Source organism: Pseudomonas sp. B329, assembly GCF_023127835.1.
Lineage (GTDB): Bacteria > Pseudomonadota > Gammaproteobacteria > Pseudomonadales > Pseudomonadaceae > Aquipseudomonas > Aquipseudomonas synxantha_A.
Window position 1 is genome coordinate 224,024 of the sequence record NZ_SPKP01000003.1, and the last position, 56,236, is coordinate 280,259.

52 protein-coding genes (2 of these 52 cut by a window edge) are annotated in these 56,236 nt (G+C 60.0%); 26 read left to right on the forward strand and 26 right to left on the reverse strand.

The genetic code is table 11. The features are described from left to right. Positions 1 to 513 carry the 3' portion of a DUF6586 family protein gene (locus E4P00_RS01660; RefSeq protein WP_032877217.1) on the forward strand. It extends 9 nt beyond the left edge of the window, so 513 of the gene's 522 nt are visible here — the last part of the coding sequence; its start codon lies off the left edge, out of view; it ends in the stop codon at positions 511 to 513. A gap of 115 nt (positions 514 to 628) precedes the next feature. Beyond that, positions 629 to 862, forward strand: coding sequence for a hypothetical protein (locus E4P00_RS01665; protein ID WP_005786160.1), 234 nt, complete (start codon positions 629 to 631; stop codon positions 860 to 862). A gap of 54 nt (positions 863 to 916) precedes the next feature. Here E4P00_RS01665 and sulA read toward each other — a convergent pair whose 3' ends face one another. Further along, positions 917 to 1,390 (reverse strand): SOS-induced cell division inhibitor SulA, encoded by a 474-nt coding sequence (gene sulA, locus E4P00_RS01670; protein ID WP_005786162.1) that lies wholly within the window; start codon positions 1,388 to 1,390, stop codon positions 917 to 919. 10 nt (positions 1,391 to 1,400) lie between these two features. Then, positions 1,401 to 2,009, reverse strand: coding sequence for a transcriptional repressor LexA (gene lexA, locus E4P00_RS01675; RefSeq protein ID WP_003172575.1), 609 nt, complete (start codon positions 2,007 to 2,009; stop codon positions 1,401 to 1,403). 263 nt (positions 2,010 to 2,272) lie between these two features. On the opposite strand from lexA, the gene E4P00_RS01680 reads away from it, so the two are divergent. The 3 genes from E4P00_RS01680 to E4P00_RS01690 all read left to right on the forward strand — a co-directional run bounded on the left by E4P00_RS01680 (position 2,273) and on the right by E4P00_RS01690 (position 7,560). Continuing rightward, positions 2,273 to 2,980: a TetR/AcrR family transcriptional regulator gene (locus tag E4P00_RS01680; protein WP_005786171.1), complete on the forward strand. Its 708-nt coding sequence runs from the start codon at positions 2,273 to 2,275 to the stop codon at positions 2,978 to 2,980. 136 nt (positions 2,981 to 3,116) lie between these two features. Next, on the forward strand, positions 3,117 to 4,127 hold the full coding sequence (gene nagZ / locus E4P00_RS01685; RefSeq protein WP_046071498.1) for a beta-N-acetylhexosaminidase: 1,011 nt from the start codon (positions 3,117 to 3,119) through the stop codon (positions 4,125 to 4,127). A 127-nt stretch (positions 4,128 to 4,254) separates the two neighbouring features. Then, positions 4,255 to 7,560, forward strand: coding sequence for a DEAD/DEAH box helicase (locus E4P00_RS01690; protein WP_248130548.1), 3,306 nt, complete (start codon positions 4,255 to 4,257; stop codon positions 7,558 to 7,560). 101 nt (positions 7,561 to 7,661) lie between these two features. On the opposite strand, the gene E4P00_RS01695 is transcribed toward E4P00_RS01690, so the two are convergent. Genes E4P00_RS01695 through mfd form a run of 3 tightly spaced genes read right to left on the reverse strand, consistent with a single transcriptional unit; the run spans position 7,662 to position 14,389 of the window. Beyond that, positions 7,662 to 10,352 (reverse strand): DEAD/DEAH box helicase, encoded by a 2,691-nt coding sequence (locus tag E4P00_RS01695; RefSeq protein ID WP_248130549.1) that lies wholly within the window; start codon positions 10,350 to 10,352, stop codon positions 7,662 to 7,664. Between the two features lie 9 nt (positions 10,353 to 10,361). Next, on the reverse strand, positions 10,362 to 10,928 hold the full coding sequence (locus tag E4P00_RS01700; protein ID WP_248130550.1) for a CsiV family protein: 567 nt from the start codon (positions 10,926 to 10,928) through the stop codon (positions 10,362 to 10,364). An 11-nt stretch (positions 10,929 to 10,939) separates the two neighbouring features. After that, on the reverse strand, positions 10,940 to 14,389 hold the full coding sequence (gene mfd, locus E4P00_RS01705) for a transcription-repair coupling factor (RefSeq protein WP_148852349.1): 3,450 nt from the start codon (positions 14,387 to 14,389) through the stop codon (positions 10,940 to 10,942). A gap of 340 nt (positions 14,390 to 14,729) precedes the next feature. Between mfd and E4P00_RS01710 the strand changes: the two genes are divergently transcribed. Next, on the forward strand, positions 14,730 to 16,193 hold the full coding sequence (locus E4P00_RS01710; protein ID WP_032803369.1) for a glyceraldehyde-3-phosphate dehydrogenase: 1,464 nt from the start codon (positions 14,730 to 14,732) through the stop codon (positions 16,191 to 16,193). Positions 16,194 to 16,377: 184 nt separating this feature from the next. Here the strand turns inward: E4P00_RS01710 and E4P00_RS01715 are convergent, their stop codons facing one another. Continuing rightward, on the reverse strand, positions 16,378 to 16,911 hold the full coding sequence (locus E4P00_RS01715; protein WP_078820627.1) for a chalcone isomerase family protein: 534 nt from the start codon (positions 16,909 to 16,911) through the stop codon (positions 16,378 to 16,380). A gap of 213 nt (positions 16,912 to 17,124) precedes the next feature. On the opposite strand from E4P00_RS01715, the gene sthA reads away from it, so the two are divergent. Continuing rightward, positions 17,125 to 18,519, forward strand: a complete 1,395-nt coding sequence (gene sthA / locus E4P00_RS01720; RefSeq protein WP_248130551.1) for a Si-specific NAD(P)(+) transhydrogenase — start codon at positions 17,125 to 17,127, stop codon at positions 18,517 to 18,519. Positions 18,520 to 18,561: 42 nt separating this feature from the next. On the opposite strand, the gene E4P00_RS01725 is transcribed toward sthA, so the two are convergent. Together E4P00_RS01725 and E4P00_RS01730 are read right to left on the reverse strand one after the other, a co-directional pair. Further along, a complete protein-coding gene (locus tag E4P00_RS01725) occupies positions 18,562 to 19,284 on the reverse strand; it encodes a glycerophosphodiester phosphodiesterase family protein (protein WP_003172585.1) in 723 nt (240 codons plus the stop codon). A 44-nt stretch (positions 19,285 to 19,328) separates the two neighbouring features. Further along, positions 19,329 to 19,907, reverse strand: a complete 579-nt coding sequence (locus E4P00_RS01730; RefSeq protein ID WP_078820629.1) for a PilZ domain-containing protein — start codon at positions 19,905 to 19,907, stop codon at positions 19,329 to 19,331. A 94-nt stretch (positions 19,908 to 20,001) separates the two neighbouring features. Between E4P00_RS01730 and E4P00_RS01735 the strand changes: the two genes are divergently transcribed. The 3 genes from E4P00_RS01735 to E4P00_RS01745 are packed head-to-tail and all read left to right on the forward strand — an operon-like array spanning position 20,002 to position 23,248. Continuing rightward, positions 20,002 to 21,252, forward strand: a complete 1,251-nt coding sequence (locus E4P00_RS01735) for a lipoprotein-releasing ABC transporter permease subunit (protein WP_248130552.1) — start codon at positions 20,002 to 20,004, stop codon at positions 21,250 to 21,252. 7 nt (positions 21,253 to 21,259) lie between these two features. After that, on the forward strand, positions 21,260 to 21,943 hold the full coding sequence (gene lolD / locus E4P00_RS01740) for a lipoprotein-releasing ABC transporter ATP-binding protein LolD (protein ID WP_019818240.1): 684 nt from the start codon (positions 21,260 to 21,262) through the stop codon (positions 21,941 to 21,943). A 60-nt stretch (positions 21,944 to 22,003) separates the two neighbouring features. Further along, positions 22,004 to 23,248, forward strand: a complete 1,245-nt coding sequence (locus E4P00_RS01745) for a lipoprotein-releasing ABC transporter permease subunit (RefSeq protein WP_248130553.1) — start codon at positions 22,004 to 22,006, stop codon at positions 23,246 to 23,248. A 117-nt stretch (positions 23,249 to 23,365) separates the two neighbouring features. Here the strand turns inward: E4P00_RS01745 and E4P00_RS01750 are convergent, their stop codons facing one another. Then, positions 23,366 to 24,712, reverse strand: a complete 1,347-nt coding sequence (locus tag E4P00_RS01750; RefSeq protein ID WP_248130554.1) for a heavy metal sensor histidine kinase — start codon at positions 24,710 to 24,712, stop codon at positions 23,366 to 23,368. After that, positions 24,709 to 25,389 carry a heavy metal response regulator transcription factor gene (locus tag E4P00_RS01755; RefSeq protein ID WP_078820633.1) on the reverse strand — a complete coding sequence of 227 codons (681 nt, stop codon included), beginning with the start codon at positions 25,387 to 25,389 and terminating at the stop codon, positions 24,709 to 24,711. The genes E4P00_RS01750 and E4P00_RS01755 overlap by 4 nt, the downstream gene beginning before the upstream one ends. 158 nt (positions 25,390 to 25,547) lie before the next feature. Here E4P00_RS01755 and E4P00_RS01760 point away from each other — a divergent pair, with 158 nt between their 5' ends. Both E4P00_RS01760 and queF read left to right on the forward strand, forming a co-directional pair. Beyond that, on the forward strand, positions 25,548 to 26,069 hold the full coding sequence (locus E4P00_RS01760) for a cupredoxin family protein (RefSeq protein ID WP_248130555.1): 522 nt from the start codon (positions 25,548 to 25,550) through the stop codon (positions 26,067 to 26,069). A gap of 66 nt (positions 26,070 to 26,135) precedes the next feature. Then, positions 26,136 to 26,966, forward strand: a complete 831-nt coding sequence (queF, locus tag E4P00_RS01765; RefSeq protein WP_032877206.1) for an NADPH-dependent 7-cyano-7-deazaguanine reductase QueF — start codon at positions 26,136 to 26,138, stop codon at positions 26,964 to 26,966. A gap of 138 nt (positions 26,967 to 27,104) precedes the next feature. Here the strand turns inward: queF and E4P00_RS01770 are convergent, their stop codons facing one another. Beyond that, positions 27,105 to 27,371: a DUF4404 family protein gene (locus E4P00_RS01770; RefSeq protein ID WP_078820636.1), complete on the reverse strand. Its 267-nt coding sequence runs from the start codon at positions 27,369 to 27,371 to the stop codon at positions 27,105 to 27,107. 111 nt (positions 27,372 to 27,482) lie between these two features. After that, positions 27,483 to 28,091, reverse strand: coding sequence for a phosphatase (locus E4P00_RS01775; protein ID WP_078820637.1), 609 nt, complete (start codon positions 28,089 to 28,091; stop codon positions 27,483 to 27,485). Positions 28,092 to 28,287: 196 nt separating this feature from the next. Here E4P00_RS01775 and E4P00_RS01780 point away from each other — a divergent pair, with 196 nt between their 5' ends. The 3 genes from E4P00_RS01780 to rssC all read left to right on the forward strand — a co-directional run bounded on the left by E4P00_RS01780 (position 28,288) and on the right by rssC (position 30,974). Further along, positions 28,288 to 28,977 (forward strand): VacJ family lipoprotein, encoded by a 690-nt coding sequence (locus tag E4P00_RS01780; RefSeq protein ID WP_005786208.1) that lies wholly within the window; start codon positions 28,288 to 28,290, stop codon positions 28,975 to 28,977. 333 nt (positions 28,978 to 29,310) lie between these two features. Further along, on the forward strand, positions 29,311 to 30,492 hold the full coding sequence (gene rssB, locus E4P00_RS01785) for a two-component system response regulator RssB (RefSeq protein WP_005786210.1): 1,182 nt from the start codon (positions 29,311 to 29,313) through the stop codon (positions 30,490 to 30,492). Continuing rightward, entirely contained in the window at positions 30,492 to 30,974 is a 483-nt protein-coding gene (rssC, locus tag E4P00_RS01790) for an anti-sigma factor antagonist RssC (protein ID WP_010212025.1), read from the forward strand. Before rssB ends, rssC begins: the two co-directional genes overlap by 1 nt. A gap of 200 nt (positions 30,975 to 31,174) precedes the next feature. Here rssC and tal read toward each other — a convergent pair whose 3' ends face one another. The 3 genes from tal to E4P00_RS01805 form a co-directional block, all read right to left on the reverse strand. Next, complete coding sequence (gene tal, locus E4P00_RS01795) at positions 31,175 to 32,101, reverse strand: transaldolase (protein WP_003189693.1); 927 nt, start codon at positions 32,099 to 32,101, stop codon at positions 31,175 to 31,177. A 403-nt stretch (positions 32,102 to 32,504) separates the two neighbouring features. Beyond that, positions 32,505 to 33,500 (reverse strand): tRNA dihydrouridine(20/20a) synthase DusA, encoded by a 996-nt coding sequence (gene dusA / locus E4P00_RS01800; protein ID WP_248130556.1) that lies wholly within the window; start codon positions 33,498 to 33,500, stop codon positions 32,505 to 32,507. 224 nt (positions 33,501 to 33,724) lie between these two features. Continuing rightward, entirely contained in the window at positions 33,725 to 34,162 is a 438-nt protein-coding gene (locus E4P00_RS01805; RefSeq protein WP_216090916.1) for an acetyltransferase, read from the reverse strand. Between the two features lie 440 nt (positions 34,163 to 34,602). Here E4P00_RS01805 and E4P00_RS01810 point away from each other — a divergent pair, with 440 nt between their 5' ends. Together E4P00_RS01810 and E4P00_RS01815 are read left to right on the forward strand one after the other, a co-directional pair. Further along, positions 34,603 to 34,893: a DUF6124 family protein gene (locus E4P00_RS01810; RefSeq protein WP_248130557.1), complete on the forward strand. Its 291-nt coding sequence runs from the start codon at positions 34,603 to 34,605 to the stop codon at positions 34,891 to 34,893. A gap of 148 nt (positions 34,894 to 35,041) precedes the next feature. Then, a complete protein-coding gene (locus E4P00_RS01815; RefSeq protein ID WP_080889019.1) occupies positions 35,042 to 35,260 on the forward strand; it encodes a hypothetical protein in 219 nt (72 codons plus the stop codon). A 97-nt stretch (positions 35,261 to 35,357) separates the two neighbouring features. On the opposite strand, the gene E4P00_RS01820 is transcribed toward E4P00_RS01815, so the two are convergent. Next, positions 35,358 to 36,545 (reverse strand): MFS transporter, encoded by a 1,188-nt coding sequence (locus E4P00_RS01820; RefSeq protein ID WP_248130558.1) that lies wholly within the window; start codon positions 36,543 to 36,545, stop codon positions 35,358 to 35,360. Positions 36,546 to 37,027: 482 nt separating this feature from the next. Between E4P00_RS01820 and mqo the strand changes: the two genes are divergently transcribed. Beyond that, positions 37,028 to 38,674, forward strand: a complete 1,647-nt coding sequence (mqo, locus tag E4P00_RS01825; protein ID WP_248130559.1) for a malate dehydrogenase (quinone) — start codon at positions 37,028 to 37,030, stop codon at positions 38,672 to 38,674. Between the two features lie 64 nt (positions 38,675 to 38,738). Here the strand turns inward: mqo and E4P00_RS01830 are convergent, their stop codons facing one another. Beyond that, positions 38,739 to 39,410, reverse strand: a complete 672-nt coding sequence (locus tag E4P00_RS01830) for an NAD(P)-binding domain-containing protein (RefSeq protein ID WP_248130560.1) — start codon at positions 39,408 to 39,410, stop codon at positions 38,739 to 38,741. Between the two features lie 99 nt (positions 39,411 to 39,509). Here E4P00_RS01830 and E4P00_RS01835 point away from each other — a divergent pair, with 99 nt between their 5' ends. Continuing rightward, positions 39,510 to 40,406: a LysR family transcriptional regulator gene (locus tag E4P00_RS01835; RefSeq protein WP_248130561.1), complete on the forward strand. Its 897-nt coding sequence runs from the start codon at positions 39,510 to 39,512 to the stop codon at positions 40,404 to 40,406. Positions 40,407 to 40,576: 170 nt separating this feature from the next. Beyond that, a complete protein-coding gene (locus E4P00_RS01840; protein ID WP_248130562.1) occupies positions 40,577 to 40,906 on the forward strand; it encodes a hypothetical protein in 330 nt (109 codons plus the stop codon). A 129-nt stretch (positions 40,907 to 41,035) separates the two neighbouring features. Here the strand turns inward: E4P00_RS01840 and E4P00_RS01845 are convergent, their stop codons facing one another. The 4 genes from E4P00_RS01845 to E4P00_RS01860 all read right to left on the reverse strand — a co-directional run bounded on the left by E4P00_RS01845 (position 41,036) and on the right by E4P00_RS01860 (position 44,202). Then, complete coding sequence (locus E4P00_RS01845; protein WP_248130563.1) at positions 41,036 to 41,431, reverse strand: type II toxin-antitoxin system VapC family toxin; 396 nt, start codon at positions 41,429 to 41,431, stop codon at positions 41,036 to 41,038. Then, positions 41,428 to 41,685 (reverse strand): AbrB/MazE/SpoVT family DNA-binding domain-containing protein, encoded by a 258-nt coding sequence (locus E4P00_RS01850; RefSeq protein WP_078820648.1) that lies wholly within the window; start codon positions 41,683 to 41,685, stop codon positions 41,428 to 41,430. Before E4P00_RS01850 ends, E4P00_RS01845 begins: the two co-directional genes overlap by 4 nt. Before the next feature lie 170 nt (positions 41,686 to 41,855). Then, on the reverse strand, positions 41,856 to 43,229 hold the full coding sequence (ppnN, locus tag E4P00_RS01855) for a nucleotide 5'-monophosphate nucleosidase PpnN (protein ID WP_078820649.1): 1,374 nt from the start codon (positions 43,227 to 43,229) through the stop codon (positions 41,856 to 41,858). Between the two features lie 148 nt (positions 43,230 to 43,377). After that, positions 43,378 to 44,202 (reverse strand): aspartyl/asparaginyl beta-hydroxylase domain-containing protein, encoded by an 825-nt coding sequence (locus tag E4P00_RS01860; protein WP_078820650.1) that lies wholly within the window; start codon positions 44,200 to 44,202, stop codon positions 43,378 to 43,380. A 276-nt stretch (positions 44,203 to 44,478) separates the two neighbouring features. On the opposite strand from E4P00_RS01860, the gene fabV reads away from it, so the two are divergent. Both fabV and E4P00_RS01870 read left to right on the forward strand, forming a co-directional pair. Next, the gene (gene fabV / locus E4P00_RS01865; RefSeq protein ID WP_032881058.1) at positions 44,479 to 45,672 is read left to right on the forward strand and encodes an enoyl-ACP reductase FabV; all 1,194 of its coding nucleotides are present in this window, start codon (positions 44,479 to 44,481) and stop codon (positions 45,670 to 45,672) included. 214 nt (positions 45,673 to 45,886) lie between these two features. Next, the gene (locus tag E4P00_RS01870) at positions 45,887 to 46,528 is read left to right on the forward strand and encodes an HAD family phosphatase (RefSeq protein ID WP_078820651.1); all 642 of its coding nucleotides are present in this window, start codon (positions 45,887 to 45,889) and stop codon (positions 46,526 to 46,528) included. On the opposite strand, the gene E4P00_RS01875 is transcribed toward E4P00_RS01870, so the two are convergent. After that, positions 46,506 to 47,411 (reverse strand): LysR family transcriptional regulator, encoded by a 906-nt coding sequence (locus E4P00_RS01875; RefSeq protein ID WP_032877192.1) that lies wholly within the window; start codon positions 47,409 to 47,411, stop codon positions 46,506 to 46,508. The genes E4P00_RS01870 and E4P00_RS01875 overlap by 23 nt on opposite strands. Before the next feature lie 102 nt (positions 47,412 to 47,513). Between E4P00_RS01875 and E4P00_RS01880 the strand changes: the two genes are divergently transcribed. Further along, on the forward strand, positions 47,514 to 48,683 hold the full coding sequence (locus tag E4P00_RS01880; RefSeq protein WP_078820653.1) for an aspartate aminotransferase family protein: 1,170 nt from the start codon (positions 47,514 to 47,516) through the stop codon (positions 48,681 to 48,683). Between the two features lie 124 nt (positions 48,684 to 48,807). Here E4P00_RS01880 and punR read toward each other — a convergent pair whose 3' ends face one another. Further along, on the reverse strand, positions 48,808 to 49,722 hold the full coding sequence (gene punR, locus E4P00_RS01885; protein WP_032877190.1) for a DNA-binding transcriptional activator PunR: 915 nt from the start codon (positions 49,720 to 49,722) through the stop codon (positions 48,808 to 48,810). Between the two features lie 122 nt (positions 49,723 to 49,844). On the opposite strand from punR, the gene punC reads away from it, so the two are divergent. Beyond that, positions 49,845 to 51,029: a purine nucleoside transporter PunC gene (punC, locus tag E4P00_RS01890; protein ID WP_248130564.1), complete on the forward strand. Its 1,185-nt coding sequence runs from the start codon at positions 49,845 to 49,847 to the stop codon at positions 51,027 to 51,029. Between the two features lie 127 nt (positions 51,030 to 51,156). Here punC and E4P00_RS01895 read toward each other — a convergent pair whose 3' ends face one another. Further along, a complete protein-coding gene (locus tag E4P00_RS01895) occupies positions 51,157 to 51,990 on the reverse strand; it encodes a nucleoside-binding protein (RefSeq protein WP_248130565.1) in 834 nt (277 codons plus the stop codon). 157 nt (positions 51,991 to 52,147) lie between these two features. Between E4P00_RS01895 and E4P00_RS01900 the strand changes: the two genes are divergently transcribed. Next, a complete protein-coding gene (locus tag E4P00_RS01900; protein WP_032877188.1) occupies positions 52,148 to 53,650 on the forward strand; it encodes a nucleobase:cation symporter-2 family protein in 1,503 nt (500 codons plus the stop codon). A gap of 100 nt (positions 53,651 to 53,750) precedes the next feature. On the opposite strand, the gene E4P00_RS01905 is transcribed toward E4P00_RS01900, so the two are convergent. Then, positions 53,751 to 54,683 carry a proline iminopeptidase-family hydrolase gene (locus E4P00_RS01905; RefSeq protein WP_228309548.1) on the reverse strand — a complete coding sequence of 311 codons (933 nt, stop codon included), beginning with the start codon at positions 54,681 to 54,683 and terminating at the stop codon, positions 53,751 to 53,753. An 89-nt stretch (positions 54,684 to 54,772) separates the two neighbouring features. Next, complete coding sequence (locus tag E4P00_RS01910; RefSeq protein ID WP_005786276.1) at positions 54,773 to 55,537, reverse strand: LuxR family transcriptional regulator; 765 nt, start codon at positions 55,535 to 55,537, stop codon at positions 54,773 to 54,775. A gap of 183 nt (positions 55,538 to 55,720) precedes the next feature. Between E4P00_RS01910 and E4P00_RS01915 the strand changes: the two genes are divergently transcribed. Then, on the forward strand, positions 55,721 to 56,236 hold the 5' portion of the coding sequence (locus E4P00_RS01915) for a proline iminopeptidase-family hydrolase (RefSeq protein ID WP_248130566.1). The gene runs 372 nt beyond the window's last position; the window shows 516 of its 888 coding nt (coding positions 1-516); it begins with the start codon at positions 55,721 to 55,723; the stop codon falls past the right edge of the window.

The following is a 56,236-nucleotide window of genomic DNA, read 5'->3' on the forward strand; positions in this document are numbered from 1 at the left end:
GAACTCTATACCCGTACCAATCAGAAAATTTACTTCGCGGGTTTATCCCTGGACGCCCTTGGCCGTGCAGAGGAAGGGAAGGAGATGAATGCCATCGCGCTGGTGCAGGCGGGGCGCGAAGCGGCCTTGTTTCATCTCTATGGCGCGTTGCTGGGGCTGTGCCATGAAATTGCAGGGTTCTATCGCTTGCCCCAGGCGGGTGCCCCCCGTGCAGAAATGATCATGAATCGTGAAGTGCTCGATTCGATGGCGATCCCTGAGTTGGCCGAGTTGGTGGAAATGGCCCAGAGCCCTGACAGTTGGGTGGCACGGCTGCTCAAGGCCCATGCCGATATGTTCCATCCACCACGTATTCCCCATGTGCCCAAGGGCGATGTCACCCAGCCGCTGATCGTTGCCGTGGCGTTGGAACAGGATGAGCCCAAGCCCTTGGGGCGCGAAGAGTTGGAAGGCTGGCGCCAGGAGCTGAAAAAGATGGCGCTGCGTTTTCGTGAGGGGTTGAACGAGTGCTGAAGGTAGGTGCTCGCCGGGCACCATTCATCAAGCCGTAAAGAAACCTGCCCGGTTCCTCTGCGAGGCTGGGTGGATGACTGATATAATCTCGGCCTTTCGTGGAGAACAGACTTTTATGCCAACGTCCTTTCTGGAAATTGTTGAACTGCCTGATGGCCGAATCGAACTGCGCCGGGCTGAGGACGAAGGTTCTCTGGTTATTCTGGATTTTTCCGAAGATGCCAAAGTGTTCCTGCAGGGCCAGCACGTGGAAGTGGCTAAAGCCATGTTGAGCGTGGGCGTGCAGATGGCAGGTCGCCTGGCTGAAGGCGAGCCGGAGAAGGACGACGGCCCGCGGGTACTTCACTGAAGTCTTGTGGTGAAGGGGCTTCCAAGCCCGATCACTGCAAGCCAAGCTGTAGTTTTATCCCAAACGAATATTCAAACTCTGAGCGTCGCCCGTACGTGCGGCACTGATGAGTTGCTGCTTGGCGCTCGCATTCAACGGATTCAACCAGCTCACCACCGTATGACTGCGGCCTAGACGCAAGGCCTCACAGGTCAACTGCTGGGCGCTCTGCGCTCCCCGTGGCTGCAACAGCAGGATGCGCTCGCGGTTGAGGCCGGCGTCCCGCAGCCAGGCCTGGGTCAGGCTGGCGGGTGGGGCGATCAGCGTCAGCCAGCGTGCGTCCTGGTCTTCGCTCAATTCGCGCAGAATTGGCGCCAGCAGGTTCAGGCAGCTTTCGGCTGCACCGCGCAACGACAATTCACTGAACGCCTCAGGTTCACCGCCCCAGGGGGCTTCGACCGTTTCCTTGAGGATGGGCGCAAGGGGTTGGGCCATAAAGGCCTCGAACAGCGACAGTTGTGTGTGTTGTGGGGTGTGCACGAGCTGCATGATGCCTCCTTTAGCGGCGAATGACGCCGACACTCAAGCCTTCGATCACCAGGTCCTGATCTTTCAGGTTGACTTCAATCGGGGCGAACTCAGGGTTCTCGGCCAGTAGCCAGACCTTGCTGCCTTCACGCTTGAAGCGTTTGACCGTGACCTCATCGCCGATACGGGCGACGACGATCTGGCCATTGCGGGCTTCACGGGTGGTATGCACGGCGAGCAGGTCGCCATCGAAGATGCCTACGTCCTTCATGCTCATGCCGTGCACACGCAACAGATAGTCGGCGCGAGGATGGAAGAAGGTCGGGTTGATGTTGCAGGATTCCTCGACGTGCTGCTGCGCCAGGATCGGCGCACCGGCAGCGACGCGGCCGATGATCGGTAGTGTCGATTCGTCGGCCTTGGCTTCAAAGCCAGGGATGCGGATACCGCGTGAAGCCCCTGGAGTCATCTCGATCGCGCCTTTGCGAGCGAGCGCCTTGAGGTGTTCTTCCGCGGCATTCGGGGACTTGAACCCCAGTTCCAGGGCAATCTCCGCACGGGTAGGCGGGTAACCGTTGTCATCGAGGCAGCGCTTGATGAAGGCCAGAATCTCGGCTTGGCGTGGCGTCAGTTTTAGCATGTTGATCGCTCTGTCTTTTTATACAGTGACTGGGATTATATACAGTGAACTGCGCTTGGCAATCATCCTTTTGCGCGACTCCGCTGGACGGTCATGCGTCACCCTTCCTACAACGTAGATAGGGTGTTGCCTACACGGCGAAAGGGATGTGATTAAATAGCGATGAAAGGGGTGACTGCCCGGCCGGAAAGCGAACCCGCAGGCTTGACAAGACACACTCTGAAACGTATGTTTCAAACAAGTGTTTGTCAGGCGGAGTAGCCATGGCCCAGTCGGAAACCGTTGAACGCATTCTCGATGCTGCCGAGCAATTGTTCGCGGAAAAAGGATTTGCTGAAACCTCATTGCGGCTGATCACCAGCAAGGCTGGGGTCAACCTCGCTGCCGTGAACTATCATTTCGGCTCGAAAAAAGCCCTGATCCAAGCGGTGTTTTCCCGCTTCCTGGGGCCATTCTGTGCCAGCCTCGACCGTGAGTTGGAGCGCCGCCAGGCCAAGGCTGATCACAAGCCAAGCCTGGAAGAGCTGCTGGAAATTCTTGTAGAGCAGGCGTTGGTCGTGCAACCTCGCAGTGGTAATGACCTGTCGATCTTCATGCGCCTGCTGGGCCTGGCGTTCAGCCAGAGCCAAGGCCACCTGCGTCGTTACCTGGAAGACATGTACGGCAAAGTATTCCGCCGCTATATGTTGCTGGTCAACGAGGCGGCCCCACGTATTCCGCCTATCGAACTGTTCTGGCGCGTGCATTTCATGCTCGGCGCTGCGGCGTTCAGCATGTCCGGGATCAAGGCGTTGCGAGCGATAGCCGAGACCGATTTCGGCGTGAACACCTCGATCGAACAGGTGATGCGCCTGATGGTGCCGTTCCTCGCTGCGGGTATGCGCGCCGAGACCGGCGTCACCGACTCGACCATGGCCGCCGCCCAACTGCGCCCGCGCAGCAAAACTGCACCGGTCGCCGCCAAGGTTTGATCGCCCCTGGGTGTGCGTGGCCGCTAGCATCCGCTAAGCTAGCCGCCATGCCGATTTCAGCTATTTATCCGCAACCCGTCGTGCTGACCGTGCCTGGTCAGCCCGACGGGTTGTGTGCGTTATTTAAGGAAGGTTTATGACTGCTGCCCTGCAAGGTTCTTTGATGGTCGACGTTGCCGGTACCTGGCTGACGGCCGAGGATCGTCACCTGTTGCGCCAACCGGAAGTGGGCGGTCTGATTATTTTTGCGCGCAATATCGAGCATCCACGCCAGGTTCGCGAGCTGAGTGCGGCGATCCGTGCGGTGCGCCCGGACCTGCTGCTGGCGGTCGACCAGGAAGGCGGGCGCGTACAGCGCCTGCGCCAGGGCTTTGTGCGCCTGCCAGCCATGCGCGCGCTGGCCGATAACCCCAACGCTGAATACCTGGCAGAACAGTGCGGCTGGATCATGGCCACCGAAGTACTGGCCGTGGGTCTCGACCTGAGTTTCGCCCCAGTGCTGGACCTGGATTACCAACGCAGCGCCGTGGTCGGCACTCGCTCCTTCGAAGGCGACCCCGAGCGCGCCGCCGTACTGGCCGGTGCCTTTATTCGCGGCATGAACAGCGCCGGTATGGCCGCCACCGGCAAGCACTTCCCCGGGCACGGTTGGGCCGAGGCCGATTCCCACGTCGCGATTCCCAATGACGAACGCAGCCTGGAACAGATTCGCGCCAACGACCTGGTGCCTTTCGCACGCTTGAGCAAGCAATTGGCCGCAGTAATGCCTGCGCATGTGATCTACCCGCAGGTCGACAGCCAGCCCGCCGGGTTCTCACGCCGTTGGTTGCAGGACATCCTGCGCGGCGAGTTGCAGTTCGACGGGGTGATTTTCAGTGATGACCTGTCCATGGCGGGCGCCCACGTGGTGGGTGATGCGGCGAGTCGGATCGAGGCGGCGCTGACGGCGGGTTGTGACATGGGGCTGGTGTGCAATGACCGCGCGGCTGCCGAGCTGGCACTCACCGCCGCGCAGCGGATGAAGGTTACGCCGTCGGCGCGGATTGCGCGTATGCGTGGGCAGGCGGTTGCGTCGACTGATTACAAACAGGATCCGCGCTGGTTGACGGCTCTCACAGCGTTGCGGGACGCTCAGCTGATTGAGTGAACGGCGCCTGTGCTGTTAAGAAGCTTGGTGTAAGAAGCGTCTGGATATGGCTGTAGCTATCTCTTACCGCCTTGTAGGAGTCGCCCTGCTTTAAATCTCGTTGCTGACCGCTGTAGAGTTCTGCTCCATGAATGACCTGATTGCACGTATCGTCGAGTTGGATTGGCAGGAATACTTTGACCCTCGCTCGCTGGAGCGTGGCTTTGAGTATGCTGGCGAAAATCGTCTTGAGATAAAAGAATTCGGACAGGACAGACTGATTGCACAGTGCAAGGGGTCTGGCCGGAATGTCTATAGCCTGGCGATTACCCTGGAGGGGGCAACATCCCGTTGGACGGGCCTCAGGTGCGTCTGTTCTTGCCCGGTGGCGATCAATTGCAAGCACGCCGCTGCAACCTTGTTTACGTTGACCGCGCTGTATGACGAGCTGAACGAACCGAAAAAGCAGGTGGCCGACCGTCTGAGTCCGCAGCTCGAAAGCTGGCTTGAGAGTATTCCTGAGCCCACCCAGGTGGGTGAGGTTCAGCCCAAGAATACCGGTACCTGTTTGCTGTATCAGATCACTCCCGAGGTTTATTCCAGTGGCTGGTTATTGGACGTGTACCGGGCGCGCGTGACGAAAAAAGGTGACTACAGCGATATCAGGCCGCTGTACTCGATGGATGAGACATTGCGGCGCGCCCCTGGTTATATGCATGAGCTGGATACGCGTATTGGTCGACTGCTGATGTTGGGCCGCTCTTATGGGAGTTATGGCAGCAGCTTTCAGCTGGCGGGCGAGATGGGGGCTGAAATTCTCCAATTGGCGTTGAAAACCCAGCGCCTGTTTCTTGAGGTGGGCCCAAGACTGGCGCTTAACCCTGGCCCGGCCCGCACCGCTCGTTTCGATTGGGCTGTGATGCCCGATGGCAATTACATTCCCAGTTGGATCAGTGACGGGCTCGAGTTGGACGACGTGTTGCCCCTCAAACCGCTTCATTATCTTGACCTCGATAACATGGCAATCGGGGTGGTTGAGCACGGGCTGGATGAGAATCTGGCCATGCATCTGTGCAACTTGCCGATGATTCCTGCTGATCAAGTCGCGTTATTCAGTCATCGCATCAGCGCGGCGTCCAAGGTGATTCCGCCGCCGCGCAAGCTGACCGAGCGTGTAGTCGATACGTTGGAGCCTCAAGGGTGCCTTACCTTGGGAAGCGACGAGTCCTACGTGTACAGCCAGACCGACTATCGGCGGGTGATCACCCTGGAACACCGCGCTGCCTTGGCTTTCCGTTACAACACCAGCCAGGTCAGCGGCAAGGGCACTGAGGACATCCTGTTTCTCAACGGCACCGAAACCCAGCACATTCAACGCAAGCCGGCGGCTGAAAAAGCCCTGCGCAAGACGCTCACAAAAATCGGCTTCAAAACGGTCAATCGTAAAACCCGTGCGCTGCCTGCCAGTGCAGGAGAGATGTTCGATCTACCCAATGATGAAGCCTGGCTGGCGTTTGTTGAGAGCGGGCTGTCGGTTTTGCGTGAGGCAGGGTGGGACGTCGTCATCCATCCGGGGTTTTATTACGATGTGGAGGCTGTAGACGGCTGGTACGCGGACATCGAAGAGTCGCCCGGCCACGAGTGGTTTGACCTTGAGCTGGGCATTGAGGTCAACGGCGAGCGTCACAGTCTGCTGCCAATCGTATTAGACTTGATGCGTCGTCAACCCAAACTGCTTGACGCCGCCTACATGGCCGAGCGTGATGATCAGGAGCGCGTGTTGGTCAGTCTGGGCGCCCGAACTCATACCAAAGTCGCGCTGCCCTACGGTCGTATCAAACCCCTGATGGCGACCCTCGGCGAACTCTACCTGCGTGCACCGGAAGGCGATGCACTGCGGCTGAGTGCGCCGGATGCGGCACGGCTCAGTAACCTGGATGCACTACCCTTGGTCTGGCAGGGCGGCAAGCGACTGCGTGATTTCGCCAAGCGCCTTAAAGACTCCATTCACGTTCATGTGCCGGCTCCTCGGGGCCTGAACGCGGAACTGCGCGGCTATCAGCTCGAAGGGCTGAACTGGATGCAAACACTGCGCGAGCTGGAAGTCGGCGGGATCCTGGGTGACGACATGGGGCTTGGCAAAACCCTGCAGGCGCTCGCACATTTGCTCTGCGAAAAGCAGTCTGGCCGTTTACAGGCGCCTGCACTGGCGGTAATGCCCACCAGCTTGATCCCGAACTGGATGGACGAAGCTGCGCGTTTTACGCCACAGCTCAAAGTCCTGGCACTGCACGGTGCGCAGCGTCAGGCTGACTTCATGCGCTTGACCGATTACGACCTGGTACTCACCACCTATGCACTGTTGCCGCGGGACCTCGAAGTCCTGCAGCCTCAGCGCTGGAGCGTGCTGATCCTGGACGAAGCGCAAAACATCAAGAACCCCAACAGCAAAGCGGCCCAGGCTGCTCGTCAGTTGGAGGCCGGTCAGCGTTTATGCTTGAGCGGTACGCCTTTGGAAAACCACTTGGGTGAGCTGTGGTCGCTGTTCCACTTCCTGTTACCGGGTTGGTTGGGCGACAGCAAAACCTTTAATCGTGATTACCGTACGCCCATCGAGAAACACGGTAATGCGCAGCGTATGCAGCACCTCAGCGCACGTATCAAACCGTTCCTGTTGCGACGTAAAAAGGAGCAGGTCGCGACGGAATTACCGCCCAAGTCCGAAATCGTCCACTGGGTCGAGCTGAGCGACGCACAGCGGGATGTCTACGAAACGGTACGCGTGGCGATGGACAAGAAGGTGCGCGACGAAATCAGTCGGCATGGCGTGGCCCGTAGCCAAATCATCATTCTCGAAGCACTGCTCAAACTGCGCCAGGTGTGCTGTGACTTGCGCCTGGTCAAATCTGCGCCGGTGACTAAAGCTGTCAAGGCCGGCACTGGCAAGTTGGGCAGCCTGATGGAGATGCTGGAAGAGTTACTCAGCGAGGGGCGGCGGATTTTGTTGTTCTCGCAATTCACCTCGATGCTGGCGTTGATTGAAGAAGAGCTCAAGCAGCGTGGGCTTGAGTATTCGATCCTGACGGGAGACACCCTTGACCGACGTACGCCAGTGAAGAACTTCCAGGACGGCAAGACACCGTTGTTCCTGATCAGCCTGAAAGCGGGCGGTACGGGCTTGAACCTGACGGCGGCCGATACGGTGATTCATTACGACCCGTGGTGGAACCCGGCAGTGGAGAACCAGGCGACGGACCGTGCCTATCGCATCGGGCAGGATAAGCCGGTGTTTGTGTACAAGATGATTGCCCGGGGCACGGTGGAAGAGAAGATCCAGGCGTTGCAGTTGGAAAAGGCGGCCTTGGCTGATGGTGTGTTGGAAGGGGGCGCCAGTGCCGGTTGGAAGCTGGAGCAGCGGGATATTGAGGCGCTGTTTGCTCCTTTGCCTGGCTGAGGACCGCGTCGCGGCCATCGCAGGCAAGCCAGCTCCCACATTTTGATGTGTGAATACATTCAAGTGTGGGAGCTGGCTTGCCTGCGATAGCGATCTAACAGTCAGCGCTTCTCTTGCTTATTAGGCAGTGGTGCGAAGAGCGCCTCGATATCCTCATTACCCAACTGCCAATCCCCCGTGGTCCGCCCATCCAGCACGCCCGCCGCCAAGTCGGATTTCTCCTTCTGCAGGTGCTGGATTTTCTCCTCCACCGTGCCTCGGGCAATCATCTTGTACACGAACACCGGTTTTTCCTGCCCGATGCGATACGCACGGTCGGTGGCCTGGTTTTCCGTGGCCGGGTTCCACCACGGGTCGTAGTGAATCACCGTGTCGGCTTCGGTCAGGTTCAAACCCACGCCACCGGCCTTCAAGCTGATCAAAAAGATCTGCAACTTGCCGCTCTGGAAATCCTTCACCGGTGTACGTCGGTCACGGGTCTGGCCGGTCAGCAATGCGTAGGCAATCCCGCGTTTTTTCAGTTCGATTTCGATCAGGCTCAGCATCGAAGTGAACTGCGAGAACAGCAGAATCCTGCGACCTTCGGCAAACAGCTCGTCAAGCATGTCCATCAGGCTGTCGAGCTTGCCCGAGCTGCTGCCACGCGCCGGCAGAGTGGCGTCGTTGACCAGGCGCAGGTCGCAGCACACTTGTCGCAGTTTGAGCAGCGCTTCAAGGATGATGATCTGGCTGCGGGCCACGCCCTTGCGGGTGATTTCGTCGCGGACTTTTTTATCCATGGCCAGACGCATGGTTTCGTACACGTCGCGCTGGGCCTCGTTGAGGTCGACCCAGTGGATGATCTCAGTCTTGGGTGGCAGTTCGGTCGCCACCTGTTCCTTGGTGCGGCGCAGCAGGAACGGTTTGATTCGACCGTTGAGGTGCTGCAAGCGCACTTCACTGGCGCGTTTTTCAATCGGCACGCGGTAATCACGGTTGAAGCTCTTCACGTCGCCCAGCCAACCCGGCAACAGGAAGTGGAACAGCGACCACAGTTCACCCAAGTGGTTTTCCAATGGCGTGCCGCTCAGGCACAGGCGCTGGCGGGCATTCAGCTCGCGTGCGGCCTGGGCGGCCTTGCTGGACGGGTTCTTGATGTACTGCGCTTCATCCAGGATCAATACATGCAAGGGCAGGGCGGCGAGCGTGTCGATGTCCTTGGGCAGCAGGGCATAGGTGGTCAGCAGCAGGTCGTAGTCGTGCAGGTTGGCGAAGTGTTTCTTGCGCCCTGCGCCGTACAGCGCCTGCACCCGCAGTTGCGGGGTGAAGTGCGCTGCTTCGTCGAGCCAGTTCGGAATCAGGCTGGTGGGCATCACGACCATGCAGGGCCGATCAAGGCGCCCGGCGATTTTCTCGGTGAGAATATGCGCCAGGGTTTGCAGGGTTTTGCCCAGGCCCATGTCGTCCGCGAGAATCCCGCCCACTTCCAACTGGCGCAGTGACTGCATCCAGCTCAAGCCTTCCAGTTGATAGGGGCGCAAGGTTGCGTTCAGGCCCTCGGGCGCCACGCAGGTGAAGTCCTTGATGTCCCGCAGGCGTTGGGCGAAGTTGCGGATCTTCTCGCCACCCTCCCATTGCAACGGCAGGTCTTCCAGCGGGTTGAGCCTGATCGCGTCGGCCTTGGCCAGGCGCAACGTCGTGGTGCCGGTTTCTTGCAGGTAGAACTCGCCGAGAGTCGCCAGCACCGGCTTCAAGCGCCCGTAGGGCAACGCCACTTGCAGCGGGCCGTGGCCGTTGGGCAGCCCGGGAATATTCACCAGGATCAGTTCATCATCGCGGCGCCTTGCGAGTTTTTCCGGGTTGAGGATCTCGGTGTGGGAGCGCATCAGGTTCAGCAATATCGGCAGCAGGCTCAACCGTTCGCCATTGACGATGATGCCCAACTCCAGGTCGAACCAGTCACGCTCCGGCGCTTCATCGACGCTGGCGTACCAGTCGTCCACCGGGCTCAGGTCGAAACCGAAGTCTTCATCGATTTGCAGCTCCCAGCCCTCGGCCCGCAGCGTGGGCGATGAGTTGAGCGTGAAGTTCAGCCAGGCGCTGTCATTGACCATCTCGAACAGCTCGCCGGCGCTTTCAGGCAAGGCCTTGCTTTGGCGCGTAGCGATCTTGAAACCCAGCAGACGCAGCTGTTCGCGACAGGCTTGTTCCAGCTCGGGGTGGCGCTTGATTCGCAGGCTTTGGGTGTCCTGGCGCACGATGATATCGGCGTTCTTTTGCCCACTGGCGTAATTGCCCAGGTAGTTGAACGACAGTGCCGCACGGTGCTGGATATAGCGCTGCATCTTGCCGTTGCGCGGTTCGAACGCGCTGAACTCGACGCTGGCCAGCCACAGGCGTGGCACGGGCCGCACATCCTCCATGACCACCTGCGGCAGGACCACGCGGTTATCCAGCACGGCCTGGAGTTTTTCCAGCAGTTGCGCATCCTGGGTCGCCGCCGGATAGGCCAGGGTTTCCTGGACCTTGAGCAACACCGCCGCGATGTGTTTGCAGTTGGTGTGCACCGGGCAGGTACAGCGGCTATCCACCAGGATCAGCAGGCCCTTGGCCGACTCACGCAACGAGATGGTTTGCCGATAGACGTTACCGCCGGAGCCTTCGCAACTGGCGGTAATGGTGCTATCACCGCACTCGACGATGCGCACGCGATTTTCCAGTGCGTAACGCCGCCCGCGCTCCAGGCTCTGCTCTTTGAAGCGATTGGCCCACGAAGGGGCCAGGGGTTTGGTCAGAGGCGAAGTGAGGGGCATGGCGCTGGATCAGTCCTGCATGTCGGGCGGTGGTGCGCTGGGCGGCTTGGCGGTCAGCGAGGTGATCTTGATCAGCAACGCCAGGTGGCCGCCGTCCAGGTAATTAAGCTGGTTGTTCTTGGTGCGTACGTCTTTCTGCGCCAGGTGTTCACTGGCGATCACGCTGCCGTTGCCGTCGAACTGGTTGATCCAGAAGTCGGCATCGATGTCGGTGAAACGACCCAGTTGCAGGCTCAGCACGCCTTCGATAGGGAACTGGCCGAATTGCTCCTGGCCGTCGGTGATCGCGATCCTCACCGGCTGCTCGCCCAGGTTCTGTTCCCAGGCCTTGTGCGCGAGCACGGTGTAGTTGGAGTCGGCGCGCAATTTTTCGACGATGTTGCCCAGGCGCGGCGGGCTCAGCCGCTCGCCCAGGCGCTGGGCGCCGCCGTCCCAGTTCTCCGGGGCGGCGCGGCTGTTGATCACCGGCTCGGCATTCTGGCGCACCAGGATCATTTCCACCTGGTACGGGCTGTCGGCAAATGCCGAAGGCGTGAGTACCACCAACAACAGGCTCAGAATGCGGAACAAGCGCATGGCGGCGTCCTTCAAGCGGATTTCGGGATGAGGCGCTCAAACAGCGCCTCCAGGGTATTGAAGCGTTCTTCGGCACGTTCCATCGGCACCATGAACTTGAACAGCGTAGCCCCTTCGAACTTGTAGCGGTTGGGCTGGCCCTGGATCAGCTTGATCAGTACCAACGGGTCGACCGGCGTCTGCGCTTCGAATTCGATACGCCCACCTTGCGGCCCGGCGTCGACCTTCTTGATCCCCAACTGCTCGGCCTGCAACTTGAGCAGGGTCAGGCGCACCAGGTTCTTGGTCGGTTCGGGCAGCAGGCCGAAGCGGTCGATCATCTCTACTTGCAGGTCCTTGAGGCCCTCTTCGTCGGTGGCCGAGGCGATGCGCTTGTAGAGGATCAGTCGCGCATGAACATCCGGCAGGTAGTCTTCGGGAATCAATGCCGGCAAGCGCAGGTTGATCTCCGGGCCGCCGCCCAGGGGTTGATCGAGGTTCGGTTGTTCGCCCTTGCGGATGGCTTTCACTGCGCGTTCGAGCATCTCCATATATAGCGTGAAGCCGACCGCCTGGATCTGCCCGCTCTGGCCGTCCCCCAGCAGTTCGCCGGCGCCACGGATTTCCAGGTCGTTGGTGGCCAGCACAAAGCCGGCGCCGAGGTCCTGGGTGTTGGCGATGGCTTCCAGGCGCTTTTCCGCGTCGCTGGTAATTTGCTGGCGCGGCGGTGTAAGCAGGTAGGCGTAGGCCTGGTGGTGACTGCGCCCGACACGGCCGCGCAGTTGGTGCAGCTGCGCCAGGCCGAACTTGTCGGCGCGCTCGATGATGATGGTGTTGGCGCTGGGCACGTCGATGCCGGTCTCGATGATGGTCGAGGCGATCAGCACGTTGAAGCGCTTGTGGTAGAAGTCGCTCATTACCTGTTCGAGTTCGCGCTCGCGCATCTGCCCGTGGCCGATGGCGATACGGGCTTCCGGCACCAGCTCGGCGAGGTCGGCGGCGCATTTCTCGATGGTCTTCACATCGTTGTGCAGGTAATACACCTGGCCGCCGCGCAGCAGTTCACGCAGCAGTGCTTCCTTGACCGTGCTCTTGTTCTGCTCCATCACGAAAGTGCGCACCGACAGGCGGCGCGCCGGTGGCGTAGCGATGATCGACAGGTCGCGCATACCCGATACGGCCATGTTCAGCGTGCGCGGAATCGGCGTAGCGGTGAGGGTAAGGATGTCGACTTCGCTGCGCAGGGCCTTGAGCTGTTCTTTCTGGCGCACGCCAAAGCGGTGCTCTTCGTCGATGATCACCAGGCCCAGGTTCTTGATCTTCACATCGTCCGACAGCAGTTTGTGGGTGCCGATGACGATATCGATCTTGCCCTCGGCCAGGTCGGCAACGGCGGCATTCACTTCCTTGGCGGACTTGAAGCGGCTCATCACCTCCACGGTCACTGGCCAGTCGGCAAAGCGGTCGCGGAAGCTGTTGTAGTGCTGCTGGGCGAGCAGGGTAGTCGGCACCAGGATCGCCACCTGGCGACCGCCGTGCACTGCAATAAAGGCAGCGCGCATGGCCACTTCAGTTTTGCCGAAGCCCACGTCGCCACACACCAGGCGGTCCATCGGCTTGGGCGCGAGCATGTCGGCGCGCACCGCCTCGATGGTGGTTTGCTGGTCCGGAGTTTCTTCGAAGGCGAAGCCGGCACTGAAGGTGGCGTAGTCGGCTTTCGGGTCAGCGAACGCGTAACCTTCGCGGGCGGCACGGCGGGCATAGATGTCGAGCAATTCTGCGGCCACGTCGCGAACCTGTTCGGCGGCCTTGCGCTTGGCTTTCTGCCAGGTCTCGGAGCCCAGGCGATGCAACGGTGCCAAAGCGTCGTCGCTACCGGTGTAACGGGCGATCAGGTGCAGGCTGGCCACCGGCACGTAGAGCTTGGCGCCCTCGGCGTATTCCATGGTGAGGAATTCGGCGGCCTGGTTGTCGATCTCCAGTGTCTGCAAGCCCAGGTAGCGGCCTACACCATGGTCGATATGCACCACCGGCGCGCCTTCGCGCAGCTCGGTGAGGTTCTTGATCACTGCGTCATTGTTGGCGTCTGCGCGTTTTTCCCGGCGACGGCGTTGCATCACGCGCTGGCCGAAAAGCGGGCTCTCGGCGATCAGTGCGAGGGCCGGGTCGTCCAGCAACAAGCCTTCGTCCAAGGGGGCGATGGTGATCGCCAGGCGCTCTTTGCTATTTACAAAATCCGGCCAGCTGTCGACGGTCTTGGGCCGCAGTTTCAAGCGTTCCAACAGCTCCAGCAGCACTTCGCGGCGCCCGGCGGACTCGGCGGTAAACAGCACGCGGCCAGGGAAGTCACCGAGGAAGTTGGACAGCGCTTCCAACGGTTGCGTGGCTTTGGCCTGGATCGCCAGGTCGGGCAGGGTTCCCGCGGGGAAGCGTTCCCGACCACTGCCGGCGTCTACATCTTGTTGGCTGGCGACCACGCGCGGCCAGTTTTTCAAGCGGGCGAAGCAGTCTTCTACGGGAAGGAACAATTCGGCGGGCGGCAATAAAGGCCGGGACGGATCGACGCGGCGCTCTTCATAGCGGTTGCGCACGTCGTTCCAGAAGTTTTCCGCCGCCTGCTCGATGCCTGGCAGCGAGAACACCTGGGTGTCCTGGGGCAGGTAGTCGAAGAGGGTGGAGGTTTCGTCGAAGAACAATGGCAGGTAGTACTCGATACCCGCTGGGGTAATCCCGCTGCTTAAGTCCTGGAAGATTGGGCAGCGACGGAAATCCACGTCAAAGCGCTCACGAAAGCGCGCCTTGAAACGGGTGACCGCGTCTTTTTGCAGCGGGAACTCCCGCGCCGGCAGCAGCTTGATCGAGTCGACCTTGTCGATGGAGCGCTGGTTTTCCGGATCAAAGGTGCGCAAGGTCTCGATTTCGTCATCGAACAGGTCGATGCGATACGGCAACTTGCTGCCCATCGGGAACAGGTCGATCAGGGCGCCGCGCACTGCGAACTCACCGTGCTCGTACACCGTGTCGACGCAGCGGTAGCCGCTGGCTTCCAGGCGCGTGCGCATCTGTTCTACGTCGAGCTTCTGGCCGATATCCAGCACCAGGCTGCTGCCGAGCAGGAATTTGGTCGGCGCCAGGCGGTGCAGGGCCGTGGTGATCGGCACCACCAGCACACCGTGGGCCAGTTCCGGCAAGCGGTACAGGCTGGCGATGCGCTGGGAGATGATGTCCTGGTGCGGCGAGAACAGGTCGTAGGGCAGGGTTTCCCAGTCGGGAAAATGCAGCACCGGCAAATCCGGGGCGAAGAAGCTCAGCTCCTGCTCCAGCCGTTCGGCACTTTGGCTGTCGGCGGTAAGCAGCAGGGTAAAGCGCTTGGCTGCGCTGGCAGCCTCGGCAATGGCCAGGCTCAGGGCGGCACCGGGCAGGTTGCCCCAGTGCTGTTTACCTGCCGCGGCAGGGAGAAGCGGTAGACGCAGAACGGGCACGGAAGGTTGAGCTCCAAGCGTTGCGACAAAGTCGGTAATTGTAACGGCCCCAGGTGCCGCCTGTCAGTTGCTGACTGTGCCTATTACGGTTTGTAGGAAATGTAGTGGCTAAGACAAACAATGACCGGTTTTGACTCAATATGTAGTGCCAAAATGCGCGAATGTTTAGGAGTGTTACGGACAAGTCGGCGATGGTGCTGGACTAGTGGCCTTCTGGAACCCGCGTATTTACTGGGCTGTAGCGCGGAGGTATTTTTTTGCAAGGGCTTTTTGTTGCCCCTCGCGCATTGCTCAACGGCCAGTCGGGCGACATAATGTAGCCCCTTTTTTCTGCCCCTACATGTGGAAGGTTCCCGTGACTCAGAAGCCCGACCAGTGTCTTGGTGAATGGATCGACCGTGAAGCACTCGCAGAAGCGATGATTCCGCTTATCGGCCAGCTGTACCGCAATAACAATGTGGTGAGCTCGATCTATGGCCGCAGCCTGATCAACCAGTCTGTCATCGCGATTCTCAAAGCTCACCGCTTTGCGCGCCATCGCTCCGCCGACGACAGCGAACTCTCCGTCCACGAAACATTCCCACTGCTTAAAGCCATGAGCGAGCTCAAGCTCGGCGCGGCCTCGGTAGACCTGGGCAAGTTGGCCTACAAATTCCGCAAGGAAGGCGCCGGCCGCAGTGCCGAGCAGTTCGTGCGTGAAGAAATGGCCGATGTGGTTGGCCAGCAAAACGCTGCCGCCCGCAAAGGCACCGACGTGGTGCTGTACGGCTTCGGCCGTATCGGCCGCCTGCTGGCGCGCATCCTGATCGAGAAAACCGGTGGCGGCGACGGCCTGCGCCTGCGTGCCATCGTGGTGCGCAAAGGCGCCGAGAACGACCTGACCAAGCGCGCCAGCCTGCTGCGTCGCGATTCGGTACACGGCTCGTTCAACGGCACCATCACCATTGACGAAGAAAACAACACCATTACCGCCAACGGTAACCTGATCCAGGTGATCTACGCGAAGAACCCGACCGAGGTGGATTACACCCAGTACGGCATCCAGGACGCCCTGCTGGTGGACAACACCGGCGTATGGCGTGATGCCGAGGGCCTGGGCCAGCACCTGGCTTGCCCGGGTATCGACCGTGTCGTGTTGACCGCGCCTGGCAAAGGCAAGCTCAAGAACATCGTGCACGGCATCAACCACGCTGAAATCACCGCTGACGACAAGATCGTGTCCGCCGCTTCCTGCACCACCAACGCCATCGTGCCGGTGCTCAAAGCTGTGAATGACAAGTTCGGTATCGTCAACGGCCACGTTGAAACCGTTCACTCGTACACCAACGACCAGAACCTGATCGACAACTTCCACAAGGGCGATCGCCGTGGTCGTAGCGCCGCGTTGAACATGGTGATCACCGAGACCGGTGCTGCCACCGCCGCCGCCAAGGCCCTGCCTGAGCTGGCCGGCAAGCTGACCGGGAACGCGATCCGTGTACCGACGCCGAACGTGTCGATGGCCATTCTCAACCTCAACCTTGAGAAAGCCGCCACCCGCGAAGAGATGAACGAGTACCTGCGCTACATGGCGCTGCACTCCGATCTGCACAAGCAGATCGACTTCGTCAACTCGCAGGAAGTGGTCTCCACCGACTTCGTTGGCTCGCGCCACGCCGGTGTGGTGGACGCTGAAGCGACCATCACCCAGGACAACCGTGTTGTGCTGTACGTGTGGTACGACAACGAGTTTGGCTACAGCTGCCAGGTGGTTCGCGTGATGGAAGACATGGCTGGGGTCAACCCGCCTGCGTTCCCGCGCTAAGCCTTTGGGCTGAATGAGAAAGCCCCGACTGGTTCGGGGCTTTTTTATGGCTGTGGGTTTTGCGTTGCCTGGAGGGCCTCATCGGGGGCAAGCCCCCTCCCACATTGGGTCGTATTCCTTCAGGGTGGCCTCGGTCAACTGTGGGAGGGGGCTTGCCCCCGATGGCGGTGCTACAGCCGACACATCAATTCAGCAACTTGTCGCGCAACTCATCAGACAGCCCTTTGGGCGCCAGCCAGATGCCCAGGTAGGCCCGCGCCAGTTCCTCATCACGACTGCTGAACACCACCTGCTCATTGATCTCCAGCTTCAACCCACGGCCCGGACGAAAATCCAGGGCATAACGATCACCGCTGCGGACGTTGCGAAAGCTGGCGTGCAACTGATCCAACTGCGGCTTTAATCGAGCATTGGCTTGCTGGCGTTCCAGGGTTACCGTGGCCGCCTTGATCACATCATCGCGGTCAATGTCGCGAAAGTAATACAACGCCAGGCGCACAGCCTTCTGTTGCTCCCAGGCTTGCTTTGCAGCGAGGTCAGCCGGTGCATACAGCGCCGCCGCATACACATCCGCCCAAAGATAGTTGAACACCGCCTGGTTTTTCAGGGCCAGCCCCTCGACCTGTGCGGGGAAGCTTGCCTGCTTGAGCCGCTTCGCATCGTTGGCGTGCGTCGTGAGCGACACTATCAGCATTAAACAAAAAAATAGTTGTCGCATAAGGCTCACCCTCAATTCGGCGCTGATTTGCGTCCTGTAGTATGGCAACACTGGCCTACGACGCGACCAAGGGTTAATGTTCGCGGCGCTCGGCCTTCTATAGACTGTGCCCCGGTTCACACACTTGAGCCAAATTGTCCTTCATGACCGCTGGCCGCGGCATGATTTAGCCCGGCGTCCAACCGTACGCCTGGCCTGTTCTGAGGAGTACGCATGGCTGTCTACAACTACGACGTGGTGGTACTGGGTTCCGGCCCGGCTGGAGAAGGTGCGGCGATGAACGCTGCCAAAGCAGGGCGCAAGGTGGCGATGGTCGATAGCCGTCGTCAGGTCGGCGGTAACTGCACCCACCTGGGTACCATCCCGTCCAAGGCGTTGCGTCACTCCGTGCGCCAGATCATGCAGTTCAACACCAACGCGATGTTCCGGGCCATTGGCGAGCCGCGCTGGTTCTCGTTCCCGGACGTGTTGAAAAGCGCCGAAAAAGTCATCTCCAAGCAAGTCGCTTCGCGTACCGGCTACTACGCCCGTAACCGCGTCGACCTGTTCTTCGGCACCGGCAGCTTCGCCGACGAGCAAACCGTCGAAGTGGTCTGCGCCAATGGCGTGGTCGAGAAGCTGGTGGCCAAGCACATCATCATCGCCACCGGTTCGCGCCCGTATCGCCCGGCGGACATCGATTTCCACCACCCGCGTATCTACGATAGCGACACCATCCTCAGCCTGGGCCACACCCCGCGCAAACTGATCATCTATGGCGCCGGCGTGATCGGCTGCGAATACGCCTCGATCTTCAGCGGCCTGGGTGTATTGGTGGAACTGGTGGACAACCGTGACCAGTTGCTCAGCTTCCTCGACTCGGAAATCTCCCAGGCGTTGAGCTACCACTTCAGCAACAACAACATCACCGTGCGCCACAACGAAGAGTACGAGCGGGTCGAAGGCCTGGACAACGGGGTGATCCTGCACCTCAAGTCCGGTAAGAAGATCAAGGCCGACGCCTTGCTGTGGTGCAACGGCCGTACCGGCAACACCGACAAGCTGGGCATGGAAAACATCGGGGTCAAGGTCAACAGCCGTGGCCAGATCGAAGTGGATGAGAACTACCGCACCTGCGTGCCGAACATCTACGGCGCCGGTGACGTGATCGGCTGGCCGAGCCTGGCCAGTGCTGCCCATGACCAGGGCCGCTCGGCCGCTGGCAGCATTGTCGACAATGGCAGCTGGCGCTACGTGAATGATGTGCCGACCGGGATCTACACGATTCCCGAGATCAGCTCCATCGGCAAGAACGAGCACGAACTGACCAAGGCCAAGGTGCCTTACGAAGTCGGCAAGGCGTTCTTCAAGAGCATGGCGCGTGCGCAGATCGCCGGTGAGCCGCAAGGCATGCTGAAGATTCTGTTCCACCGTGAAACCCTGGAGGTCCTCGGCGTGCATTGCTTCGGCTACCAGGCGTCGGAGATCGTGCACATCGGCCAGGCGATCATGAGCCAGCCGGGTGATCTCAACACCCTCAAGTATTTCGTCAACACCACCTTCAACTACCCGACCATGGCCGAAGCCTATCGGGTAGCCGCCTACGACGGCCTCAACCGGCTTTTTTGAGCGGCTCCGGCCGGTGGCCTGAGCCGGCCGGGGAGACCGATTTCAGTAATTCCCGAGAGTGGCAGTGGCCAAACCGGGAAAGTCTGTAATCAGGCTATCTACGCCGAAGTCGGCGAGCCTGCGCATCAGCGCAGGTTCGTTGACCGTCCACACGGATACATGCAAACCCTGGCGCTGGGCTTTCTCCAGGCGCTCAGGGGTGCATAACGTCCAGTTCAATGCCAGGTACTCACAGCCGTAGTTCTGCGCGACTTTCAACGGGTCGAGCCAGGCGTATTCGGCCACCAGGCCGCGTGACAGGTCCGGGGTGAGTTCTACCGCGGCTTTCAACACCTCCCGAGAGCTTGAGGTCACCGTGACCTTGTCCATCAGGCCAAAGCGTACGGCCATCTCACGGATTGCCAGCACGGTGGTTGCAGCGCGAGTGCGTGAAGCGCTTTTGACTTCCAGTTGCCAGTGATCGAAGTCGCACTTTTCGAACAGCTCCTCCAGGCGTGGGATCGGGCACGGGCTGACCCAACCCGGGCCGCCTTTGCGCGCGTCCATCTTCACCAGATCAGCCGCCGAGTACTCGACGACCTTGCCGCGCCGGTCGGCGGTGCGCTTGAGGGTCGGGTCATGGATGACCATCAGCTCGCCGTCCATGGACAGGTGCAGGTCCAGTTCGCAACGACGTACGCCGTGCTTGAGGCATTCCTGAAAACTGGTCAGGGTATTTTCCGGTGCTTCGCCTTTGGCACCGCGATGGCCGTAGATCAGGGTCACAGTTGCTCCTTTGCGCCAGGATCGCTGGCGGAATGAATAGGTATTCAGAGGTCGTCGCTTTGCTCTCGCGCCAGACGGCGTTCCTGCGCCTGCTTTTGCAGGATGTAGCGCGCCAGCAGTTGGCGTTGGGCATCGGTCATGGATTCGAATTCCGTGCCCACATCAAAGCCCTCGCCCTGGGGATCGCAATGGGTTACCCGTGCGCGCAGTAACAGGCCGAGCGCTTGGGGCATCAGCACCAGCTTGACTGCCAGATGGGTATCGGGGGCCAGCGGGGTAGGGTGCCGGAAGTCGATGCCGCCTTCGGAAAGAATCACCGGTTGCGGCGCGCCCACTTCAGCCAGCAGGCCGCGGGCCATGACTTGGCTGAGCAGATCCAGGCGCTTGTTTTGCACTTTGAGGAAGGCCGCCAGGCTGCGATCTTTCTCGCTGATCTGACGCAGCAGGTGCTGGGCTTCGAATTCGCTCAGGTGCAGTTCGCTGAGCAGATTGAACAGCGGCGAATCATCCAGCAACACTTCCTTGCTCGCCGCGTCGGGGCCAGACAATGTGCTGATTTGAAGTGCGATCATGTCGTCGATACGGTAGTATTCGCGGCGCTCTTCTTCATCTAATGTCGACATGGCGAACCCCAGGTAACGGTAATGGTCTGAGTGTAAAGCTGCTTACCAGACCCCGCCACCGGGACGTCTTCTTTTCCTCCGAACAAGCCCCGACATGTTCAGACCTCTCTTCGTTTTTATCGGCACGCGTTATACCCGTGCAAAGCGTCGCAATCATTTTGTGTCGTTCATTTCCTTGACCTCGATGATCGGTCTCGCCCTGGGCGTGGTTGTGATGATCGTGGTGCTGTCGGTGATGAACGGCTTCGATCATGAGATGCGTACCCGCGTGCTGGGCATGGTGCCCCACGCGACCATTGAGGGCGATGCGCCCATCAACGACTGGCAAAGCCTGGCCGCCAAGGTCAAGCAGAACCCCAAGGTGGTGGCGGTCGCGCCGTTTACCCAGATGCAGGGGTTGCTGACCAACGACGGCAAGGTGCAGAAGATCCTGCTCAATGGCATCGACCCGGCCCAGGAGCGCAACGTCTCGATCATCGACAAGTTCATGCTGCAAGGTAAGCTCGACGAGCTGGCGCCCGGCAGCTTCGGCATCGTTATTGGTGACAAGGCCGCAGCCAAGCTGGGCGTGGGGGTTGGCGACAAGCTGACCTTCGTTGCGCCGGAAGTCACCGTGACCCCGGCCGGCATGTTCCCGCGCATGAAGCGCTTTACCGTGGTGGGCACCTTCCACGTCGGCGCCGGCGAGATCGACGGTTACATCGGCCTGACCAACCTCACCGACCTGGCCCGCCTGCATCGCTGGCAGCCCGACCAGGTGCAGGGCCTGCGCCTGAAATTCAACGACTTGTTCGATGCGCCGCGCGGCGCTTGGGAAATTGCCCAGCACCTGGGTGAGACCGAGTACTACGCTCGCGACTGGACCCGCACCCACGGCAACCTGTACCAGGCCATCCGTATGGAAAAAGCCATGATCGGCCTGCTGTTGCTGCTGATCGTCGCCGTGGCTGCGTTCAACATCATCTCCACGCTGGTGATGGTGGTGAATGACAAGAAGGGCGACATCGCCATCCTGCGTACCCTGGGCGCCACGCCGGGGCAGATCATGGCGATCTTCATGGTGCAGGGCACCGTGATCGGCGTGGTCGGCACCTTGATCGGCACGGCGGTGGGCATTCTGGCGGCGCTGAACGTCAGCGCCGCCATCGCCCTGCTTGAAAAAGTGATCGGCCACAAGTTTCTCAACGCCGACGTCTACTTCATCGACTACTTGCCGTCCCAGGTGCAAACCCAGGACGTGCTGATGGTGGGCGGCGCCGCGTTGGTCCTGAGCTTCCTTGCCACCCTGTATCCAGCCTGGCGCGCGGCACGTACCCAGCCAGCACAGGCATTACGTTATGAGTGAATCGGGCATGAGTGAAAAAGCAATCCTGAGCTGCCGCAACCTGGGCAAATCCTACGAGGAAGGCCCGGAGTCTGTGGTGGTGCTGTCCAACTTGCAGCTTGAACTGCACCCGGGCGAGCGCGTGGCGATCGTCGGCAGTTCCGGTTCCGGCAAAAGTACCTTGCTCAACCTGCTGGGCGGTCTCGATACGCCGTCGCAGGGCAGCGTATGGCTGGCCGGCGAAGAACTGTCGGCGTTGAATGAAAAGGCCCGTGGCCAACTGCGTAACCGCTCGCTGGGCTTTGTGTACCAGTTTCACCACCTGCTGCCGGAATTCACCGCCCTGGAAAACGTGTGCATGCCGCTGTTGATCGGCAAGACCGCGATCCCGGAGGCGCGCCAACGTGCCACCGCCTTGCTGGAACGCGTCGGCCTCGGCCATCGCCTGGAGCACAAGCCGGCCGAACTCTCCGGCGGTGAGCGCCAGCGTGTGGCGATTGCCCGCGCCCTGGTGAACAACCCGGGCCTGGTGATGCTCGACGAGCCCACCGGCAACCTCGACTCCCACACCGCCCAGGGCATCAAGGACTTGATGCTGGAACTGAGCACCCAGATGCGCACCGCGTTCCTGGTGGTGACCCATGACATGAGCATGGCCCGGCAGATGGACCGCGTGTTGCACCTGCAGGAAGGTCACCTGGTCGCCATCTGACCTGTTTCAAGCCTGGCGCCTGGCGTCGGGCTTTTTCATTTTTTCAGGCGGTGTACGCGAATGTTCAGACCGTTATCCATTTTCATCGGCACGCGCTATACCCGCGCCAAGCGCCGTAACCGTTTTGTCTCGTTTATCTCGATGACCTCGATGATCGGCCTCGCCCTGGGCGTATTGGCCATGATCGTGGTGCTGTCTGTGATGAACGGCTTCCAGCGCGAAATGAGCTCGCGCATCCTCGGCATGGTGCCCCACGCCACCATCGTCGGCGTAAAGCCGATTGATGACTGGCAACCGGTGGCCGCTGCGGCGATGAAGAATCCGCAAGTCACCGCCGCTGTGCCCTTCACCCAGATGGATGGCATGTTTTCCTATAAGGGCGCGATGCAGCCGATCGAGATCAGCGGCGTCGACCCGGCCCAGGAAGGCAAGGTGTCGATCGTGGCCCAGCACATTGTGCGCGGCAAACTCGACGACCTCAAACCCGGCGAGTTCGGTGTGGTGGTCGGTGATATCACTGCGCGGCGTTTTCGCTTGAACGTGGGCGACAAACTGACCCTGATCGTGCCGGAACTCAGCAGCGCGCCGGGCGGCATCACCCCACGCATGCAGCGCCTGAATGTGGTGGGCATCTTCAAGGTCGGCGCCGAGCTGGATGGCTCCATGGCCCTGATCCACATGGCCGACGCGGCAGAAATCCAGCATTGGCAGCCCAACCAGGTGCAAAGCGTGCGCCTGGCGGTGAAGGACCTGTATGCAGCGCCCAACGTCTCGGCGGATATCGCTGCCAGCCTGGGCGCGGCTTACAAGCCGGATGACTGGACCCACACCCAGGGCAGCCTGTTCAGCGCGATGAAAATGGAAAAGACCATGATCGGTCTGTTGTTGCTGATGATTGTCGCCGTGGCTGCGTTCAACATCATCGCCACCTTGATCATGGTGGTGAACGACAAGGGCGCGGACATCGCCATCCTGCGTACCATCGGCGCCACGCCTCGGCAGATCATGGCGATCTTCATGGTGCAGGGCACCGTGATTGGCGTGGTCGGCACCTTGATTGGTGGCGTGCTGGGGGTGATTGCGGCGCTGAACGTGAGTGAACTGGTGGGCTGGCTGGAGCGGGTGAGCGGGCAGCATATCTTTAGTTCGGATGTGTATTTTGTCAGCAACCTGCCTTCGGAGCTGCAAGGTGGGGATGTGTTGCTGATTTGCTCGGCGGGGTTTGTGTTGAGCTTTTTGGCGACGATTTACCCGGCGTACCGGGCGGCGAAGATTGAGCCGGCGCATGCCTTGAGATATTCGTAAGGTCTTAGACCGCTATCGGGGGCAAGCCCCCTCCCACACTGGACCGCATTTATACAGGAACAATGAGGTCAAAATGTGGGAGGGGGCTTGCCCCCGATAGGGCCGGCCCAGCTTGCATCAATCTCCCTTGGGCAACTCAATCACAAACCTGGTCCAGCCCGCCTGCGACTCACAATAAATCCTCCCCCCATGCGCCCGCACAATCGACTGGGTAATCGCCAACCCCAGCCCCGCATGTTCACTGCTGCCTGGCCGTCTTGACGGGTCGGCTCGGTAGAACCGGTCAAACAGCCGCGGCAATAATGGCGCAGGAATGCCTTCCCCGCTGTTCTCAACCGTCAGTGTCACGCCACTCTCGAGCCGCACCCGCACTTCACCGCCTGGTGGAGTAAACCGCAGCGCGTTATCCAGCAAGTTCGACAAGGCCCGGCGCAACATACCGCGATCGCCCATCGTATGGGCGCTGCCCTCGCGCACCAGCCTCACCTGCGCGTCCTCCGCCAGCAGGGTAAAAAACTCCAACAGTGCGTCGACCTCATCGCCCAGATCCAGGGCCTCTCGGTTGGGCATCAGCAGGCCGTGGTCGGCTTTGGCCAGGTACAGCATGTCGTTGACCAGCTGCGCCATCCATTGCAACTCTTCCAGGTTACTGTGCAGCGCCTCGCGGTAGTCCTCCAGCGGGCGCGGCTGGGTGAGGATGACCTGGGTCTGGGTCAGCAGGTTGGAGAGCGGCGTGCGCAGCTCGTGGGCGATATCGGCGGAGAACGCCGACAGGCGCTGGAAGGCATCGTCCAGGCGCCCCAGCATGGCGTTGAAGGCTTGGGCCAGTTCCGCCAGTTCCACCGGCATTTGCGCCTGGGGCAGACGTTGCGTCAGGGAGTGGGCGGATACGCTGGCGGCCACCTCGCCCATGCGCCGCAACGGTCGCAACCCGCTGCGCGCCGCCCAGGCGCCGAGCAGGGCGGTCGCCAGCGCCGAGAGGCCGACGGTCAGCCAGATCAAGCGTTGCATGCGTTGCAGGAAGTGCTGGTGATGGGTGATGTCGAGGATCAGGCTCAGTTGCGGCGAACCGGGTTGCCCGGGCGTCAACGGCGCGTTGTACACACGGTAGTCGGTGCCGGCGTTTTGCAGGCTGTGCAGGCCCGGGGCGGCGGGCACGCTGAGGTGTGGCGCGCCGTCTACCCAGCGCTGGTCGGCGGCGGTGATGCGCAAGGTAAAGTCAGGCTGGTGGTCGAGTTCGGCGCGCAGTTGCGGGCCTCGCAGAGCAAAGGCTTCCCGTGAGTCGACACCCTGCAAGGCACTGCGCAGGGCCACCAGCTTGCTGTCGAGCAGTTGCTGGTCCAGTTCGATGAAGTGCGCTTCGCTGGCGCGGTTGAACAATACGCCGGCGATCAACGAGACCACGGCGGTGCAGGCGGCAAACAGCAGTGCCAGGCGGCTGGTCAGGGACAGGCGCTTGATCACGTGAAGCGCTCCTCCAGCACATAACCCATGCCGCGCACGGTGTGGATCAGCTTGTTGGGGAAGTTGTCGTCGACTTTCAGGCGCAGGCGGCGGATCGCCACTTCGATGATGTTGGTGTCGCTGTCGAAATTCATGTCCCACACCTGGGATGCAATCAGCGTCTTGGGCAACACTTCGCCCTGGCGACGCAGCAGCATTTCCAGCAGGGCAAATTCCTTGGCGGTGAGGTCGATGCGCTGGCCGTCGCGCTCGACGCGGCGACGGATCAGGTCCAGGCGCAGGTCGGCCAGTTGCAGGGTGGTTTCCTGCGGTGTGCTGCTGCCACGGCGTAACAAAGTGCGCACCCGGGCCAGCAGTTCGGAAAAGGCGAAGGGCTTGACCAGATAGTCGTCGGCGCCCAGTTCCAGGCCATGTACGCGGTCTTCCACGGCATCGCGAGCGGTGAGGAACAGCACCGGCATGTCCAGGCCGGCACTGCGCACCGCCTGCAGGATCTGCCAGCCGTCGCGGCCCGGAAGCATCACATCGAGGATCAACAAGTCATAATCCCCGCTCAGCGCCAGGTGCTGGCCGGTCGTGCCGTCGGCCACCAGTTCGGTGGTAAAGCCCGCCTCGGCCAAGCCTTGACGCAGATAGCGGCCGGTTTTGGGTTGGTCTTCGACGATCAGCAGTTTCATGTTGGGCTCTTGGCAAGGGGTAAGCGCGGGCCTTTATACCGTGGGCGCAAGGGTATGGGCGCAAGCTGACAAAGTTGTAATCTAGCAGTCAGCTGGCTGGCAGCGAGGCTATCTTAAAGTGCGGCCCAAGCTGGTCACCTATTTTTGGAGCGTGAGAAATGGCGTTGCGTACATCCCTGTTAACGGCGGGCTGCTTATTGGCGCTGAGCTTCAATGCGCTGGCGGATGCGGCTCATGGTTACGCGTTCGGCCAGCCGGCTCCGGCAGCCAAGGCCACGCGTACCGTGAAAGTCAACCTGCAGGACATTGCCTTCGAGCCCAAGAGCCTGGACGTAAAAGCCGGTGAAACCGTGCGGTTTGTACTGGTCAACAAAGGCCGCTTGCTCCACGAATTCAACCTGGGCGACGCGGCGATGCATGCCGCTCACCAGAAAGAGATGCTGCAGATGCAAGCCAGCGGCATGCTCACCGCCACCGGCATGGGCAAGATGGACCACAGCGCCATGGGCCACGGCGATATGGGCGGCATGAAGCATGACGATCCCAACAGTGTGTTGGTGGAGCCGGGCAAGACGGCCGAACTGACGTGGACCTTCACCAAGACCACTGGCCTGGAGTTCGCTTGCAACCTTCCCGGCCATTATCAGGCGGGCATGGTCGGCAAACTGACCGTTGAGTGAGGCGTTTGTTAAGGCAGGGGGCAAAGGCTGGTAGACTGGCGCGGTTTATTTAGCCAGGTTTCCGCCATGCATCCCGCAGCCGAACATTCGCCGCTGGGCAAGTCCAGTGAATACATCTCTACCTATACGCCTTCGTTGCTGTTCCCGATTCCGCGTGCCGCCAAATGGGCCGAACTGGGCCTGAGCGCCGACACCCTGCCGTACAAGGGCGTAGATTTCTGGAACTGCTTCGAACTGTCCTGGTTGCTGCCATCGGGCAAGCCGGTGGTGGCCATCGGTGAGTTCAGCATTCCTGCGGACTCGCCGAACATCATTGAATCCAAGTCGTTCAAGCTGTACCTCAACTCGCTGAACCAGACCGCGTTTGCCGATACGCAAAGCCTTGAAGCCACCTTGCGCACCGACCTCAGCGCTGCTGCCGGCAAGCCGGTGACCGTGCGCATCCGCAGCCTGGCCGACATCGAGGCAGAGGGTGTGATGGCGTTGCCGGGTGCGTGCATTGACGGCCTGGATATCAATGTCAGCAGCTACGAGCACCCGCGCCCGGAGCTGCTGCGCTGTGATGACTCGCGTGTTGTTGAGGAGAGTGTGCACAGCCACCTGCTCAAATCCAACTGCCCGGTGACCAGCCAGCCCGATTGGGGCAGTGTGGTGGTGGAGTACCGTGGCGCGGCGCTGGATCACGCCAGCCTGCTGGAATATATCGTCAGCTTTCGCCAGCACTCGGACTTCCATGAGCAGTGCGTGGAACGCATCTTTCTCGACCTGCAGCGCTTGCTCAAGCCGGAGAAGTTGACGGTGTATGCGCGCTATGTGCGTCGAGGAGGGTTGGATATCAACCCGTACCGCAGCACTGAGAACACCCAATTCCTGAACGTGCGCCTGGCGCGCCAGTAAGCCTGCACACAAAACTAAATGTGGGAGGGGGCTTGCTCCCGATAGCGGCGTGTCAGTCACAGCATCTGTGTCTGAACTTCTGCTATCGGGAGCAAGCCCCCTCCCACATTTTGGTTTTTTGCCGGGCCTGTGTTCGGGTTAGATGCCGATATTGCCCAGGGTGATCATGATATTGCGCAATGTCCCGGAAATGACCGGGTGCTCAGCGTCGAACTCTATGGCCGCTTGATTCACATCGTCGGAGATGCTTGGCGTCTGAGTGGCCGGCTCCAATTCAAGTTGCACTTCGAACTTGGCAATCAACTCTTCCAGTGCTTGACGTTTCTCGACAGGCAAATCCGGATGGTTCTCCAGTTGCTCGCGCACAATATCGGCCTGCTGTTGTAACTTCTCGCGATCAGGCATGACGTTCTTTCCTTCTATCGATAGTCACTGGCATAGACCGCGGCGCGCCGGGAAAGGTCTACGGGCTGGCCTGTAGATTAATCCACTGCGGCCAACCGTGCATGATCTTGATCAGGGCTTCTCGCCTTTGAGCCGGCGCAGGCTGATGTCCGCCAGGCAACTGCCCAACTCGCCCAGGTGGTCGATCACCGAGTGCACGCCCAGGCCATAGAGCGCTACCGTCGCCTTGCCGCGCTTGTATTCGCGTTGCTGCGCGGTCAGTGCCTGCCATTGCTCGGGTGACAGGCCGCAGAGCGAGCCACAGGACGCCAGGCCGATAGTCCACAACCCGGCATTCAAGCCCGATTGCAGCAGGCGCGGCTCGCCGCTGACCAGTACGCAGCCTTCCAGGCGTTCGATGTTCAACTCCATCAAGGCTTGCCAGCAGGCGTGGGGCGCGGGCCAGCGGATGGAGGAGGGCGAGGCGGCCTTGATCCAGCCCGGCAGGCTGGCGGACAGGGGCGTGGTCACGCAGGGGGGCAGTTCATCCAGCCAGGCGCAGGGCACGCCTTGTTCCTTCAGGCTGCGCAGGCTTTTCAAGGCGCCGGGTGTAGCCACGCAGCCGGGGCAGGGCGAGTCGGTACGCGCCAGGGAACCGAAATCCACCAGGCAGCCACTCAGGCCAAATAGCACGGCGGTCAACGAGGGGGCTGTGGCGATGGCAATCTCGGCGTGTGGCATCTGAACGTCCCTGAAATAGCAGCAACACTATCGGGGTGGCATGACAAGGCCATGACACTGACAGTGTTTGTAGGAATTTTGTGCATTTTTCGTGAGACAGGATCCTGGTAGCTGCCTAAACACACACTTCCGTCATATACTGACAGCCTTATTCAGGGCATAGCGCCCATGACAGACCATTCAAGGAGCAAAAGCTATGCGCTGGAGCCACTACTTCGCTCAGCTATCGGTGTGTGCCACCATCCTGTTGGCACCGTTCGCCGCTCAAGCCGCGTCGGAAGATGATCCATGGGAAAGCGTCAACCGCCCGATCTTCACCTTTAACGACACCGTTGATACCTACGCCCTCAAGCCGATCGCCCAGGGCTATCAGTTCGTCACCCCGCAGTTTGTGCAGGACGGCGTTCACAACTTCTTCCGTAACATCGGCGATGTCGGCAACCTGGCCAACAACGTGCTGCAACTCAAGCCGCACAATGCAGGCGTCGACACCGCTCGCCTGTTGGTCAACACCACCTTTGGCGTGCTGGGCTTTATCGATGTCGGCACCAAAATGGGGCTGCAGCGCAGCGACGAAGACTTCGGCCAGACCCTCGGCTACTGGGGCGTCGGCAGCGGCCCCTACGTGATGATCCCATTGCTGGGCCCAAGCACCTTGCGTGATGCGCCGTCCAAGTACGTCGACAGCTACACCCAGCCGTACCGCTACATGAACGACATCGGCTGGCGTAACAGTACCTTCGGCCTCAACGTCGTTGACGTGCGCGCCAGCCTGCTCGACAGCGAGAAGCTGATCAGCGGCGACAAGTACACCTTTATCCGTAACGCCTACCTGCAGAACCGTGAGTTCAAGGTCAAGGATGGCAAGGTTGTCGACGACTTTTAAGCCGTGACATCTTGAAATGAAATAAGGCGACCTCTTGATGGTCGCCTTTTTTTATGCGTGCTCCAACCTTACTTTGTGTTGTGGTCCAAGCGGTTCTTATAACTCACGGTGATTTGCAGGGTAAAGACGCCCGGCGACCATCGCCATGAGCTTGAAACCCCTCACGGATGGGAGTACCGTCTGCGCCTTAGAAGGGCACCTCTGCTTTACCGTTGTGCATGGGCGAAATCCCAATGCTTTGTAGGACAGAGAGGCTAGAAAGCGAATCCAGTACGTGAGCCCGGCCATTGCCGAGCCGCCTACGCCAACCTAATTCTGGCGCCGTTTGCCCACATGCAAAAAACCAGTGCCACGCTGCTGATAATCGATGACGACGAAGTAGTGCGCGCGAGCCTCGCGGCCTACTTGGAAGACAGTGGCTTCAGCGTCCTGCAGGCCAGTAATGGCCAACAGGGTCTCCAGGTATTCGAGCGCGACAAGCCCGACCTTGTGATCTGCGACCTGCGCATGCCCCAGATGGGCGGCCTGGAGCTGATTCGCCAGGTGACCGAGCTTGCCCCGCAAACGCCGGTGATTGTCGTGTCCGGTGCCGGTGTCATGAACGACGCTGTCGAAGCCCTGCGCCTGGGCGCTGCCGATTACCTGATCAAGCCCCTGGAAGACCTGGCCGTGCTGGAGCACTCGGTGCGCCGCGCCCTGGACCGTGCCCGCCTGCTCCTGGAAAACCAGCGCTACCGCGAAAAGCTCGAGACCGCCAACCGCGAGCTCGAAGCCAGCCTGAATCTGCTCCAGGAAGACCAGAACGCCGGTCGCCAGGTGCAGATGAACATGCTGCCGGTGAGCCCCTGGAGCATCGACGAGTTCAAGTTTGCCCACCAGATCATCCCGTCGTTGTACCTGTCGGGTGATTTTGTCGATTATTTCCGTGTGGATGAGCGACGCGTGGCGTTCTACCTGGCCGACGTTTCCGGCCACGGCGCTTCTTCTGCCTTTGTGACCGTGTTGTTGAAGTTCATGACCACACGGCTGTTGTTCGAGTCCAAGCGCAATGGCACCTTGCCGGAGTTCACCCCTTCCGAGGTGCTGGGCCACATCAACCGGGGCCTGATCAGCTGCAAGCTGGGCAAGCACGTGACGATGGTCGGCGGCGTGATCGACGAAGAAACCGGTCTTTTGACCTACAGCATTGGCGGACACCTGCCGATGCCTGTTTTGTACACTCCTGACAGTGTGCGCTACCTGGAAGGGCGTGGCCTGCCGGTGGGCTTGTTCAACGAAGCCACCTACGAAGACCACATCCTGGAACTGCCGCCGACCTTCAGCCTGACGCTGATGTCCGATGGCATCCTGGACCTTCTTCCAGAGCCTACACTCAAAGAGAAAGAAGCCGCCTTGCCCCAAAAGGTCAAGTCGGCGGGCGGCAGCCTGGATGGCCTGCGGCAGGTTTTTGGATTGGCCACGCTAGGGGAGATGCCGGATGATATCGCCCTATTGGTGTTGAGCAGGAATCTTTGATGAGTACCGGAAGAATCCAATTCGCCGAGCAAGACGGGACCTTCGTCCTGAAGTTTGTCGGTGAAGTGCGCCTGACCTTGTGTTCGGCCCTGGATGCGACGATTGAGCGGATCTTCACAGCGCTGAACTTCTCGGCGATCGTGATCGACCTGACCGAAACCCGCAGCATCGACAGCACCACCCTGGGACTGTTGGCCAAGCTGTCCATTCTGTCGCGGCAGAAGGTCGGCCTGTTGCCGACTGTGGTCACCACCCACGAAGACATCACCCGTCTATTGCAGTCGATGGGCTTTGACCAGGTGTTCAACATCGTTGACCGCCCAATTCCCTGCCCGGAATGCCTCACCGACCTGCCGTCGCAAGACCAGTCCGAAGAAATCGTGCGGGTCAAGGTGCTGGAAGCGCACAAGATCCTCATGGGCCTCAACGAGTCCAACCGCGAAGCCTTCCACGACCTGGTCAACGCCCTAGAGCGCCACTGACGGCTTCCCTGTCGAAACACATACCCATGTGGGAGGGGGCTTGCTCCCGATAGCGGTGGATCAGTCAACAAATCCAGTGACTGACACTCCGCTATCGGGAGCAAGCCCCCTCCCACAATTGACCTGCGATCGACTTGAAACTGGTACACAAAAAAGGGCGGCACCCTCACAGGTGCCGCCCTTTTTGCTGCTATCTGCCCTTACAGCTTGGCCGACAACAACGCCTCCAGCTTCTCCTGATCCCGAGCAAACTGGCGAATACCCTCTGCCAGCTTCTCAGTCGCCATCGCATCCTCGTTGGACTCCCAGCGGAACTGCGCTTCAGTCATATGCACCCGCGCCTCACCGGCATGGCCTGGCGCCAACTTGCGCTCCAGCTTGCCCTCATCCGCCGCCAGCTTCTCCAGCAGGTCCGGGCTGATGGTCAGGCGGTCACACCCGGCCAGCTCTTCAATCTGGCTCAGGTTACGGAAGCTCGCACCCATCACCACAGTCTTGTAGCCATTGGCCTTGTAGTAGTTGTAGATGCGCGTCACCGACTGCACGCCCGGGTCATCGGAGCCGGTGTAGTCGTTACCGTTGGCTTTCTTGTACCAGTCGTAGATACGGCCCACGAACGGCGAAATCAGGAACACACCTGCTTCAGCACAGGCAACGGCCTGGGCGAAGGAGAACAACAGCGTCAGGTTGGTCTGGATGCCTTCTTTTTCCAGCTTCTCCGCGGCGCGGATGCCTTCCCAGGTGGAGGCGATCTTGATCAGCACGCGATCGCGACTAACCCCGGCTTTGTCGTACAGGTCGATCAGACGGTGCGCACGCTTGAGAATGGCTGCCTCGTCGAACGACAGGCGCGCATCCACCTCAGTGGAAATACGGCCCGGCACTACTTTGAGAATTTCTTGACCCACCGCCACCGCAAAGCGGTCACTGGCCAGGCCCACATCGCCGTTGCAGTCCTGTACACACTCATCCAGCAGCTTGGCATAGCCTGGAATCGACGCAGCCTTGAGCAGCAGGGAAGGGTTGGTGGTAGCGTCTTGCGGCTTGAGCTTGGCGAGGGTGGAAAAATCGCCGGTATCGGCTACGACGGTGGTGAATTGCTTGAGTTGTTCCAGCTTGGAAGTCATGGGCGTGCTCTGTCCTGTGGGTCTGATGACATTACCCGAGCGCTGGCAGGCGCTCAAGGGCGCAAATGCGTTAGGTCGTTTGCGAGGGCAATAACCTGGAAACGGCCGTTTGAATTACCGGCAGTGGTGCACAATAGGAGGGCAAAATCGCTGGCAGGTTCAACCCAACTGCCCGATGACCACCCCAATCAAACTGTGAGAGCCGGCTTGCCTGCATGACGCCAGCCCAGCCACTGACATTCACCTGACCCCCATCAGTCAAACTGTGGGAGCTGGCTTGCCTGCGATAACGCCAGTCCAGCCACTGACATTCACCTGACACACATCGCTCAAAACTGTGGGAGCGGGCTTGCTCGCGAAAGCGGTCTGTCAGCCCCAAATACCCCCACTGACACCCAACCCGTCACCGCCCCTCCAACAATTCCCCCGCCTGATCCAGCAACGCCAACGGATCCACCGCCTTATGAATATCCACCGACAACAATTGGCGAAACTTACGCGCCCCCGGGAAACCGGTTCCCAGCCCCAGAACGTGGCGCGTGATGTGATGCATCGAGCCACCTGTTGCCAAGTGCTCGGCTATATACGGGCGCAACTGTGCCAGCGCCTCGGCGCGGGTGATGACAGGCGCAGTGCTGCCAAACAGCTGTTGATCCACCTCGGCCAGCAAATACGGATTGTGATAAGCCTCCCGCCCCAACATCACCCCATCAAACGTCTGCAAATGCTCCTGGCACTGCTCCAACGTCTTGATGCCGCCATTGAGATTAATCTCCAACTCCGGAAAATCCCGCTTCAACTGCGCCGCCACGTCATAACGCAACGGCGGAATGTCCCGGTTCTCCTTGGGCGACAACCCCTCCAGAATCGCAATCCGCGCATGCACGGTAAAACTGGTGCAACCTGCATCCTTTACCGTCCCGACGAAATCACACAGCTCGGCATAACTGTCCCGGCCATTGATGCCGATACGGTGCTTCACCGTCACCGGGATCGATACCGCATCGCGCATCGCCTTCACACAATCCGCTACCAGGGCAGGGTGCGCCATGAGGATCGCGCCGATCATGTTGTTCTGCACGCGGTCGCTGGGGCAGCCGACGTTCAGGTTCACTTCGTCGTAACCGGCGGCTTCGGCCATACGGGCGCAGGCGGCCAGATCAGCCGGAACACTGCCGCCCAATTGCAGCGCCAGCGGGTGCTCGGCTTCGTTGTGGCGCAGGAAGCGCTCGTGATCGCCGTGGAGGATAGCGCCGGTGGTGACCATCTCGGTGTAGAGCAGGGCGTGTTTGGAGAGCAGGCGTAGGAAGAACCGGCAGTGGCGGTCGGTCCAGTCCATCATGGGGGCGACGGAGAAGCGGCGGGAGAGGGCTTGCGGTGGAGCTATGGCTGAAGGCATTGGAGTCTTGGATGGAGAATGCGAAGGGTGGGCAGTTTATCAGGAATGGGTCCGAGGGGGCTGGGTGTTGATTGGGTGGCGCGAGCCCCAAATATTAAATAAATCTGTCCCCTTTTCCCCCCTTTTCCCCGAACGCACGGCCTCTTTTCAGTCCTGGGGGCCTGGTTTCACTACTTGTGAATCGGCCCTACACGAATGTGTAGGGCCGATTCTTTATCGTGCTCTTAGCGGGATAAGTTCATGTGCAGTAACGGAAACGGCCTGCCTTCACCATCCAAAGGAGAGCGGCCTGTTTGAACGAACCCGTAATGGAGATAGAAGCCTACCGCCTGGGGGTTTTGCTCGTTTACGTCAACGCTCATTGTAGAGCGCGAACTGCGGACGTGATCTAGTAGTGCACGGCCCATACCTTGGCCGCGAAGATCAGGATCAATAAAGAGCATTTCTACGTGGCTTTGATTGAGTCCAATAAAGCCAAGCGGGTGGTCTTTGACGTCTACCGCAACCCATACGTCAACAACGGGTAGATAGATGTCGCGGAGCTGCGGAAGCAGCGCTTCTATGTCGGACTCTTGAAGAAAGTGGTGAGTGGCGCGAACGGATCGCAGCCAAATGTCGAGCAGTTGCGGATAGTCGGCAGCACTTGCCTGGCGAATGATCATGAAATCAACCTTATACACTCGATATCGAAATATAGGCTCGCCGGTAAATAGCGGCCGTGTAAGTGTCGGTATCTGTATGACCGCTTCGCGAGTTAACGCCTGGGCGGTGCACGGCAGAGGTAGCCGAAAAGGAGGGGAGCTGAAAAATACTTTGTGTTTTTCGAGGCGTCAAGAAAACGGGCACTTGAGCGACTTCAAAATGTGCGCACTCAATACCGGTACACAGGAGGGGCTTCTACAGGATGAAAGGTGCAACGTATGAAGCGACAGAGTGATCTATGGGGATAGGTCAGGATTTACAGGAAATATCCTACGCTTTTTCGGCTTGCTCCTTGGACCATCCATAGCTAATCTCGTCGAGCCGCTGAATACCCAGTGGCCGGAGGTGGAAGTCCGTATTGCTAAGGCGTTTTTAACTCCCGAATATTGGAGCTTCGCCCATGCACCACAACACTCGCAGTCCTTCACTTGATCAAAGTAAATCGTCCATCGAATGTCCAAGTAACAGCCTATTCCTCGTAAACCCAACCATCGACCCTGAAACCCTCCTGGCCAACGCCGCCGAAAACCTCGCAGCCGCCAACGAAATGGCCGCCACCCTGGCGTTCGACCTCAACGACTCCCAGCGCGCCATCACCCTGGGCATTCAGCAGCTAATCGAGTTGAGCTCGCTGCTGGTTGACCGAGCCCAGGAGCAAGTTGCGCCTGTAACCGCCCCAGTCAAAGCCTGACAGCCAACCCTGCCGCCTTACCTCAAGGCGGCAACCTGAACTCATGCTGTCCCCCAGCAAAGTTTCATAATTCCCTGCGCCTTTGAGGCCTACGATTGCCTGCAAGAGAGGACCCCAGCGCCTCCAGCCCACAGGGAGTTGAAAAATCATGATCTCGAATCTCGTCAAAGTCGTGATGATCACCGGCACGTTGATGTTGAGTGCTTGTTCATCTTCACCAGCTGTGAATAGTGACCCGTGCTTTTCTGGTGGATGCCAGGCGTTTGGGGACCACAGCCCCGGCAAAGCCGCCAAGATGAATTTTGGCGGCAGTGGGCTGGGGAGTAGTTATGGGGAGTATGGTTCGGGGCTGTTGCATGATGATTGAAGGAGGGGGTCAGTCAGTGGTGTGTTGACTGGCCCATTGCTATCGGGGGCAAGCCCCCTCCCACATTGGATCTATGATCGGCGCAAAACTTGTGGCGTTAGTGGCCGCCTTTCATACGCCGAGCGATCAGGTAGAGGCCCAGGCCGACCAGGGCTGTTGCGGCGCCGATGTAGCCGGTGCTGGTCCAGCCTAGACCGGCAGTAATGGCCATGCCGCCAAACCACGGGCCGAGCGCATTAGCCAGGTTGAACGCGGCATGGTTGGACGCTGCCGCCAGGCTTGGCGCTTCGTGGGCAATGTCCATCAGGCGAATCTGCAACGGTGCTGCCAGCGCAACCATAGTGCCAACCAACCCCATGCTCAGCAGCACGCCCCATAGCGACGAGGCGGCGAAGGGGAAGAACAGCAGCACGGCCATCGACCACACCAATATCAAGCCTACGGCTCGAAACTGCATGCGATCAAACAGTTTGCCACCGGCAATGTTGCCGATGATGCCGCCGATGCCAAATGCGGCGAGGCCAAACGGAATCCACTGCGGCGAGACTTTGGTCACTTCCAGCATGGTTGGCGCCAGGTAGCTGAATACGCAGAACATCCCGGCAAAGCCAATCGCGCCGATGGACAGGGCCATCCACACCTGGGGTTTGGTGAAGGCGCGCAGTTCTTTGCGTGGGTCGCTGCGTTGTTCGTCGTGGCGGTGGGGCACGAATTGCCAGACCAGGGCGATGGTGAGCAGGGCGATCACGCTGACCAGTGCGAACGCCGAGCGCCAGCCCAGGTGTTGGCCGAGGAAGGTGGCGATGGGGTTGCCGAGCAGCATGGCCAGGGTCAGGCCCATCATCACGCGGGCTACGGCGCCGGCGCGTTTGTCGGTGGGCACCATGCTGGAGGCGACCACGGCGGCGATGCCGAAGTAGGCGCCGTGGGGCAGGCCGCTGATAAAGCGGAAGGCCACCAGCGAGCCGAAGGTGGGGGTGAAGGCGGTGGCGAAGTTGCCCAGGGCGTACAGGCCCATCAGTAACAGCAGCATGTGTTTGCGCAGCAGCTTGGCGCCGAGGATGGCCAGCAGTGGGGCGCCGACCATCACGCCCAGGGCGTAGGCGCTGATGGCGTGGCCGACTTGCGGTTCGCTCAGGCCCAGGTTCTGGGCGATGTCGGGCATCAGGCCCATGATGGCGAATTCGCCGGTGCCGATCGCGAAGGCGCCTACGGCCATGGCCGCTTCCATTTTCGCGGCGCTGCGCGCGGGAAGTACGTGCCCGGGTGTTTGCTGGGTAGTCATGGGTAACTCTGTGTGGAAGGTGTGCACGAAGGACAGCTGCCGATGCTACGCAGGCAACGGCGAAGGTGTCTAGAACCGCCATTTGCGTGAGAGTTCCAGGCCTGTGACCGCAGGTCGCGGCTGTCAGGCTTGACACCGGCGCATTAAAACCCGCGATTTAGGCCTGTCAATTGGCCAAACGGCGCATAAACGCTGTTTAGCGTGATATTCTGCGCGCCGTCTTGGTCTAGTCTTTCCCTGGTGCGTACACCCGTATACGTCCCAGCGGTTGGCTGTCGCCCAGGTAGCTGAAGCCAATAACGATAAGAAGTCAGCGCAGAAGGGACATAACAGTGAGGTCGATCCATCGGCCTTGTGTGCCCACCCTGCAGCCTTCATGTGAATGTGCAGACCCCGCGGTACGTTGCCTGACGTAGCGTGAACGAGGGTTACTCATGATCGGGGGCGGTAGGGCGGATGGCGTTTTATCATAGGTGCTACTGATGTTTAAAAAAGTAAACACTGCCCTGCTGGGGCTGGCTTTGTCGATGGGGATCACGTCCGTTCACGCGGAAGAGGCAAAGAAAGTCGATGTGCTGCTGATCGGCGGCGGCATCATGAGTGCGACCCTGGGTGTCTGGCTCAATGAGCTGGAACCGGACTGGTCGATGGAGATGGTCGAGCGCCTCGATGGCGTGGCCGAAGAAAGCTCCAACGGCTGGAACAACGCCGGTACCGGTCACTCGGCCCTGGCTGAGCTGAACTACACCCCGGAAGACAAGAACGGCAACGTTGAGATCCCGAAAGCGGTCGAGATCAACGAAGCGTTCCAGATCTCCCGTCAGTTCTGGTCCTGGCAGGTTCAGCAGGGCGTGTTGAAGAACCCGCGTTCGTTCATCAACTCCACACCGCACATGAGCTTCGTGTGGGGCGATGACAACATCAAGTTCCTGAAAAAGCGCTACGAAGCCCTGAAGGCCAGCCCGTTGTTCGCCGGCATGCAGTACTCCGAGGACCCGGCACAGATCGCCAAGTGGGTTCCGCTGATGATGGAAGGGCGTGACCCGAACCAGAAAATCGCGGCCACCTGGAGCCCGATCGGCACCGACGTTAACTTCGGCGAGATCACCCGCCAGTTCGTCGCTCACCTGCAAACCACGCCGAAGTTTGACTTGAAGCTGTCGAGCGAAGTGCAGGACATCACCCGCAACGACGACGGTTCGTGGCGCGTGAGCTATAAAAACCTCAAAGACGGCACCAAAACTGAAACCGACGCCAAGTTCGTGTTCATCGGCGCCGGCGGCGGTGCCTTGCACCTGCTGCAGAAGTCGGGCATTCCGGAAGCCAAGGAATACGCTGGCTTCCCGGTCGGTGGTTCGTTCCTGGTGACCGAGAACCCGACAATCGCCGAGCAGCACCTGGCCAAGGCCTACGGTAAAGCCTCGGTCGGTTCGCCACCGATGTCGGTTCCGCACCTGGATACCCGCGTGCTGGATGGCAAGCGCGTGATCCTGTTTGGCCCATTCGCAACCTTCTCGACCAAGTTCCTGAAAGAAGGCTCGTACCTGGACCTGCTGACCAGCACCACCACCCACAACATCTGGCCCATGACCAAAGTGGGTATTCGTGAATACCCACTGGTCGAGTACCTCGCCGGCCAACTGATGCTGTCCGATGACGACCGCTTCAAGGCGCTGCAAGAGTACTTCCCGAACGCCAAGCAATCCGACTGGCGCCTGTGGCAAGCCGGTCAGCGCGTGCAGATCATCAAGCGTGACGAAGAGCAGGGCGGCGTGCTGAAACTCGGTACCGAAGTGGTCAGCTCTGCCGACAACTCCATTGCCGGCCTGTTGGGTGCATCGCCAGGCGCGTCCACCGCGGCTCCGATCATGCTGACCGTGCTGCAAAAAGTCTTCAAGGACAAGGTAGCAAGCCCGGCCTGGCAGGAAAAACTGCACCAGATCGTGCCAAGCTACGGCACCAAGCTGAACGACAGCCCTGAGGCTGTTGCCAAGGAATGGGCCTACACCGCTGGTGTGCTGCAACTGACCCCACCGCCAGCGATCCCGCAACTGGCTGCTCCACAGGCTACCGAGGCTGCCAAGCCTGTGGCTGAGCCGAGCAAGCCGGCGTCTGACCTGGCGCTGTAAGCAACACCCACGAAAAAGCCCGCTGAACCGGTGACGGTCAGCGGGCTTTTTTGTGCGTGAACGATCAGGCGCGCGGCGGGTGTCGCTCCACCGGGGGCAGCTCAACCGTACGCTCGGCCGCTGCCAGCGCAGCCTTCAAGCCCGCTTGGTTCAGGGGTACGCAATACGCCGGTTTAGCCCGCTCGAATCGCCAGCTTTCATCCAGCCCTCCGGCATCCACGGCATCGAAGCCCAGTTCGTCGAGTAACGTAATCACTTGCGCCTTTGCCGCAGCGTCATCTGCTGCCACTGGCAATGCGCGGCGGTCAGGAGCGCCGCGCGGGCGGGCATCCTGCGTCAGGTCTGGGGCGAAGATCGCATTAAATACTTTTACCACGTGTGATTGCGGCAAATGGTCGGCCAGCAATCGGCTGGTGGTGGTTTCAAACCGGTCCAGTTGCGGGATATGCCCATCGCGATCGGGGTAGTAATTGTTGGCGTCCATCACCGTCTTGCCCTCCAGCCATTGGGCAGGGACGCTGCGGTAGTGCTCCAGCGGAATCGCCACGAGTACCACATCGCCAAACCTGGCGGCATCATCCGCACTGCCCACTTGCACGCCGAGTATGCCGCTCACCACGCTGCTCATGGTGTGTGGGCCGCGGGAGTTGCTCAACATCACCTTATGCCCGGCGGCAAGCGCCAGTTGCGCGACGGCACGCCCGATAAAACCTGCTCCAATCACGCCAATCTTCATGTGCTTGCTCCAGTGGAAGTAGGAAGTGGCTATGATGATTGGCAACCATAACGTGATAAATCATCATTTCTGTGTGGGTGTTGTTACTGGGAGTTGGGAATGATGGACCGCCTATCAAGCATGAACGCCTTCGTGATAGCCGCTGAATTGGGCTCCTATGCGAGGGCCGCCGGACGCTTGGGCATGTCGCCGCAGATGGTGGCCAAGCATGTCACCGCGTTGGAACAACGTTTGGGTGCGCGATTGCTCAACCGCACTACGCGTCGACAAAGCCTGACTGAACTGGGAGGGGAGTATTACGAACGCTGCAAGCATATCCTGACGGAGGCCGAGGCCGCCGACTCCCTGGCACAGGTCATGAACGACACGCCGCGCGGCAAGCTGAAGGTCACCGCCCCGGTGACCTTTGGCTCCTACAGCTTGATGCCGTTGATCACCGGGTTTTTACGTGACAACCCACAGGTAGAAGTCGATTTGCACCTGACGGATCGTTTCGTCGACTTGGTGGAGGAGGGCTACGACGCCGCGTTTCGCATTGGTCCGCTGGGCACGAGCGGCCTGACGGCGAGGCCCCTGGCACCTTATCGGTTGGTGGCCTGCGCTGCACCTGCTTACCTGGTGGCGCGAGGCACGCCGCAGAAGCCGGTAGATCTTGAACATCATGAGTGCCTGGGGTACGCCTTTTCATCGCGTCCGGCGGATCGAGAGTGGGTGTTCTTCCAGGGCACGGTTTCCTACAAGGTACGAGTGGCCAGTCGTTTGCTCATCAATGAAAGCCGGGCCTTGATGTCGGCGGCACTGGATGGTTTTGGCATTGTGCTCGGCCCGCAAGACTTTCTGCGAACGGCGTTGGCGAGTGGCGAGTTGGTGCGGGTGCTACCGGAGTTTGAGGCTCCAAGCCGGTCGATGCATTTGGTCTACACCGCAAACCGCCAGCGCACTGCCAAGTTGCGGTGCTTTGTCGAGGCTGTGCTGGGACGTTTTGGTCCGGTATGAAGGTTCATCACCGTGGCGGTCGCCGGGAGGCACGTTAAAGGTCTACAGGTTCAGCAATCCGACAGACATCTCCTGTTAAAAATAACCCAGGCCCAAGCAGGGCCCGGCTGCAACAAAGGAAGGATTTCTTTCTGATGCAGGTGTTGGGCGTTCGCGCCCGAGGGTTTTGTATGTTGCTACGTTATGCAGCATTGGCCGCCATGGTGGTCGCCGCTTCCGGGTGTGTGCAGGAGCGTGTTGTGCATGAGCGCAGGCCGGTACAACACGAGTACGTTGATATGGTGGCGCCGCAACCGCCGCCGGTGCAGGTGATCGAAGTGGAGCCTGCGGTGCGCGAAGGTTATATCTGGTCACGCGGTTATTGGCGTTGGGAAGGCGGGCGTTATGTGGCAGTGCATGGCCATTGGGAACCGGTGCGTCAGGGCTATCGTTATGTACACCCGCACTGGGTGCAGCGTAATGATGGCTACCACTGGCAGATCGGCGGCTGGGTCCGCTGACCCAACGCCATCTCCCATTGTAGGAGCGAGCTCGCTCGCGAAAAAACCACAGGCACCGCGTGCTCCCTGAGTGCTCGCGTAATCGTTGGCGTTTTTCGCGAGCAAGCTCGCTCCTACAAAAAAGCCGGCCTAGCCGATCCGTTTCATCCCCGCTGCCTTGGCCGCGTTCAGATCAAACGTTGCGGTGTACTCGCAACCGGCCGCGTGGCCACAGCGTTCGATCAGGCAGTCGGCAAAGTCCGCTTTGCTTGCGGTGAACCTGCGCAGGGCCTGCCAGATGATATCGGCGTGCTCGACGGTCAGTTCCCGTGTGTGCAGCAAGGTTTCCAGCACCGTCACCACGTCGCTTTTGGTCGACTGGTAGCAGGACTGCAACACCCACACCAGCTCCGTAAGCGTCACCAGGCTGACAAAACCGGGTGAGGCGGCAGTGAGCGATTCGATCAGTTGGGATGCTTTAGCTGATTGAACCGGGTCGTCCTGGGTCACATAACGCACCAGCACGTTGGTATCCAGGCCAATCATCCAGCGGTTGCTCCCTGGGCCGCGATGGCTCGGTTCATGTCTTCGATAGACACGGTGTGAGCGGGTTTGCGGATCAACCCCTTGAGGTCCTTGACGGTTTTGCTGGCGGCGATCATGGAAAACTTGCCGTCTTCCAATTCGACGAATTCCACCCGGTCGCCTGTTTCCAGGCCCAGGGCTGTCCTGACCTGGACAGGGATGGTTATTTGCCCTTTTGAAGTGAGTGTGGCGGTAGCCATAGTGAAGATCTCCATCGTGATATTCCTTACCTTAGGGTAAGGAATGACAGAGGACAATATCCGTTGGTCCATAGGTCGCTCGCAGGTGTGAGTCAGTCGGTAGTAAAACCCTAGTCCGAATGCTCGATCCTCACACCGTTGGCTACGCCCCAAACAGATACAAACTATGACCTACCGCCGCTACCTCACTGCACCACGCGATAGCACGGCACATACGCCGCGCCGCCCGGCAGTTTCATGCGGTGCTGGGCCACGAACGCCTTCAATAATTCATCCAGCGGTTTCATGATCGCCGGGTCGCCGTGGATCTCATACGGGCCGTTCTCTTCGATCAGGCGGATGCCCTTGTCCTTGACGTTACCCGCCACGATCCCCGAGAACGCCCGGCGCAGGTTGGCTGCCAGTTCATGGGGCGGCAGCGCGTGGCTCAGTTGCAGGCTGGCCATGTTTTCGTGGGTAGGATCGAACGGGCGCTGGAAGCCTTCGTCGATCTTCAGCAGCCAGTTGAAGTGGAACGCGTCGTTACGCTCGCGGCGGAACTGCTTCACTGCCTTGAGGCCGGCTGTCATCTGGCGCGCCACTTCGGCGGGGTCGTCGATGATGATCTGGTAATGCTGCTGCGCCGCTTCGCCGAGGGTGGCGCCGACGAACGCGTGCAGCTGTTCCAGGTAAGGCGCGGCGTGTTTGGGCCCGGTCAGCACCACCGGGAACGGCACGTCGCGGTTGTCGGGGTGCATCAGGATGCCCAGCAGGTACAAAAACTCTTCTGCCGTGCCGGCGCCGCCGGGGAAGATGATGATGCCGTGGCCGACGCGCACGAAGGCTTCCAGGCGTTTTTCGATGTCCGGCAAAATCACCAGTTCATTGACGATGGGGTTCGGTGCTTCGGCGGCGATGATCCCAGGCTCGGTCAGGCCCAGGTAACGCCCGCCGGTGATGCGTTGCTTGGCGTGGGAAATGGTCGCGCCCTTCATCGGGCCTTTCATCACGCCGGGGCCGCAGCCGGTGCACACGTCTAAACTGCGCAGGCCCAGTTCGTGCCCGACTTTCTTGGTGTATTTGTATTCTTCGGTGTTGATCGAATGGCCGCCCCAACACACCACGATCTTGGGCTCCACACCCGGGCGCAGCGTGCGGGCGTTGCGCAGCAGGTGGAACACGTAGTCGGTGATGCCTTGGGAGTCGCTCAGGTCGATGCGCTGGCTGTCCAGCTCGTTCTCGGTGTAGACGATGTCACGCAAGGCGCTGAACAGCATCTCGCGGGTGCTGGCGATCATCTCGCCATCGACAAAGGCATCGGCCGGGGCGTTGAGCAGTTCCAGGCGTACGCCGCGGTCCTGCTGGTGAATACGCACTTCAAAGTCTTTGTAGGCGTCGAGGATGGTCTTGGCGTTGTCGATATGCGCGCCGGTGTTGAGGATGGCCAAGGCGCATTGGCGGAACAGGGTGTAGATGCTGCCGGTGCCGGCTTCACTCAGTTGCTGCACTTCACGTTGGGACAGGGTTTCGAGGCTGCCCTTGGGGCTGACGGACGCATTGATGACTTGACGTTGGGGCATTCTGATTCCTTGAAAGCACAGCCACCGCGCCCGTTTCGGGGCGATGGCTTGAGAATGGTGAGCGCCAATTAAGGTCGCACGAGACGGTTATTTACCTCAGGCGCGAGGCCCAGCGCAAATACCGTCCAGCACCATCATGCCGCAGAACTTACTGAATCAGCTTCCAGTTTTTGTAGAAAACCCGACGCAGGGTAAAGACCAGCCCGGCAAAGCCTGCGATCACGGCGTTGAGCACTGACGGCAGCAAGGTCGGGCGCACGATGTCGATGAACAGGCAGTAGCGCTTGGCGTCGTTTTTGTTGAAGGACGCATGCATCAGGGTGTCATCGAAGATGAACAGCGGGTCGTCGTGCCAGTAGTGCTTGTGCTTGCCTACCTGGATATACACGCCTTCGTGGTGGGGCGCCGGGGCCATGTTGTAGAGCACGCGGAACATCATGCGCAGGGGGCCGAAGTGAAAGGACGTGGAACGGTTCTCGTTGAATACCGAGACACCGATGGTCTTCACGAATGGCAATTTCTTGCGCAGTTGCGGGATATCCAGCGTGGTCTCGATGGGGCGGCCATACCACTGGAAAAACAACATGCCGCGTTTCTTCTCGGCCATGCGTTCGTCCAGGTAACCGATGATTTCATCCTTGCGGGCCATGGCGTCGTCGATCACCTGTTGCAGGTCTTCGCGCCAGGCCGGTGGCAGGTCTTGCATCGTATAGACATGGCGGTTGCGGCTGCTCAGCAGATCGAGCAGGGTGTTGAACGGTGCCAGCACCCAGGTATTGCGACCGTTGCCGATGAAGTATTTCTTGATGGTGTCGCGGTCGTAGAGGCCGTTACGCAGGAAGTCATAAACGCCGCAGCACACCACCAACAGCAGAAACACCAGGCAACTGCGCGGGAAACAATAGATCAACAGCAGAACGCCGAGTGCCCACGCCAGGGACACCAGCTTTTTGCCGACAGCATTTTTGCTCATGAAACGAGGCTCCAAGGCCGAAACATATTGAAACAATGTCGTCATCATAGGGGGTTCTGGCGCCGGCAGGCGTTTTTAAATAGGGTGAAATTGTGAAGCCGCTGCACAATTTGTAACCGTTGCCGTGCAGGCTTCGACGTTTTGTGGATTGAATTTTGAGAACAGAAGATTTGCGACTATCGTGACGCTTCGGTTTTTTGGACGTCATAGACCGGTACGATTGAAGTTGAATGGCCACCATTGGCCTTCGGCACCTTGGAAGAGGCAGAAATTTTTATGATCATCAAACCGCGGGTTCGTGGCTTTATCTGTGTGACCGCCCACCCTGTTGGCTGTGAAGCGAACGTCAAAGAGCAGATCGACTACGTAACCAAGAATGGCGTCATCGAAGGCGGCCCCAAGAAGGTGCTGGTCCTCGGCGCCTCCACCGGTTACGGCCTGGCCGCGCGCATCAGTGCCGCGTTTGGCTGCGGCGCCGACACCCTGGGCGTGTTTTTTGAGAAAGAAGGCGAAGAAGGCAAGCTGAGCTCCGCCGGCTGGTACAACAGCGCGGCATTCGAGAAGTTTGCCGTGGAAAAAGGCCTGTACGCCAAGAGCATCAACGGCGACGCGTTTTCCGACGAGATCAAGCGCCTGACCATCGACACCATCAAGAAAGACCTGGGCAAGATCGACCTGGTGGTCTACAGCCTGGCCGCGCCACGCCGTACCGACCCGCAAGGCGTGGTGCACAACTCCACCCTCAAGCCAATCGGCAAGGCCGTGACCCTGCGCGGTATCAACACCGACAAGGGCGTAGTGGTAGACACCACTCTTGAGCCTGCAACCCAGGAAGAAATCGACGGCACCGTGAAGGTCATGGGCGGCGAAGACTGGCAGCTGTGGATCGACGCCCTGCGTGACGCCGATGTACTGGCCGAAGGCGCCAAGACCACCGCCTTCACCTACCTCGGTGAGAAGCTGACCCAGGACATCTACTGGAACGGCTCCATCGGCGAAGCCAAGAAAGACCTGGATAAGAAAGTACTGACCCTGCGCGAAAACCTCGCCGCGCTCAAGGGCGACGCCCGCGTGTCTGTACTCAAGGCCGTGGTGACCCAGGCCAGCTCGGCGATCCCGATCATGCCGCTGTACCTGTCGTTGCTGTTCAAGGTGATGAAAGAGCAGGGCACCCACGAAGGCTGCATCGAGCAAGTCTACGGCCTGTTCAAGGACAGCCTGTACGGTAAAGAACCTAAGCTCGACGCCGATGGCCGCCTGCGCGCCGACCTGGCTGAGCTGGAACCGAAGGTCCAGGACGCCGTGGCTGCGTTGTGGAACCAGGTTACCGACGACAACGTCAATGAGATCAGCGACTTTGCCGGCTACAAGGCCGAGTTCCTGCGCTTGTTCGGCTTTGAAGTTGACGGCGTGGATTACGACGCGGATGTGAACCCGACCGTCAAGATCAACGGCCTGATCCAAGCTTAAGGTCTGATCCAGACCAAAATGTGGGAGGGGGCTTGCTCCCGATGGCGGTGTATCAGTCACTATCTTCAGTGGCTGACACCCTGCTATCGGGAGCAAGCCCCCTCCCACATTTGATCCGAGTCTTTTCAGACACTTCTTACGCCCCGACGCGCGCCTCTCTCTTCCAGATCTGCCAGACTCCAGCTGCTATCAAGCCACGCCAATGGAGGATCTGATGACGATTCGTGCAGTAGTTTTTGATTTCGGCGGTGTCCTGTTCGACTGGAGCCCGCAGCACCTGTACCGCAAGCTGATCGCCGATGAGGCAGAGCGGCAGTGGTTCCTCGACAACATCTGCACCCAGGCCTGGAACACCGAGCAAGATGCCGGTCGTACCCTGGCCGAAGCCACCCGCACCCTGATTGACCTGCATCCCGATCACGAACCCTTGATCCAGGCTTACTACGAGCGCTGGCACGAGATGCTGCGCGGTGAGTTAGCCGACGGCGTGGCGATTCTCAAGGCGTTGCACAAAGCCGATATGCCATTGTTCGGGCTTACTAACTGGTCGGCGGAGACCTTCCCCTACGCCCGGGCCCACTATCCGTTCCTGCAACTCTTTCGAAACATCGTCGTGTCCGGCGAATTGAAATTGATCAAGCCTGACCCGGCGATCTACCACGCCAGCCTTGATCAGGTCCGCGCTCACCTGCCGGACGTAAAACCGAGTGAAGTGGTGTTTATTGACGATGTCGTCGGCAACACCGAGGCTGCTATCGCCTTGGGTTGGCAGGGCATTCATCATGTATCTGCCGAGCGTACCGCCGCGCGTCTGCGGGCGTTGGGCGTGGCCTTTAATGTGCCCACTTTTCCATGACGAAATCGACGAATGCCCGCAGCTTGGGCAGGCGGTAACGGTCATGGCGATACAGCAGATGCATCGGGCGGCTGGGCAATTTATACGTGGTTAACAGGGCCACCAGCTTGCCGCTCTCCAGGTCCGGTTGCACCAGGGCGTCGGCCAGCATCGTGATGCCCATGCCGTTGACGGCCGCCTGGCGCAAGCCTTGCGAGCTGTTGATGGTCAATGACCCCGCCACCGGAACCTCCACCTCGCTGCCATCCTCGCTCATGCGCCACAGTTTGTCGGTGTCACGCCAGTTGTCGTTCGCAGGGTAGGCGAATGCCAGGCAGTCATGTTGTTGCAGGTCCTGCGGGGTCTGCGGCGTGCCGCGTCGCGCCAGGTAGGCAGGCGATGCGCAGAGGGTGAGCGTATAGGGCTGCATAGGCCGGGCGATCAGGCTGGAGGTGCCCAGTTCACCGAGACGGATCGCTACGTCGAAGCCACTGTCGACCAGGTCCATGCGTTCATTGCCCAGCACCACGTACAGGTCGATAAGCGGGTAGCGCTGGGAAAATTCGCTCAAGGCCGGCACCAGGCGTTCTGTGCCGAACACGGGTGGCGCGGTGATACGCAGGCTGCCCTTAGGAGCTTCGCTGTGGATTTGCTCGGCCAGCAGTTCGGAGTCCGCCACCAGCCCCAGCACTTCCAGGCAGCGCTGGTAATATTGCCCGCCAAATTCGGTCAGGTTCTGTTTACGCGTGGTGCGTTTGAGCAAGCTCACGCCCAACCGTTGCTCCAGCGCCCGCAGATGGTTGCCCACCATGGTGGTCGACATCCCGCATTCTTGCGCGGCGGCAGTCATGCTGCCGGTTTCGACCACTTTCACGTACACCGACATTGCCTGGAACAGATCCATTATCAAGCCCTGATTTAAAGTCATTGCAGATATTCGCAGTTTATCCAGCGCAGGTGGTTAACGATACTTCCATCACCGCAACGATGCACTGGAGCCGCTACCATGACCGCCGCCTGCCTGATGAGCACCTACCAACCCTTGGCCCTGAGCTTCACCCGTGGCCTGGGCACGCGCCTCTGGGACCAGCAGGGCCGCGAATACCTGGACGCTGTCGCCGGCGTGGCGGTGACCAATATCGGCCATTCCCACCCCAGGCTGGTGGCAGCTATCAGCGAACAAGCCGGTTTGCTGCTGCACACGTCCAACCTCTACAGCATCGACTGGCAACAACGGCTGGCCCGACGCCTGGCGCAGCTGTCCGGGCTCGATCGCGCGTTCTTCAACAACTCCGGCGCTGAGGCCAACGAGACAGCGCTGAAACTGGCGCGCTTGCATGGCTGGAAAAAAGGCATTGAACAACCGTTGGTGGTGGTGATGGAGAACGCCTTTCACGGCCGCACGCTGGGCACCATGGCCGCCAGTGACGGGCCGTCGGTGCGCCTGGGCTTTCAGCGCCTGCCGGGGGATTTCATCAAGGTAGGCTTTGGCGATATGCAGGCTTTGGAGGTGATCACTGCGCAGTTCGGCACGCGCATCGCAGCTGTGCTGCTTGAGCCGATCCAGGGTGAAAGTGGTGTGGTGGTGGCGCCAGTGGGTTATCTCAAAGCCTTGCGCGATCACTGCACGCGCCACGGCTGGCTGATGATGCTCGACGAAATCCAGACCGGCATCGGGCGCACCGGCGCCTGGTTTGCCTTCCAGCACGAAGGCATCGTGCCAGACGTGATGACGCTGGCCAAAGGCCTGGGCAATGGCGTGCCCATCGGCGCCTGCCTGGCCCGCGCCGCCGTCGCCGAGCTGTTCACCCCAGGCAGTCATGGCAGCACCTTTGGTGGCAACCCGCTGGCGTGCCGTGTCGGTTGCACCGTGCTGGATATCATTCATGAGCAAGGCTTGTTGCAAAACGCCGCACACCAGGGCGAACACTTGCTGGCGCGCTTGCGCATGGAGCTGGATGGGCACCCGCACGTCCGGGCAATTCGTGGCAAAGGCTTGATGATCGGGATTGAGCTGGCCAGCCCTTATCGCGACCTGGCCCAACGTGCCGCCCAGGAGCACGGGCTGCTGATCAACGTCACACGGGGCAAGATCATTCGCCTGTTGCCGCCGCTGACGTTGGATGCCAAGGAAGCCGAGATGATCGTACGGACCATCACCCGATTGCTGGATTGAAAACGCAATCAAAGTGTGGGAGGGGGGGGCTTACTCCCGATAGCAGTGTGTCAGCCACTGGAGATATTGACTGATACACCGCTATCGGGAGCAAGCCCCCTCCCACAGTGGTTCTGTGTGGGGTTCAGAGGGAGGGGCCATTCAGCCATTCCTGGTTCATGGTTTCGGTATCTCCCAGGTATTCCAGCAACCACGCCATGGCCGGCGAAAGCTTGCTTTGCGCCCACGCCACGCATGATGGGCTGGCTGGAAAGGGCCGGCTCAATTGCAGCGCCACCAACTCGCCGCGCTCGATCCATGGCAATACCTGATGGGCCGGCGCCATCCCTACACACAGCCCATCGCGTAGGCAATCCAGGGCCGAAGCCCAGTTGGGCACCACCAGGCGGCGCTGGTTATCCAGGGTCCAGGTGTCACGCTTGGGCAGATTGCGCGAGGTGTCAGTCATGCACAGTGAGGCGAAAGGGCGCAATTGGTCATCACTGAGCAAGCCTTCCACCGCCGCCAAGGGGTGCCGGGCACTGACCACACACAGCCAGTTCAACAGGCCCATGTCACGGAAGCTGAAGTGACTGGCCACCGGCACTGCGCTGGTGGCGCCGATCACGATGTCGGTGCGCTCATCGGCCAGCGCATCCCATACGCCGTTGTACACCTCGTATTCGAGCAGCAGTTCCACCTCGGGAAACTGCCGATAGAAGTCCAGCACCAATTGGCGGCAGCGCTGGGGTTTGACGATGGAGTCCACCGCCACCTTCAACTGGCCGCTCCAGCCATTGGCCACCTGCTGGCACAAGCGTCGGGTGCCGAGCATTTTCTTCATCACGCTGCGGGCTTCGTCGATAAACAGGCGGCCGGCTGGGGTCAGTTCCACGTCGCGATGCCGGCGCACAAACAAGGGCACGGCCAGCCATTCTTCAAGTTGGCGTACGGTGTAACTGATGGCCGACGGTACGCGGTGCAGTTCCTGGGCGGCGGCGCTGAAGCTGCCGTGACGGGCGACGGCGTCGACCACATCCAGAGAATATTCCGACCACATGTGGGCTGCCTTCAAAATTATTGATGAGAGTGTCCAATTATTATCGCTTCACACAGGTTTTGTCAGCTTCATAATGGGCGCCAGTCAGCAAATAGTTTGATGGCAGTTTTTACAAGGCTTCGATGAAAAATTCTTTTGGTTTTACCTGGTATCTGGCGGGGCTGAGTATGCTCGGCTATCTCGCCATGGACATGTACTTGCCGGCGTTTGGCGCCATGGGCGAGCAGTTGCAGATTGGCGCCGGCGCGGTGGGCGCCAGCTTGAGCATTTTTCTCGCCGGCTTTGCGGTGGGGCAGTTGGTGTGGGGGCCGCTCTCGGACCGCCTGGGGCGCAAGCCTATCCTGCTCGCCGGCCTGAGCCTGTTTGTGCTCGGTTGCCTGGGCATGTTCTGGGTCGAGACCGCCCCGCAACTACTGGCGCTGCGCTTTATCCAGGCGATTGGTGTGTGTGCCGCGGCCGTGAGCTGGCAGGCATTGGTGATTGATCGCTACCCGGCCGACAAGGCCCATCGCGTCTTCGCCAGCATCATGCCGTTGATGTCGCTGTCGCCGGCCCTTGCACCGTTGTTGGGCGCCATGGTGTTGAATCACTTTGGCTGGCAGGCGATCTTCGGCGTGTTGCTGGTGGTGTCACTATTGCTGCTGTTGCCGACCTTGTTCCTGCGTAGCCTGCCCAAGCGTGTGGAGCACAAGGGCGGACCCACGCGTCTGGGGTATGGACAGTTGCTCACCTCGCGGGTGTTTACCGGCAACGTGATGATTTTCGCCGCCTGTTCGGCCAGCTTCTTCGCATGGCTCACGGCCTCGCCGTTCATCCTCGGCGGCATGGGTTACAGCCCGAATGACATCGGCCTGAGCTACGTACTGCCGACCCTGGCGTTTCTCGTTGGCGGCTACAGTTGCCGCAGCGCCTTGCAGCACCTGGCGGGCAAAACCCTGTTGCCGTGGTTGCTGGGCGCCTATTGCCTGAGTATGGTGGCGTTGTACCTGGTGGCCACCTTGAGCGTGCCGACCCTGACCACCTTGCTGATTCCGTTCTGCCTGATGGCGCTGTGCAACGGCGCCAGCTACCCGATCGTGGTGGCGAATGCGCTGATGCCATTTGCCGAAAACTCCGGCAAGGCGGCGGCACTGCAAAATACCCTGCAACTGGGCCTGTGCTTCCTGGCCAGCTTGTTGGTGTCGTCGATGATCGAGCAACCGCTGATGATCACGGTGATTGTGATGTTGGCGACGGCGCCGTTGGCGGTGTTGGGGTATTGGCTGGCGCGGCCGAAGCGCAATACTTCCGAACTGGCCAGCGCCTGAGCTGACAATACGATCAAACTGTGGGAGCTGGCTTGCCTGCGATAGCGGTCTGTCAGTTAGCCCATCTGGCACTGATACACCGCTATCGCAGGCAAGCCAGCTCCCACATTTTTTTGCGTTTCTTCAGTTAGAACGTGACTTCCATGTTCAGCGTCGGCGTTGAGGTGCGGCTACCACGGCCACCATCCACGCCGAACTTGTTATGCCAGTATTCATAGCCCACCCCCAGGTACAGGTTCGGCTTGACGCTTTTACCCGGCCGCAGCGCCACCATCAGCGCAGTACGCATCAGCCCTTCCGGCGCGGTATCGCGGCCATGATAGTCCTCGCCTTTTTCCCCGACGTAATTGATAAACCCCTGGAATTTCGCCGCGTGGTTGCCGACCTCGAACGGGCGCATCCACGTCAGGTTAAGCATGTAGGTGTCGTCGAAGGTGTGATTCGACTCTTGCGCGCCGGGAATGCCGGTGTGGTTCTTTTCCTTGTAGTACATCAGGCTCAGGTCCAGCACGCCGACGGTGTTGAACTTCAAGGTCGGGCCGATCACCAGCGCGCGCTTTTTGGCTGAGGCGAAGTTGTTGTTGCGGTTGGCGTCGAAACCCAGGGTCAGGGCGTAATCCTTGATCAACCCGGTGCCCGGCGGCAGATCGAACACGCGCGAGGCATACAGCTGGTGCCGGTACACGGCATACACCTCGCTGCCGCCATGGTCGGTACCCTTGCGTGGGTCACGGCTATCGGACAGAAACACATCGAGGTTGAGGAAGTTGCTGCCATAGCGGTAGCCGCTGGCGTGGGTGAGGCTGTAGATACGCTTGCTGAAATCGTCGGGGTTGTTCGGATTGGTGAAGTGCTGGCCGTAGCGAAATCCTACGCTGTTGTTCATCCATTCCACCGCGACAGCCTCACCACCGCCCAGAAGGGTCAATGCAACGGTTGCGCCCTGTAGTGCCTTTTTCATTATTTTTGTCCTTTGGCGTTCTGGCTCATGACGGCCGGATTATTTTTGTAACGCCGCGGGAGGGTATCTTGTTCGATTGATTGTATACAACTCTATGGACATACAGTCTGGATATTGCATACAGTGAGCGCACAACAAAAACAGAGAACCCCTCACCATGACTATCCCGAAGGCGTCACCGCAGCGGCCCGAAGATGAAAATCTGGGCGTTGCCGCCAACATGGCTTACGGCCTGCAGCATGTACTCACCATGTACGGCGGCATCGTCGCCGTGCCGTTGATCGTCGGCCAGGCCGCCGGGTTGTCGCCGGCGGATATTGGTCTGTTGATTGCCGCGTCGTTATTTGCCGGTGGCTTGGCCACGTTGCTGCAAACCCTTGGCCTGCCGTTCTTCGGCTGTCAGTTGCCACTGGTGCAGGGCGTGTCGTTCGCGGGTGTGGCGACCATGGTGGCGATTGTCGGCAGCGACGGTGCGGGAGGTATTCCGGCAATTCTCGGTGCGGTGATGGCCGCGTCGTTGATCGGCCTGTTGATCACCCCGGTGTTTTCACGCATTACCAAATTTTTTCCGCCACTGGTGACCGGCATCGTGATCACCACTATCGGTCTGACGCTGATGCCAGTGGCTGCGCGCTGGGCCATGGGCGGCAACAGCCGTGCGGCGGATTTCGGCAGCATGTCGAATGTCGGCCTCGCGGCCCTGACTCTGGTGCTGGTGCTGCTATTGAGCAAAATCGGCAGCGCTACCATCTCGCGTTTGTCGATCCTGCTGGCAATGGTGATCGGCACAGTAATCGCCGTACTGCTTGGCATGGCTGACTTCTCCAGCGTCACGCAAGGGCCGATGTTTGGCTTTCCTACACCTTTCCACTTTGGTATGCCGACCTTTCATGTGGCCGCGATCATTTCCATGTGCATCGTGGTGATGGTGACGCTGGTGGAAACTTCGGCGGACATCCTCGCAGTGGGCGAGATCATCGACACCAAGGTTGACTCCAAGCGCCTGGGCAATGGCCTGCGCGCCGACATGCTGTCGAGTATGTTCGCGCCGATCTTTGGTTCGTTCACCCAAAGCGCGTTCGCCCAGAATGTCGGCCTTGTGGCGGTGACCGGTGTGAAGAGCCGCTTTGTGGTGGCCACCGGCGGGGTGTTCCTGGTGGTGCTGGGCCTGTTGCCCTTTATGGGGCGGGTGATCGCGGCGGTGCCCACCTCGGTGCTGGGTGGCGCGGGGATCGTGTTGTTCGGCACGGTCGCCGCCAGTGGTATTCGTACGCTGTCCAAGGTGGATTACCGCAACAACATGAACCTGATCATCGTTGCCACGTCCATCGGCTTTGGCATGATCCCCATCGCCGCGCCGAGCTTTTACGATCAGTTCCCGAGCTGGTTCGCGACCATCTTCCACTCGGGCATCAGTTCGTCGGCAATCATGGCGATCCTGCTGAACCTGGCGTTCAACCACTTCACCGCGGGTAACTCGGACCAGCAGTCAGTGTTTGTGGCGGGGACTGAGCGCAGCCTGTGCTTTCGCGACGTGGCCGCGCTGCGTGATGGGGATTATTACCGGGGCGGGAAGTTGTTTGATGCAGAGGGTAAGGAGATTCCTCTGGTAGCGGATACCTCGAAGAAAGCCGCAAAACCCGAAACCACTGAGGTCTAAAAATGTGGGAGGGGGCTTGCTCCCGATAGCAGTGTGTCAGCCACTGAAGATATTGACTGATACACCGTCATCGGGAGCAAGCCCCCTCCCACACTGGAATCTAGCCAGCCTTGCGGGCTTTGTGCGGCATTGAACACACCTCATCCAAAAACTTCACCACGGTCCCCATGCACGCCTGGCGTTCTTCCACATGGGGCATGTGGCTGGAGTCTTCAAACAGTGCCCAGCGCACGTCTGCGATCTCATCCAGAAACGGCTTGACCACCAGCGGTGTGGCTTCGTCATGCCTACCGGAAATCACCAGGGTCGGCACCTTGATCGCGTCCAGGCGGCCAATCACGTTCCAGTCCTTCAAGCTGCCGATCACGTGGAATTCAGTCGGGCCGCTCATGGCGTGGTACACCGTCGGGTCTGCGTCGACCTGGGCGAAGGTGCGCGCCACTTCCTCGGGCCATGGGTTGACCCGGCACACGTGCTGGTCATAGAAAATCCGCGAGGCCGCCAGGTATTCCGGGTCTTGAAAAGTGCCGGCCTGTTCATGTTTGAGCAGGGTTTCGTGCACGCCTTCGGGCAGCAGTTTACGCAGGCGATTGGCTTCGCTGACCCAGGTGCGCATACAGGTCGGTGAGTTGGCGGGGATAAACGCGCGCAGGCCCTTGGGCTGCAAGATCGCGTGTTCGCTGCCCAGCATACCGCCCCAGGATTGACCGAGGATCGCGTAGTTCTCGCTGATTTGCAGGTGGTCCAGCAGGTTGTTCAACTCGTCGAGGAACAGGCCGATGGTCCAGAACGAAGGATCTTTGTGGGGCAGGTGCGTGGAGCGACCGTTGCCCAGTTGGTCATAGTGGATCACCGCGTGGCCGCTGGCGGCGACATCCTTGAAGGCATCGACGTAATCGTGGGTGCAGCCCGGGCCGCCATGGATGATCACCAGCGGCGTGCGGCCCGTGCCCAGGTCACCGGTGACGCGATACCAGGTCTGGTAGGCGCCAAAGGGTGCGAAGCCTTCGCGAACTTTTTCGATGAATTCCATTTCGTACCCCTGAAAAAAATGATCAGGGTTACGATAATCTGAACAAAAAGTTTAGGTAACTAGCAAAACAGCTAGGTTTTTGCGAAAACTCAACCTTCCAGCAAGCGGTAATGCGTGGCCCGCACCACCGCTTGGACGCGGTTCTTAGCCCCCAGTTTGTGCATGGCCGAGGCCAGGTGCAGGGTGACGACTGCCAGGGAGCGGCTCAGTTTGGTGGCGATTTCGGCGGCGGTCAGCCCATCGGCGGCCCATTTCAGGCATTCGCGTTCGCGCTTGGTCAGGTGGATGTGCGGGTAGGCGCGCAGTTCCTTGCTGAACAACGGGTAAGCCGCTTCCTGCAGGGCATGGGTGATCAGGCTGAAGTCGGCCAATGTGTGCTGTGCGTCCTTCAATACCGTGCGCGCCTTGCCGGTGCGCAGGCCGGTCAGCGATGCAAAGCCACCACGGGGCAAGTGAATGGGCACGCTGACGCCGCAGGTCAGTTCACGTTCGTGCAGGTACGAGGAAACGGGGGCGTGGCACGGGTCGATGATTTTTTGCAGGGCGGTCTCGGTTTTCGCTTCATAGGACCAGACAAACGGCGATACCGTGCTCAACGCCAGGTGCTGCACCGGGTCGATCTGGTAAAACCCTTCGCTGCACCATAAGGCGTGCCAGTCGGGCGGTGTGTTGCGCAGTTGCAACACCGAGGGGGTAATCAGCGTGCCATTGAGGTCGATGGGCACCGGCGTGTAGTCGTACACCAGCGCATCGAAGCCCAGTTGTTGGGCAAGAATAAACGTATTGTCCATCTGTTCATCCAGGCTCCTGCCCGGCATGAGGCGATTATTGAAGGCGGTCAGCTTGGCCAGCATCCGTTCTGCTCCCGAATTCATTTGAATCTCGACTTGCTGCAAGTAGAATGCCACGCCCCGGCGAAGGACAGCCAGGCCAAACCTATAGGAAATACTAGGTTATGGACGCACGGTATCCTCGGTAGTGTTGACCTGATAAACGGCCGCTACCCGCCAGGCCGATACAACACAAGGAATGTATGCATGTGGCGTGAAATTGCCCCCGACCAGCAGTACAACGTACAACTCGACGGCCATAACCTCGTGGTCTACAGCTTTGGCGAAGGCGATGAAGTGCTGCTGTGTCTCAACGGCGGCCCAGGCCTGCCGTGTGACTATCTGCGTGACGCTCATGGCTGGCTCAAAGCGCATAACCTGCGAGTGGTTGCATTCGACCAGCTTGGCACGGGCGCATCAGCCAGACCGACCGATGTTGCGCTGTGGGAAATCCGCCGTTATGTCGAAGAAGTCGAGACCGTGCGCCAAGCCCTGGGCCTGGGCCGCGTGCATTTGCTCGGGCATTCCTGGGGCGGTTGGCTCGGTATCGAATACGCCATCCATTATCCCGATGCGCTGAAAAGCCTGATCCTGGAAAATACCGTCGGCGACATTCCCCATCTGTCCCAGGAACTCGAACGCCTGCGAGGCGCCCTGGGCAGCGAAACCGTGGCCATGATGCAACGCCACGAAGCCATGGGCACCCTCGACCACCCGCAATAC

Bases quoted from the DNA above. Each gene is read 5' to 3' on its own strand.
- punC (WP_248130564.1), top strand. From the start codon at position 49,845: ATGAAAAATTCTTTTGGTTTTACCTGGTATCTGGCGGGGCTGAGTATG.
- E4P00_RS01730 (WP_078820629.1), bottom strand. From the start codon at position 19,907: ATGTCGACATTAGATGAAGAAGAGCGCCGCGAATACTACCGTATCGAC.
- punR (WP_032877190.1), bottom strand. From the start codon at position 49,722: ATGTGGTCGGAATATTCTCTGGATGTGGTCGACGCCGTCGCCCGTCAC.
- lexA (WP_003172575.1), bottom strand. From the start codon at position 2,009: ATGCTAAAACTGACGCCACGCCAAGCCGAGATTCTGGCCTTCATCAAG.
- E4P00_RS01770 (WP_078820636.1), bottom strand. From the start codon at position 27,371: ATGCCTGATCGCGAGAAGTTACAACAGCAGGCCGATATTGTGCGCGAG.
- E4P00_RS01665 (WP_005786160.1), top strand. From the start codon at position 629: ATGCCAACGTCCTTTCTGGAAATTGTTGAACTGCCTGATGGCCGAATC.
- lolD (WP_019818240.1), top strand. From the start codon at position 21,260: ATGAGTGAAAAAGCAATCCTGAGCTGCCGCAACCTGGGCAAATCCTAC.
- E4P00_RS01900 (WP_032877188.1), top strand. From the start codon at position 52,148: ATGACTATCCCGAAGGCGTCACCGCAGCGGCCCGAAGATGAAAATCTG.
- E4P00_RS01910 (WP_005786276.1), bottom strand. From the start codon at position 55,537: ATGCTGGCCAAGCTGACCGCCTTCAATAATCGCCTCATGCCGGGCAGG.
- E4P00_RS01805 (WP_216090916.1), bottom strand. From the start codon at position 34,162: ATGATCATTCGCCAGGCAAGTGCTGCCGACTATCCGCAACTGCTCGAC.
- E4P00_RS01845 (WP_248130563.1), bottom strand. From the start codon at position 41,431: ATGATTGGCCTGGATACCAACGTGCTGGTGCGTTATGTGACCCAGGAC.
- E4P00_RS01710 (WP_032803369.1), top strand. From the start codon at position 14,730: ATGTGGAAGGTTCCCGTGACTCAGAAGCCCGACCAGTGTCTTGGTGAA.
- E4P00_RS01830 (WP_248130560.1), bottom strand. From the start codon at position 39,410: ATGAAGATTGGCGTGATTGGAGCAGGTTTTATCGGGCGTGCCGTCGCG.
- E4P00_RS01835 (WP_248130561.1), top strand. From the start codon at position 39,510: ATGATGGACCGCCTATCAAGCATGAACGCCTTCGTGATAGCCGCTGAA.
- E4P00_RS01820 (WP_248130558.1), bottom strand. From the start codon at position 36,545: ATGACTACCCAGCAAACACCCGGGCACGTACTTCCCGCGCGCAGCGCC.
- E4P00_RS01850 (WP_078820648.1), bottom strand. From the start codon at position 41,685: ATGGAGATCTTCACTATGGCTACCGCCACACTCACTTCAAAAGGGCAA.
- rssB (WP_005786210.1), top strand. From the start codon at position 29,311: ATGCAAAAAACCAGTGCCACGCTGCTGATAATCGATGACGACGAAGTA.
- fabV (WP_032881058.1), top strand. From the start codon at position 44,479: ATGATCATCAAACCGCGGGTTCGTGGCTTTATCTGTGTGACCGCCCAC.
- dusA (WP_248130556.1), bottom strand. From the start codon at position 33,500: ATGCCTTCAGCCATAGCTCCACCGCAAGCCCTCTCCCGCCGCTTCTCC.
- mqo (WP_248130559.1), top strand. From the start codon at position 37,028: ATGTTTAAAAAAGTAAACACTGCCCTGCTGGGGCTGGCTTTGTCGATG.
- E4P00_RS01735 (WP_248130552.1), top strand. From the start codon at position 20,002: ATGTTCAGACCTCTCTTCGTTTTTATCGGCACGCGTTATACCCGTGCA.
- E4P00_RS01745 (WP_248130553.1), top strand. From the start codon at position 22,004: ATGTTCAGACCGTTATCCATTTTCATCGGCACGCGCTATACCCGCGCC.
- E4P00_RS01810 (WP_248130557.1), top strand. From the start codon at position 34,603: ATGCACCACAACACTCGCAGTCCTTCACTTGATCAAAGTAAATCGTCC.
- E4P00_RS01815 (WP_080889019.1), top strand. From the start codon at position 35,042: ATGATCTCGAATCTCGTCAAAGTCGTGATGATCACCGGCACGTTGATG.
- E4P00_RS01755 (WP_078820633.1), bottom strand. From the start codon at position 25,389: ATGAAACTGCTGATCGTCGAAGACCAACCCAAAACCGGCCGCTATCTG.
- E4P00_RS01695 (WP_248130549.1), bottom strand. From the start codon at position 10,352: ATGCCCCTCACTTCGCCTCTGACCAAACCCCTGGCCCCTTCGTGGGCC.
- sulA (WP_005786162.1), bottom strand. From the start codon at position 1,390: ATGCAGCTCGTGCACACCCCACAACACACACAACTGTCGCTGTTCGAG.
- E4P00_RS01905 (WP_228309548.1), bottom strand. From the start codon at position 54,683: ATGGAATTCATCGAAAAAGTTCGCGAAGGCTTCGCACCCTTTGGCGCC.
- sthA (WP_248130551.1), top strand. From the start codon at position 17,125: ATGGCTGTCTACAACTACGACGTGGTGGTACTGGGTTCCGGCCCGGCT.
- E4P00_RS01775 (WP_078820637.1), bottom strand. From the start codon at position 28,091: ATGCCACACGCCGAGATTGCCATCGCCACAGCCCCCTCGTTGACCGCC.
- E4P00_RS01840 (WP_248130562.1), top strand. From the start codon at position 40,577: ATGTTGCTACGTTATGCAGCATTGGCCGCCATGGTGGTCGCCGCTTCC.
- E4P00_RS01875 (WP_032877192.1), bottom strand. From the start codon at position 47,411: ATGGATCTGTTCCAGGCAATGTCGGTGTACGTGAAAGTGGTCGAAACC.
- E4P00_RS01880 (WP_078820653.1), top strand. From the start codon at position 47,514: ATGACCGCCGCCTGCCTGATGAGCACCTACCAACCCTTGGCCCTGAGC.
- E4P00_RS01860 (WP_078820650.1), bottom strand. From the start codon at position 44,202: ATGAGCAAAAATGCTGTCGGCAAAAAGCTGGTGTCCCTGGCGTGGGCA.
- queF (WP_032877206.1), top strand. From the start codon at position 26,136: ATGCATCCCGCAGCCGAACATTCGCCGCTGGGCAAGTCCAGTGAATAC.
- E4P00_RS01680 (WP_005786171.1), top strand. From the start codon at position 2,273: ATGGCCCAGTCGGAAACCGTTGAACGCATTCTCGATGCTGCCGAGCAA.
- E4P00_RS01715 (WP_078820627.1), bottom strand. From the start codon at position 16,911: ATGCGACAACTATTTTTTTGTTTAATGCTGATAGTGTCGCTCACGACG.
- E4P00_RS01895 (WP_248130565.1), bottom strand. From the start codon at position 51,990: ATGAAAAAGGCACTACAGGGCGCAACCGTTGCATTGACCCTTCTGGGC.
- E4P00_RS01690 (WP_248130548.1), top strand. From the start codon at position 4,255: ATGAATGACCTGATTGCACGTATCGTCGAGTTGGATTGGCAGGAATAC.
- E4P00_RS01700 (WP_248130550.1), bottom strand. From the start codon at position 10,928: ATGCGCTTGTTCCGCATTCTGAGCCTGTTGTTGGTGGTACTCACGCCT.
- E4P00_RS01760 (WP_248130555.1), top strand. From the start codon at position 25,548: ATGGCGTTGCGTACATCCCTGTTAACGGCGGGCTGCTTATTGGCGCTG.
- tal (WP_003189693.1), bottom strand. From the start codon at position 32,101: ATGACTTCCAAGCTGGAACAACTCAAGCAATTCACCACCGTCGTAGCC.
- E4P00_RS01780 (WP_005786208.1), top strand. From the start codon at position 28,288: ATGCGCTGGAGCCACTACTTCGCTCAGCTATCGGTGTGTGCCACCATC.
- rssC (WP_010212025.1), top strand. From the start codon at position 30,492: ATGAGTACCGGAAGAATCCAATTCGCCGAGCAAGACGGGACCTTCGTC.
- nagZ (WP_046071498.1), top strand. From the start codon at position 3,117: ATGACTGCTGCCCTGCAAGGTTCTTTGATGGTCGACGTTGCCGGTACC.
- E4P00_RS01870 (WP_078820651.1), top strand. From the start codon at position 45,887: ATGACGATTCGTGCAGTAGTTTTTGATTTCGGCGGTGTCCTGTTCGAC.
- ppnN (WP_078820649.1), bottom strand. From the start codon at position 43,229: ATGCCCCAACGTCAAGTCATCAATGCGTCCGTCAGCCCCAAGGGCAGC.